This is a genomic window from Emticicia sp. MM (genome assembly GCF_001649495.1).
The window spans coordinates 1-57,671 of the sequence record NZ_LXHX01000090.1; the positions used below are offsets into that span (position 1 = coordinate 1).

Genomic DNA, 57,671 nt, shown 5'->3' on the forward strand with positions numbered 1-57,671 from the left:
TTAAAGAAATTTTATTTTTTAATATAAAATTTTGGACTTTATATATTTCTTTTTGTAATTTTGGGAGTTAATTAGAAAAATAATTCAACGATTTCTAAACAAATTTCTATATCACGTGGTTGGATTCGTCAAACCAACGCTGCATAGACAATGATAGAACAAGAAAAGACGATTTATTTTTTAAGTTAAATTAATCATTTATTAATCTTTCTTTAATTACAACCTATGATGAAGTCCTACCAAGTGGGTCGCTATATTGGGCGACTATCAGCTTGTGTGAAAAAAACTATTTTCACAATCGCTGCAATGCTGTTAACATCACTCACTTTCACTGTGATGGCACAAGAAGTAACTGTTTCGGGTACGGTAAAAGGAGCTGATGGCAGTGGATTGCCAGGAGTAACTGTACAAACAAAAGGTACAACCAAAGGTACTCAAACAGACTTAGATGGAACGTACAAATTGGCTGGTGTACCAAAAGGTGGTGTATTGGTATTCAGTTTTGTAGGTATGGAAACCAAAGAAGTTGCAATCGGTAACAAAACTGTTGTTGATGTAACTTTAGTTGACGACACTAAAGCTCTTGAAGAAGTAGTTGTTGTTGGTTATGGTACTCAAAAAAGAAAAGAAATTTCAGGTACCGTGACAAGTCTCGGTAGCCGTGATTTCAACGCTGGTATCGTTACAAACCCATTAGCGGCTGCCCAAGGTAAAGTTGCTGGTTTGGTAATTACACAAAGTAGTGGTGACCCTAACTCAAGACCAACTGTACGTTTGAGAGGTACTGGTTCATTGAATGCTGGTTCTGAACCACTTTATGTAATTGATGGTGTGATTGGTGCTCCAATCGAAAATATTGCTCCAGAAGATATTCAAACTATGGATGTATTGAGAGATGCTTCTTCTGCTGCAATTTATGGTTCAAGAGGTGCGAATGGTGTAATCTTGATTACTACTAAAAGAGGTAAATCAGGTGTTCCAAGTGTAGATTTCAACGCTTATGTGGGTACAGAGTCTATTTCTCAAAAACCAGATTTGATGAATGGTGCTCAATTTAGAGAAGCTGCGAAAAAATACAATCAAGCTTTTACTGATAATGGAGCAAATACTGATTGGTTAGATGTAATTACTCGTCGTGCAAGTACACAAAACTATCAAGTTGGTGTATCTGGCGGTTCTGATAAAACTTCTTATCGTGCATCAGTAGGTTATTTAGACCAAATTGGTACGTTGATTGGTTCTGGAAAAAACCGTTTGAACGCTCGTTTAAACCTTGATTCAAGAGCATTGAACGATAAATTGAATTTAAAATTCAACTTCTCTGCTTCACAAGCAAATGCTGACATCGCTCAAAACATTGCTCTTGGTTTGGCTCAAAATATGCGTCCAACTGACCCTATTTACAATGCAGATGGCACTTACTACCAAATACCTGGTACATTTGCTAACTATAACCCATTAGCAGTTGTTGAGAACAGAACGCAAAAAGAAAAATTAAGCGATTTATTAGGAAATGTTCAAGCTGCCTATACAATTGTTGACGGTTTAATATTCAATGTAAGTGGTACATTACGTACACAAGCAAATAATATCAGTGCATTCCAAAATTCATTCGCTAACGTTCCAATCAGAGGTTCAGCAGGTAACTCGGCAGGAAGACAATTAAATGCAGTAACTGATAAACAATTAGAGACTACTTTAAGCTACAGCAAAGCCATTTCTTCAAATAGTAATTTAAATTTATTGGCTGGTTATACTTACCAAGATGTTGTTAATGATGGTTTCGGTGTTATCAACAATAACTTCTTAACAGACATTTTAGAGGGGAATAATATTGGTTCAGGTCTCGGTATCAGAACAAATCCTGGTTTCATCGGTTCTTACAAAAACGAATACAAATTGGTTTCGTTCTTAGGCCGTGCTCAATACAGCTTGGCAAATAAATATTTTGCTACTGTAAACTTACGTCGTGATGGTTCTACTAAATTTGGAGATAACAACAAATGGGGTTTCTTCCCATCGGTTTCAGTTGGTTGGACACTTAGCGAAGAAGCTTTCTTGAAAGGAAACGCTGCAATTGATAACTTGAAACTACGTGTTAGCTGGGGTAGAACAGGTAACTCTGAAGGTATCAGACCATTACTTTCTAAATCATTCTATGGCCCAAGTGGTTCTTACTATGATGGAAATTCAGGAAGTTTCTTACCTGCTTATGCTATCCAATCAAACCCAAATCCAAACTTGAAGTGGGAAGTTAACGAAAACTACGGTGCTGGTATCGACTACTCATTGTTGAAAGGAAAAATCTCAGGTTCGATTGACTGGTACACTCGTCAAACTAAGGACTTGTTATTTACAGTAAATGCTCCGCAAGAAAAAGGATATGTATATCCAACAATCTTAGCTAATATCGGTAGCATGCAAAATAGAGGTTTAGAGATTTCATTGGCTTACCAATGGGTTGATACTAAAGACTTCTCATTTAGCTCAACATTTGCTGGTTCATTCAACAGAAACAAAGTAATTAGCTTGAAAAATAATGAGTTTGCTGCTCCAGACCAAGTATTCTTATCTACAAGTTTAGGTAACTTCATCAGAGGTACATCTGCTGTAAACTTCTCAGTATTACAATCAGGTCAACCAGTTGGTGTATTCTACGGTGCTAAAGTTGCAAGTATTTCTGATAAAGGTACTTATGTATTCCAAGACTTAGATGGTAATGGTAAAATCGAACCAAGTGCAGGTGACAGAACTTACCTTGGAAATCCAAATCCATTCTTCGTTGGTGGTTTAACTAACAATATCAAATACAAAGCCCTTGACTTCCAATTCCAATTGACAAGTAATTTAGGTGCTAAAATCATGAATACTAACGCATTATTGCTCGGAAGACAAGATGGTCGTATCGCAGAAAGTAACGCATTGGTGTCGGCATTGACTTCAAAAATCAATGATACACAAACAATTCCGATGGATTATTATGTTGAATCTGGTAACTACCTACGTTTGAACAACGCTTCATTAGGTTACACTATTCCAGTAGGAAAAGGTATCGTTAAGAGAGCTCGTGTATATGTTGCTGGAAATAACTTATTATTATTCACTAAATACTCAGGTGTTGACCCAGAAGTTAGTCAAGCTCTATCAATTGGCTCACAAGCACCAGGTATTGATGTTCGTGAAACATATTACAAAACTCGTGGTATCACGGCTGGTGTAAATGTAAGTTTCTAAAACATTTTATTAAACATTCTGTTTAAACATAATAAATATTAATTTTATCATGAATAATATAAAAAAACACATTTCAAAAGTACTTTCTGCTGCTGTTGTAGTGTCGGCTTTATCGCTACAATCTTGTACAGACTTAACAGAACCAGTATATGATGCAATCCCTGCAGACCAGTTTTTGAAAACTGATGCTCAGGTTGCTGCGGCTCTTGGACCTGCTTACTCTGGTATGAGAGGTATTACTTGGGACTGGTTTAACCCAAGCGAAGCAACTTCTGACGAATTAATCGTTCCTACTCGTGGTGGTGACTGGTTTGATAATGGTGACTGGTTGGCGTATTCTCGCCATACTTGGACTGCACAACACGGCCCAATCAATGGTATGTGGGGATTCATTTTCGGAAATGTTGCTCAAGTTAACCAATTGATTCCAGTAGTAAGTGCAAATAAGGCTGCCGTAGATGAGCTTCGTGCTATCCGTGCATTCTATTATTTCATGGCAATTGATGCGTTTGGTAATGTGCCTATCGTTACAGATGCAAAATCTTCTGGTGCGACAAAAACACGTGCAGAGGTTTATGCTTTCATTGAGTCAGAATTGACATCTGCTATTCCAAGCCTTCCTGCTGGAAAAGCATACAGCCGTATGACACAAGATGCAGCAACAATGTTGTTAGCTAAATTATACTTAAATGCTGGTGTTTATAAAGGAACAACTGAGTGGCAAAAAGCTTATGATACCATTGATAAGGTTATTAAATCTAAAAATGGTTACTCATTAGCAGCAACTACGCTTGCTAACTTTACTACTCAAAACCAAAACTCATCAGAAGCAATCTTCAATATTCCTTTTGATAGCTTCTTGGCTGGTGGTTTGAACTTCCAAATGAGAACTTTGCACTATGCTAACCAACAAACTTATGGTTTAGGTAATGCCCCTTGGAATGGTTTCTGTACGCTTGCCGATTTCTATAGCTCTTTTGATTCAAAAGATGCTCGTAGTGCCATGTGGATTTCAGGTCAACAATTCTCTGCTTCTGGTGCAAAATTATTGGATGCCAAAAATCAACCATTAGCGTTTATTCCTGATTTCGCTAAAGACCAAATGACAGATGCTGACCCTGAGTTCCAAGTAGCAGGTATTCGTTCTCAGAAATATGAGATTCAAAGAAACAACCCGAACGGAGACCAAGATAATGACTACGTATTCTTCCGTTTAGCTGATGCTATTTTGATGAGAGCTGAAGCGGCTTTCAGACTTGGAAAAACTACTGAAGCTCTTGCTGATGTAAATACAATCAGAGCTCGTTCATTAGTTGACCCATTGAAGACTATTACTGCTGCTGATATCTTAGCGGAAAGAGGTCGTGAAATGGCATGGGAAGGTTGGAGACGTAATGATATGATTCGTTTCGGAACATTCAGTACTACTCGTAAATTCATGAAGGTTGTTGATAAGACAAGAGAATTGTTCCCAATTCCTCAAGCTCGTATCGACGCTAACCCATTGTTGAAGCAAAATCCTGGATATTAATATTTAGTATCTTTCTTAAAAAGGCAGTTCCTATCGGTTCTGCCTTTTTATTTTGTAAATATTTGATAATTAACGATTAAGACTTTCGGCTTTTTGCTATAAGGTTTATTTATTACTAATTTTGTAGTCCGAAATTTTTCAGTTTAAAATATCGGCAGCGAAACTTTTACACCTTTGGTAGTTTAATAGATACTACAAAGAAAAAATACTTTAACCTATAATTGATGAAAAAAATACTCTGGGCTATCTCATGTGTGGGGCTGTTGCTTTCTTGTTCAAAAACCGAAGATACACTCTTTGAATCATTACCTTCTTCGGTAACAGGAATTGATTTCGTAAATAGAAGCCTCGAAAGAAAAGACTTCAACATATTCAACTACCGTAATTTCTACAACGGTGGTGGTGTTGCAATTGGTGACATCAATAACGATGGTTTATCTGATATTTTTGTGACTTCAAACTTTGAAGACAATAAACTTTATCTGAACAAAGGTAAAATGGCCTTTGAAGATATTACTACAAAAGCAGGTATAACTGGCAAAAAATTCTGGTCAACGGGTGCAACTTTTGCCGATGTCAATGGTGATGGTTTGATGGATATTTATGTCTGTAATTCAGGAAGCCGTGACCAACGTGGCAATCAGCTATACATCAATCAAGGTATAAAAAACGGCATTCCAAGCTACAAAGAGCAAGCCAAAGAAGCGGGTCTTGAAGATGGAGGCTTCTCAACCCACGCAGCTTTCTTCGATTATGACCGTGACGGAGATTTAGATATGTATCTGCTCAATAATAGCTTCACTCCTATTGATAAGCTTGGCTACGTCAATCTTCGTAATGAACGTGATAAACTCGGTGGTGATAAACTTTTTCGCAATGATAGCCCGACCGCAACCGAAATAAAGTTTACGGATGTTTCGGAAGAAGCAGGTATCTATGGAAGCTTGATTGGCTTTGGATTGGGTATCACGATTGGCGATGTCAATAACGATAACTGGCCTGATATTTATATCTCAAATGATTTCTACGAACGAGATTATCTGTACATTAATCAGAAAAACGGTACATTTAAAGAGGACCTTGAAAACCAAATGCCGCACACGAGCCTGAGTTCGATGGGGGCTGATATTGCTGATATTAATAATGATGGAAATTTGGACATTTTTGTAACAGATATGCTTCCAGGTGATGACCGACGTTTGAAAACTACCAGTGTTTTTGAGGGATATAATTTGGTAGATTTAAAGCTAAAACAAGGTTTTTGGCACCAATATATGCGGAATAACCTTCATCTAAATAATGGTGATGGTTCTTTTAGCGAAGTTGGCCAACTGGCGGGCGTTCACGCTACTGACTGGAGTTGGGGAGCATTAATTTTTGATATAGACAATGATGGATTGAAAGACCTTTTTGTAGCAAATGGAATCGCTAAAGACCTAACTGACCAAGATTTTGTTGAGTTTTTGGGCGATAGAAATACGATGCAACAAATGCTTGATGGCAAGATTTTCAATGCCAAAGAATTTATTGATAAAATATCGTCTGTTCCGATTCCAAACTATGCCTATAAAAATGAAGGTAACTTAAAGTTTACGAACAATGCTAAAAATTGGGGACTCGAAGGGCCAGGGTTTTCAAATGGCTCGGCTTACGGAGATTTAGACAATGATGGCGACCTTGATTTAGTAGTAAATAACGTAAACGCCCCACTCTCGGTTTTCAAAAATAAAACCAACGAAAAGACCAAAAATCATTTCCTGACTGTAAAACTGAAAGGAACTGGTAAAAATCTTAACGGAATTGGTGCAAAAATTACGGTTTATCAACAAGAAACGAGCATTGTTTTACAACAAATGCCTAATCGTGGTTTTCAGTCTTCGAGCGACCACCAAATGGTTTTTGGGTTGGGAGAAAAAGCTACTATTGATTCAGTAAAAATCATTTGGCCAGATGATAAAATGCAGGTTTTAAAAAACCAAAAAGCAGACCAAACGCTTACGCTTGATTATAAAAATGCAAACTTACTTTTCAAGGAAACCACTCCTGTAAAAACGCCTATTTTCAGCGATATTTCAGCAAATACGCTTGCTTATACGCACCTTGAAAGTAGCTTTCAAGATTACGACCGTGATGTGTTGCTCAAACAAAAATACTCAACTCAAGGGCCAGCAATGGCAGTGGGCGATGTAAATGGCGATGGTCTGGACGATTTGTATCTCGGTGGTGCGGCTGGTCAGGCAAAGCAACTTTTCATTCAGCAAAAAAATGGAAAGTTTGCAGAATCAAAGCAAATTGATTTTGGAATGGATTTGACAACCGAAAATACGGATGCGATTTTCTTTGATGCTGATAAAGACAACGACCTCGACCTATTTATCGTGACAGGTAGCAATGAATTCCCTGAAAATGCTCCCGAATTACACGATTTACTTTACTTGAATGATGGAAAAGGGAACTTCAAACGTGATGTACGTTTTCCTTCTATTTTTGAAAATGGCTCGTGTGTAGCCACTGCCGATTTTGACAAAGATGGCGACCAAGATTTATTTGTGGGCTCACGCATGATTTCGGGTAAATATGGAATGAATCCTTCCAGTAATTTCTACATAAATGATGGCACGGGTGAATTTAAGAATCAATCGAAGCGTTTCATGGCAGAAATCAACGAGCTTGGCATGGTAACAGATGCCGAATGGAGTGATATTGATAAAGATGGCTACATGGATTTGATTGTAACGCAAGATTGGGGACAGATCGTGATTTTCAAGAATGAACGTGGCAGAAAAATGACTCTTTCGAGCAAAATTAAAGATTCGGAAGGACTCTGGAACTGTATCAAACCAGCCGATATTGATGGCGATGGCGATACTGATTTTATTGTAGGAAATATCGGTGATAATACTAAACTTAAAGTGTCACCCGAAAATCCTGCTTTGCTTCACGTAAAAGATTTTGATAGCAACGGAACTGTTGAACAAATAATTTCATGCTTAACCGAAGATGGTAAAACCTACCCAATGGTGCTAAAAGGTGAACTCCAACGTGCTTTGCCGATGATAAAACGTAAGTATGTGAAATACACCGATTATGCCAATCAGAGCATTACGGATATGTTTACGCCCGAGCAGATGAAAGACTGCATTGAAAAGAAAATCACAACCACCAAAACCGTGTTTTTGATAAACGATGGCAAAGGCAATTTTGAAATGAAAGCCTTGCCTATTGAAGCTCAATATTCCAGAATTGCAGCAATCGAAACAGGAGACTTTGATAAAGACGGTATTTTGGATATTCTTCTGGCAGGGAATTTCTACGATGTTTTACCAGAATGGGGTCGTTTCGATGCCAATTATGGTTTGTTTATGAAAGGAAAAGGAAAAGGAAATTTTGAAGTAAAGAAATCAAGCGAAACAGGTTTCAAAACAATTGGTCAAGTTCGCAAGATGTATAAATTAAGGGCCAGTGCAAATCAAGAGGTAGTAGTGTTGGCAAAAAACAATGATAAAGCACAAGTGTTTAGTTTAAAAAAGTAAAACCTATGAAATCAATAGTTAAATTTTTAAGTACAATTACGTTCATTTCTTTAGTTTTTAGCTCGTGTAAGTCTGGTGAGAAAGAAAACGATGTAGTTTTATTCAAAAAACTTTCTCCAACCGAAACCAAAATTGATTTTATCAATCAAATAAAGGAATCGAAAGACTTTAATATTCTCGATTATCTCTATTTTTATAATGGCGGTGGAGTAGCTGCAGGCGATATTAACAATGATGGTCTAACCGATTTGTTTTTTGTTTCAAATCAAGGGAAAAGCAAGCTTTATTTAAACAAAGGAGTAAAAGATAGCTCTCCACAGTTTGAAGATATTTCTACTAAAGCAGGCATTGAGGGCTTTTCCGACTGGAAAACTGGTGTAACGATGGCCGATGTCAACGGAGATGGTCTGCTTGATATTTATGTGTGTGCGGTTGGAAATTATAAAGGCTTAGAAGGCTCAAACGAACTCTATATCAATAACGGGGATTTGACTTTCACCGAAAAATCAGACGAATACGGGCTCGATTTTACTGGATTTTCGACCCAAGCGGCCTTTTTTGATTATGATAAAGACGGTGATTTGGATATGTACTTGCTCAATCACGCTGTGCATAACACCCGCTCCTATGACCGTGTAAATACTCGTATGCTCAAAGACAACGAAGCTGGCGATTACTTGTACCGCAATGATAACGGAAAGTTCACTGATGTCAGTAAAGAAGCAGGTATTTATCAAGCCGCAATGGGCTATGGTTTGGGCATTTCAGTTGCCGATTTAAACAATGATGGCTGGCAAGATATTTATGTAAGTAATGATTTTCACGAAGACGATTACTATTATATTAATCAAAAAAACGGCACTTTTTCAGAAGAAGTAAAACAGCATTTCAAGCATTTGAGTCGCTTTTCGATGGGTTCGGATATTGCCGATATAAACAACGATGGCTATCAAGATGTAATGACGCTTGATATGTATCCCGAAGACGAAGCCGTTGAGAAATCATCAGTTGGAGAAGACCCACTTGATATTTACTTATATAAACTTCAATTCGGATATTTCAATCAATACAGTCGCAACTGCCTACAACTAAGCATGGGTGGCAAGAAATTTAGCGATATTGCTCCTTCGGCGGGCGTTATGGCTACTGATTGGAGTTGGAGTACACTTTTGGCAGATTACGATGGCGATGGAATCAAAGATATTTTTATCACCAACGGTATTTTACGCCGCCCAAATGATTTAGATTATTTGAAATTTATCGCAAGCGATTCTCTGCACTTCAATTTACCAACTTCCGAAAAACTCGACCAAGAGGCAATAGACAAAATGCCAAGCGGAAAATGGCACAATTATCTCTATAAAGGCACAAAAGAATTGCGTTTTCAAGATAAATCGGCCGTTTGGGGTTTTGATGAAAAAGGTATTTCAAACGGTGCCGCTTATGCCGATTTAGACAACGATGGCGATTTAGACCTCATTTCTAATAACCTCAACGAGCCAGCGGCCATTTACCTCAACAATAGTCGTCAGGTTTTGAATAATAATTTCGTCAAAGTTAAATTCAAAGGTAATGATAAAAATACTTTTGGAGTTGGGGCAAAAGTTATTCTAAAAACAGCCGATGGCGAGCAACTACAACAAATGATGCCAACCCGTGGTTTCATGAGTTCGGTTGAACCATCATTGATTTTCGGCATCGGAAAACTCGCCAAAGTTGATACAATGATGGTAATTTGGGAAAATGAAATGATGGAAATCATCACAAATCCCAAAATCAATACTTTACTTACGCTCGACCAAAACAACGCCAAAATAAAAGTAGCTGACCACCAGTTCTTTGTGCCAGCAGTTCCGATTTTTGAAGAAGTTACAAACCAAGTAAATATTCCGTTTGTACATCAAGAAAACGTTTATTTCGATTTCAATAGAGAGTTTTTGATTCCATTCAAAGTATCGGTCGATGGCCCTAAAATGGCAGTTGGCGATGTAAATGGCGATGGCTTAGAAGACTTTTATGTGGGTGGTGCAAAATACCAAGCGGGTTCGCTTTATTTACAAAAAACCGACGGTAAGTTTGTAGCTTCACCGCAAGCTGTTTTCAAAGAAGATTCATTGCAAGAAGATGTCGATGCTTTATTTTTTGATGCTGACGGAGACAAAGACCAAGACCTTTATGTGGTTTCGGGTGGAAATGAATTTTATGACCAAATGACTCAACTTTTCGACCGTCTTTATCTCAATGATGGTAAAGGCAACTTCTCGAAATCTGCCTCTGCCCTACCGCCAATGTATGATAATAAATCGTGTGTAAGACCGTGCGACTTTGATAAAGATGGAGATATTGACCTATTCGTTGGTGGACGTGTAGTTGGTTACAATTACGGAAAATCACCTCGTTCGTATCTTTTAGTAAACAATGGCAAAGGGAAATTCTCGGATGTAACCGTCAATAACGCCCCCGAACTCCGTGAAGCAGGCATGATTACCGATGCCATTTGGGCAGATTTCGATAAAGATGGCGACCAAGATTTAACCGTAGTTGGCGATTGGATGCCAATCAGAATGTTTGCCAACGATAAAGGTAAATTCAAAGAAATTGACAATAGTTTGAGCAAATTTACTGGCTTTTGGAATGGTATCACAGCGGCCGATTTCGATAAAGATGGAGATATTGACTACATAGTAGGAAATCTCGGCACAAATACTAAATTCAGAAAAGAAGAAGGTGGCAAGCTAAAAATGCTCATCAAAGACGTTGATGGCAATGAAGCAAAAGACCATATTGTAGCCTATAATCGTGGCGAACATTGGTATCCAGTAAATAGCAAAGATGAAATGGGTAAGCAAATGCCAAGTATTATCAATAAAAAATACGTTGAATACAAAAACTTTGCTGGCAAAACCATCGACGAATTGTTTACTAAAAAAGAACTAAAAGATGCCGAAGAAAAGCTCGTCAATACCTTTGAGTCTGTTTATCTCGAAAATCAAGGAAATAATACGTTCAAAATGACTGTACTACCGAGTTTAGCACAAGTTTCAAAAGTAATGTCGCTCGTAACCGAAGATGTTGACAACGACGGAAATTTGGACGTAATCATAGGCGGAAACTTCAGTGGTGCGAATATGTATCAAGCACGTTATGATGCTTTCTTTGGTTTGATTTTGAAAGGAAATGGAAAGGGAAGATTTGAGGCATCAGTTCCGACCGATAATGGCCTATTGATGGAAGGCGATGTTCGTGATATCAAAACTTTGAAAACGCCTAAAACCAAATACTATTTCGTTACTCGAAATAACGATAAAATGCAGGTTTTCAAGAAAATAACGAAGTAAATCATTGGTTGGGGTTCAAAATTTTGAACCCCAACGTTTATATTCCGATTAATGAAATTAAAATATTCAAATCTACTCATTCTTAGTGCATTTTTGGTGATTGGCATCTCAGCTATTTCAGTTAGTTGCAAATCATCGAAAGAAGCCGAAGGCGAAAAACTTGCCCAAACCTATTGTGCAAGCTGCCACCTATTGCCAAGCCCCGACATGCTACCAAAGAATGTTTGGCAATATAGTACTTTACCCTACATGGGAATTATGATGGGTGTAGCAACTGAAATCAACGGTTTAGAAAAGCCACTTTCAGATTACGCCATTCTTCGCCCTGCTTCGCAGATGATTAGTGATGAAGAATGGCTCAAAATCAAACGTTATTACTTAGCTAATGCTCCAAAAACGCTCGATATGCCTAAATATGAAAACTTAGAAGAGCTTAAAGGAAGATTTGAAATACAGAAGACCAATATTGCCATTCAAGGAGCAACGATTCCAAATTTTACGGCAATTACGATTGATACGATTAACCAAAAAATTATTGCTGGCGACCAATCAAACCGAGTAATTTGGGTACTTGACCAAAATGGTAAACCAACTCAAACAATCACAAATCAGAACGCATTAACAAACATAGATTTAACAAATGCCAAAAACAGCCAATATTTATTGACTTATATTGGCACCACGACACAGGCAAATCCTGATGTAAATGGCTCGGCCGAACAAGTAGAAATCAAGAATAATGCTTTTGTAAATGCAAAAAAACTTTTACCAAATCTCAATCGTCCGATTGAAGTTATTACAAAAAATCTTGATGAAAGCCCCGAAGATGAGCTAATCAGCAATGAATTTGGCTTTAAAGAAGGTGGGCTTTCTATTTGGAAAAAAGATGCTAAAAATCAATACCAAAAGCAGGTTTTGAGTACGCAAACAGGAGCTACCAAAACAATCGTCATGGATTTTAATGGCGATAAACGAAATGATATTTTGGCACTTTTCGCACAAGGAGACGAGCAAATTATTTTATATTTAAATAAGGGAGGCTTGAAATTTGAAGCAAAACAACTTCTACGTTTTCCTTCGATTTATGGTACGAGTTCGTTTGATATTGCCGACATTAATAAAGACGGAAAATTTGATATTGTTTGTACTGCGGGTGATAATGCCGATTTCTCGACAATTCTGAAGCCTTATCACGGAGTTTATATTTATACAAATACTGGTTCGGCTGGTTCACCGCAATTCAAACAAAGCCATTTTTTCCAACAAAATGGAGCGACGAAAGTAATCCCAAGAGATTTTGATAATGATGGAGATATAGATTTGGCATCAATCGCTCTTTTCCCTGATAACGACCACCGCCCACTCGAGGGTTTCATTTATTTTGAAAATACAGGCGATGATTTCAAGCAAAAAACACTCAATATCAACCATTTAGGTCGTTGGAGTGTAATTGATGCCGCCGATATTGACCACGATGGCGATATTGATATGGTATTGGGAAGCCACCCAGTAGCCAAGTTTCCCGCAGGTTTTGACCAAGCATGGAAACAAGGCAGTGGCTTAGTTATTTTAAGAAATAAAACGAAGTAATTATCTTACTAACACATGCTAAGCAACTCTACCCTGAAAGGGTTCAACATAAATAGCCGTAGGTGCAAACCTACGGAAAAATGGCAAATTGACGTTAAAAACCCTGAAAGGGTTTAACTTCTGCTTTTCGGTGTTCGGTGTTTATTGTTCAACCCTTTCAGGGTTGTAACATCTTTATTACATTAATCCATAGGTTTCACCTACGGCTATTCACTTTCGACCCACTTCGGGGTCGGTATGATGCCTAACATGAGTTACTAAAACACTATCTACGTACTGATAAAATTCGTGGTTATCGAAATAACCAACTCCTCCATAATAAAAGGCCGTTTTCTTGTTAGTTATCAAGTGGCTCGCAGGAAAAACTTCAATATCAGCAGGAAAATGGCCATTCTTGAATACATAAAACGGCATTGAAAGTACATTCTTTTGAAGAAAATTACGAGCGGTAGCCAGGCTATCATTGCTCATTAGCAAAAACCGAATTTTACCCTTGTATTTTTGACAAAACTGCTGAATATCAAGCATTTCTGTGCTGTTATTTATATTTCCGTAGTGCAAAAAGACATTACTCGTATCAAGCAGTTCAGCAATAGCCATTTCTTTTCCGCTCATCACCTCAATTACAGTATCTTTTATTAACCTTGCTCTATCGTTTTCTCTTACACTTAGCGGACTCATCCAATTTGCTTCATCATAAGATTTTCGGCCAGCTTTTATGTTGGCAATAAATTTATCTTTTTCGATACTTTGTGTTGAATAACGATTCATTTTCAAGACAATAAAATACCCCGAAATTGTCAATACAATTGCTGCGATAATGTAACCGATTTTCTTCATAGTTCTTTATTTTGATTGTTTGCCTCAAAACTACTATTTGATTGAACATCAGGCTGTTAAAGAAACCTAATTGATGTTAAGGAATGTTAAGCACACCCCAAATCATCGCTTTTCTAATTCCTTCTGTCGTTTATTCTTCACCATTCTTCTATTTTCATACGCATTGGTCGCAAAAATGCCTTATCTTTGATATTGATAATACGTAAACCTATAGATGAAAAAGCATTTACTAATTTGGGCATTTCTATGCCTTTCCACCACCTTGCTGCACCACGAAACCTACGCTCAAAAAAAGGGTTTCTTACTTTCAGGTACGGTAAAAGATGCCGAAACCAATGCTCCTCTCGAAAATGCCAATATTTTGTTTTCGGGACTAACGTTTGGTACACAAACCGACTCATCGGGCAAGTTTTCAATCTTTCTTCCTGCTACTTCTTACCAAATTGTGGTCAGAATGTTGGGTTATAAAATCAAAATCGAACGATTTACGCTCAACAAAAACACAGAATTTGATTTTTTACTCGAAAAAACAGCTAAAATTCTTGACGAAGTAGTAATCACTGCCGAAAAAGCCGATGCCAACGTCAACCGAACCATGATGGGTGTCGAGAAAATTTCGGGTAAAACCATGAAAAAACTCCCCACACTTATGGGCGAGGCCGATGTTATCAGAAGTATCATGCTTTTACCTGGCGTAACGACAGTTGGCGAGGGTGCTTCGGGTTTCAATGTTCGAGGCGGAAATGTTGACCAAAACTTAGTGCTTTTAGATGGTATTCCGCTTTTTAATACTTCTCATCTCTTCGGTTTTTTCACGGGCTTCAATGCCGATATGGTGCAAGATGTGAGCCTTTTCAAAGGTGGAATTCCATCCATGTACGGCGGCCGAGCTTCTTCTGTTTTAGATGTACGATTGAAAGAAGGGAATTTCGATAAATGGAGTGTTCAAGGTGGGATTGGACCAATTTCAAGCAGATTACTGCTCGAAGGTCCAATTTTCAAGGGTAAAACTTCAGTCATTGTTGGAGCAAGAGCCTCATTATCAGATTTTTATTTACGCTACTTCAATAATCCTTCGCTCAAAAATAGTAATGCTAATTTTTACGACGTAAATGCAAAAATAACGCATCGTTTTGGTAATAATCAGCGTATTTCATTGGCGGCTTACACAAGCGATGATGCCTTTAAATTCGCTCAAGACACTTCATACTATTGGAATACTCAGAATGTTAGTCTGAAACACAATGCCCTTATCGGCACAAAACTATCGCATAATTTTACAGCTTTCGTGAGTAAATACAAATACGGAAATAAAGGTTTTAAGCCTCAATACGAGTATAATTGGCAGCCATCAATCACGCAGCAATCTATCCGTGAAGATTTGAGTTATGAGCTTTCAAACAAAAGCCGTATTGACTTTGGCGGAGATTTTAGCATTTATCGAAATGATGCAGGAAGTTTATTACCCAATTCAGCCGAGTCAATCATTGACCCATTCCGAATGCCCGTGCAACACTCACGAGAAATGTCTGTTTATGCGGGTCATAGCCTAAATTTGAGCAAAAATATAAGCATTGATTATGGTCTGCGATATGCTTATTATCAGCTTGTTGGCCCCGATAAAATTTATACTTATCAACTCGGAAAACCACGAGAAATTGAAACAATTACCGATACGTTGACTTACAAAAGAGGCTCAGTTATTCAATCTTATGGCGGTTTCGAGCCACGTTTTTCGTTAGCATTTAAGGTTGATTCAAGTCTTTCGGTTAAAATTGGCTTCAACCGTATGCAGCAGTTTATGCACTTGCTTTCAAATACGATGGCCATTTCGCCTGCCGATATTTGGAAAAACAGCAATGCCCAACTTCCGCAACAAATTGCCGACCAGTTTTCGATTGGGGTTTTCAAAAACTTTAACAATGCACAAAATAATACTTTCGAGACATCGGTTGAAGTTTATTACAAAAACCTCAAAAATGTTATCGACTACGTTGATGGTGCAGCACTTTACCTCAATCAGGCAGTCGAAACACAACTTTTAGTCGGAAAAGGCTACGCTTACGGTGCGGAGTTTTTTTTGAAAAAATCTCGTGGAAAGAAGCTAACAGGTTGGTTATCATACACTTATTCTCGTACTTTCCGACAAATTGAAGCCAACGAAAATCAGATTGGAGCAAATTTTGGATTGAAATTTCCTGCAAATTTTGATTCTCCGCATAACGTAAAATTTGTATTGAATAATCGTTGGACAAAACGCCTGACTTTCAACGCCAACTTTACGTATAATACGGGTCGCCCGATTACCTACCCGAACGGTCGCTATAAAATATATGCTTTCAGCGATGTTTATGATTATATGGTCAAAAATGGACTAAATCCTCGTGCTGGCCTTGACAGTAAGTCTTATGTTTTCAATGGTCAAATCTATGTATTTCTCGATAATGCCACCATTCAAGAAATCTTAGATGGCTATGCTTCACCCAGTTTTACGCTGCGAAATGCTGAGCGAATCCCCGATTATTTTAGACTTGATTTAGGGCTTACACTCGACCCCAAAGAAAATAGTAAATCGAACAGCAGTTGGAATTTTTCGATTTATAATATCCTGAATCGTCAGAATGTCTATTCAATCTATTTTAAATCATCCACTGGGCTTCGTAATCTTGCCCGCACCTACAAACTATCGGTTTTGGGTGCAGCCATTCCATCACTAACTTATAACTTTAAATTCTGATGAAAAAAATAACAGTTTTCCTGATGTTCTGTTCGTTATTTTTTTCTTGCGAAACAGAAATAACCGACTTCAAAACTCAAAATTTGAGTACCGCCTACGTTGTTTATGGCGAAATGAGCAACATTAATGGCCCGTATAGTGTGCGTATCAATCGCACGAGTTCTTACTCACCTTACGACATCACAGCTTTTCAAGGCGATGCCATCAAAGGTGCTGACGTAAGAATTATTGATAATGCGGGAGTTATAACTCAACTGACCGAGACTCGAAGTGGGTTATACCAGACTTCATCAACTTTCAAGGGAATTGTGGGCAAAAAGTACCAATTAAAAATAAAAACGAATGATGGTGTAGAGATAGAATCAACTGCCGAAACCTTGAAAGCCCCAACTCCACTCAATGATTTTTCGTATAAATTCATCAATGCCGATCGTGTAGAAGATATGCGTTTCGATGTAACGGCTTCTATCAAAGACTCGAAGGAAACCGAAGATTATTATTTTATCAGGCGTCAAGATTTTATTCAGTTTCTGACCACTTGTCCAGAGCCACCACCACCACCCGCACCAGTACCAGTGTGTTATTCAAAATGTTGGCGGGCCCCGCTCAACACCCAACCAATTTTAATCAATGATTTTTTGGTGAATGGCAAAAATCTGCCCATTTCGTTGGGAAGTGTTGATGCGAAAGACTTTCCTGAATGGATAATTCAATTAGATGTTTTTTCGGTCTCGAAAGAAACCTATAATTATTGGAAACGCCAAGAAGACCAACGGGTAATTGGCGGTGGATTATTCGATAAAATTCCTGCTCAAATCATCGGAAATATGAAATGTACAAACCGTGCAAACCAAGAAGTTTTGGGGATTTTTCAAGTGAGTGGAGTTGTAAAACAACGCCTCTCAGTTGACCGGCTTGGAGCATTGAATGCTGAAAATCTACAAAAAGTACAGACTTATGCCAATTTTAATAATATTCGTTATAAAGATTTGGCTCTTTGGGACTGCAAAAATGCGGGTTTTGTAGATTATAATATTGGTTATACAATACCCAATTTATTTTGATTTTACACACTCCAATTTTACGAAAATAAAGCAATCGCTTGCAAATCACTGCGTAAGTGCTGAAATTGCAGATAATTTCCTGTAAAAATCACAAAAAATCGACTGCCTATTGCTGGTAGACTAAAATATGAGTGTAGTAAAAAAACTGGCGAGCGACACCGCCCTTTATGGTTTAAGTAGTATTGTTGGACGTTTTCTCAACTGGCTTTTGGTAGCGGTTCATACCCGTGTTTTCGACCAACCTAAACTCCTTGCTGATAACAACCAACTCTATGTTTGGGTAATCTTGTTGAATATTCTCTATACCTACGGTATGGAAACCGCTTTTTTCCGCTACGCTAAGAAAGAAAATCGCCAAGAGTACTTCAATCTTATACTCTCTTACATCATTCTGACGAGTGTTATTTTTTCGCTTATTATTTTCTTTTTTGCTACACCTATCATCAACTGGATGGGTTTTCCAGGTAAAGAACGCCTCATTGTTTGGTTTGCCATTATTTTGGCAACTGATGCCATCGCAGCCATTGCGTTTGTAAAGTTAAGAGCCGAAAACCGAGCAAAACGCTTCGTATTTATTCGCATGACAAATATTTTTATCAATATTGGGCTAAATGCCTTTTATTTGATGTTTTGTAAATACATCCACGAAGGCCTTTTCCTTGAATCATGGAAGCCCTTTGCCAATTATTTCTACAATCCAGCTATTGGGCCTGATTATATCGTTTGGGCTAATTTTATTGCCAGTTTGATTACAATTTTGCTTTTGTGGCGAGAATTTATCGACTTTCGTTTTAGCTTCGATTTCCAAAAGTTTAAGCCTGTTCTAATCTACGCTTACCCATTACTTATCATGGGTTTGGCAGGTGCAGTCAATCAAACCGCCGACCGCCTGATGTTTATCAAAATACTCCCCGAAGGATTTTATAAAGGTCTTACGAGTGACGATGCTTTCAGTATCTACGCCAATGTTTATAAACTTTCAATTTTCATGTTGCTCGTAGTGCAAGCGTATCGCTACGCAGCCGACCCATTCTTTTTCTCGAAAGCCGAAGATAAAAACTCTCCTTCGATGCTCGCTCTCGCCACCAAATGGTTTACAATTGCCTGTGTTCTGATTTGGGTGGGCGTAAGCATCAACATTGACTTGATTAGCTTGATTTTGGGTAAAAATTATCGCTCTGGTATAGTTGTAGTCCCAATTTTATTGCTGGCCAATCTGTTTATTGGGGTTTATCAGAATATATCAATGTGGTTTAAACTGAGCGATAAAACCTATTTCGGCACCTATTTTACTATCATTGGAATGGTTATTACGGTCATTCTAAATATCATTCTGATTCCGATTTGGGGATACGTGGGCTGTGCCGTTACGTTTGCCATTTCTTCGTTTATTATGATGGTACTCTGCTATGTTTACGGTCAAAAATATTACCCGATTCCGTATGAAGTTAGCTCTGTTATTAAATACTTAATCGTTGCGGGAATCTTCATTGTCATTTCTTGGCAAATCAAAATCGAGAATTTAATGTTTTCGATTCCGTTTCATATTTTATTAACCATACTTTTTGTGCTTGGAATCGTTGTTTCAGAACGAACAAGTTTGGGAATAAGGCTGGGTGGTTCAAAGGCACAACGGTTCAAAGATACAGAGTAAAAGACTTTTGTCTGTTTCGTGCTATTCTTGTTAAAACTCCATAATTCTATAAAAAACTTTGTGCCTTTGCCACTATGTGCCTTTGTGCCTAATACAAAAATGAATACCGAATTTTCTTTTATCATATTATCTTTTAACGAAGAACAGCACCTGCCAAGGCTACTTGAGTCTATCAAAGACCTCAATGCCGAAACGTTTATTCTTGACTCAGGAAGCACCGATCGAACGCTTGAAATTGCAGCCAGTTATGGGGCAATCGTCAAGCACAATAAGTTTGAAAACCACCCAAAACAATGGGATTTTGCTCTTAAAAATTTCCCAGTAAAAACCCCTTGGACAATCGGTCTTGATTCAGACCACATCGTTCTGCCTGAATTACTTGAAATGCTGAAAAATTTCAAGGATTCAAGCACGCCAGCTGATGTCAACGGAATTTTCTTTAACCGAAAAAACTATTTCAAAGGTCGCTGGCTCAAGCACGGAGGATATTTTCCAAAATATTTGATGAAAATGTTCCGCACAGGTGTGGGTTTCTCAGACCTCAACGAAAACATGGATCATCGTTTTGTGGCCGAAGGTAAAAACATCGTTTGGGACAAAGGCTATTTGAAAGAAGAAAACCTCAAGGAAAACAAAATCAGTTTTTGGATTGAAAAACATAACCGATACAGCGACCAAGTTGCTCGTGAAGAAATTGAAAGAAAGAAAGAATTACGCAATCAAACGATTCAACCAAAATTCTTCGGAAATCCTGACCAACGAGTCGCATTTTTGAAAAAAATTTGGTGGGATATGCCACTTTTTGTGCGTCCATTTATCTATTTTTTCCACCGATATTTTATTCAACTCGGTATTCTTGATGGCAAAGAAGGTATGATTTTCCATTTCCTGCAAGCCCTTTGGTTTAGGTTTGTGGTCGATGTAAAGATTTTTGAATTGGAGAGCGAAGAAAAGCTGAAAAACGAAACAAGCAAATGAATAAATCAATAAGTATTTTGGGCTGTGGCTGGTTGGGTTTGCCACTCGGAAAACATTTTTCGGATAAAGGCTATACAATAAAAGGAAGTACAACTAATGAAGAAAAACTACCTATTCTGACAGAAAATGGTATCGAAGCTTTTCGCATTCAACTTAATCCACAAATTGTTGGCGAAAATGTGGATAACTTTTTAAATTCCGAAACGTTGTTGATAAACATTCCTCCACGTATTAGCCTTCAGAAAGTGGATGCCCACGTGGAGCAAATTTCTAATTTGATTACGCACATCAAAACTTCATCTATTAAAAATATCATTTACATAAGTTCGACTTCGGTTTACCCCGAACTGAATAGAGAAGTATTTGAAGAAGATGTCATCACACCCGAGCAATCGGCCAGTCCAACGATGGTAAAAGCCGAAAAGTTATTACTCGCACTTTGGAAAGAATCTTCGATTAATCTAACGATTCTTCGCTGCGGTGGACTGATGGGTTACGAACGAATTCCCGCCAAATATTTTTCGGGTTGGAAAGGTCTCACAACGGGCGATATTCAAGTGAATTACGTCCATCGTGATGATGTAATTAAGGTTATTGAAACTATTATCGAAGATAAGATTTGGAACGAAACTTTTAATATTGTTTCGCCAATTCATCCTACAAGAAAAGAAATTTATGCTAAAAACTGCGAAGAATTAGGCTTTGAGATGCCCGAATTTGTAGCACCAACAGAGCCTCAGCCATTCAAAATCATTAGTTCAAAAAAATGGCTCGAACATTCGAAATATGAATTTATCTACGAAAATCCCTTAGATTATTACTACAAAAGAGTAAACTAAAATTAGTGAGAATGACTGTGACACGCACGACGGTGAGAATTCCAGTTTACGTAATAAGCAGAGGCCATCACTAAAGCACCCGTAACGTTGAAGAGGATTTCGTATGTACCTTTAGCCAAGAATAAACCCGTAAAATTAAAACAGAGAGCAACCACCAAAAGTCGAAGTGGTAATGGATTTTGGTGGTTTCGGTAATCTTTTATCAATAAGAAAATTGCCAAAACTGCACTCGCACCAATCAAATACATTTCTGATTGTTCGCTCAAAAAACTCTCCCCTAAAAATGGTAAAGCTGTCATCAAGAAAGGCATCGCCAAACAATGAATCGTGCAGAGTATTGAAAGCCACAAACCTACTTTATTGAGTGTATGATAATGAGTGAATATTTTCCGCATAAAAAACTCGAATTCTATGATTTATCGCAAGCAGAAACTTGCATGCAATAGTGTTGCAAAGATAAGTATTAATGCAACGCTATTGCAAATATTTTGGTTCAAGTTTGAGTAAATATTATCAGTAAGATTCTTTTTCGTTCGGAAAATCAGACGATTTCACATCTTTTGTATAATTCATTACGGCTTCAGTCATAATTGTATGCAAATCTGCGTAACGGCGTAGGAAACGTGGAGAAAAGTCTTTGTTAATGCCCAACATATCATGTACGACCAAAATTTGTCCATCGCAACCATTTCCTGCACCGATTCCGATTGTTGGAATTGCCACCGAGTCGGTTACTTTTTTGGCGAGAGCAGCTGGAATTTTCTCCAAAACCATTCCAAAACAACCTACATCATTGAGCATTTTAGCATTAGCCATGAGTTGCTCGGCTTCTTCTTCTTCTTTGGCACGCACGGCATACGTACCGAATTTGTAAATAGATTGTGGCGTAAGTCCTAAGTGGCCCATTACTGGAATTCCAGCACTTAAAATACGCTCAATAGATTCTTTTATTTCGATTCCACCCTCCAATTTCACAGCATGTCCACCCGATTCTTTCATAATTCTGATAGCCGAACGCAATGCTTCTTCTGAGTTTCCTTGATATGAACCAAACGGTAAATCTACTACCACTAAAGCTCTTCTTACACCCTTCACAACTGCCTGTGCGTGATAAATCATGTTATCGAGCGTAATCGGTAGCGTAGTTTCGTGACCTGCCATGACGTTTGAGGCAGAATCTCCAACTAAAATAAGTTCAACGCCAGCCGCATCAACGATTTTTGCCATTGAATAATCATAAGAAGTCAAACAGGCGATTTTCTCACCTTTGCGTTTCATTTCTTGAAGCGTATGCGTGGTAATACGCTTAATTTCATTGTGTACTGACATAGAATATTTGTTTAAAAACGTCGGCAAGGTTTTGAACCTTGCCGATGTTAGACTATCTCGGAACAAGCCAGCCTTCGGGGTTTAAATGCTGGCTATTATGCCAAATCTGAAAATTTATTTCGGTTGCACCGCCCGATTCTCCTGCGGTTCCGATGGTTTCTTTTGCACCAACTTTCTGCCCTACTGACAAGAAAATTTGTCGTAAATTGGCATAAACTGTAAAATATTCGCCGTGTTGAATCAAGACAACATTGCCAAGTCCAGGAATTTCAGTTACGTCTTTTACTTCGCCAGCATAAACTGAGCGAACAGTTGCATTGGTAGAAGTCTGAATATCAATTCCGTTATTATTTATTAAAACACCATTCAAAACTGGGTGTTCTTTAATGCCAAATCTATCTGAAATAAAACCTCGCTGAACTGGCCACGGTAAACGAGCTTTTGAAGCTGCAAAAGATTTGCCGAGAGCAGTTTCTACATCATCTAAATCTTTGGTCACTTTCTTCGCAACTGGTTTCTTTACCTTATTTTTAGCTAATTTTGCTTCTCGGTCTTGCTTGAGTTCTCGTTCACGATTTTTACGGGCAATCTCTCGTGCCACCACAGCCGCAATAGACGATTCGAGTTTACTCACCGATTTTTTTGTCGCCTCAATCTCCTTTCTCAAATCTTTTTCCTTTTTCGACAACTCACCCACCATTTCAGTTTGGCGGCTTTTGAGTTGTTCGAGATACTGAGCTTCGGTGAGTTTTGCTGAAATAATTCGTTTTTTATCAGATTTTTTACCTTCCAAGTTTGCTTGTCGCTCACGCAATAAAGCTACCACTTTCATCATCTGAGCCACTTGCGACTTTCGATTATCAGTGTATTGCTGAAGATATTTATACCTCATAATGAGGTCATTAAATGATGATGACGAAAATAAAAAACTCAGTTGATTGATTTTTCCGCTAATTTTTGACGCCCCATAGAGCATGGCGGCATATTCTCGTTGGAGGGTATCAAGTTTTTGTTCGAGTCCACTTTTGGCATCAATAATATCTTGCATTTCCATATCAATCAGCTCCATGTCTTGCTCCATAAGGCCAATTTGCTCTTCTTGCGACGAAATCTGTTCTTTGATTGCCTTGATTTTCCCGACAGTTACTTCTTTTTTCTCTTTGGTGTTTTCTAAGGCACGTTTTGTTTCCGCTATTTTTTCGAGGTTTCTTCGCTTTTCGTTTTCGAGTTGAACCCTGCTCTTTTTTCGGCGTTGGGCAAAAGCATCAGTACCCGCAAGTGTACTCATTACAAAAACACCAATAAAAAAATATATAAAGGTTCTAAGAGCCATTGCAATTAAGGAAGAAATTTATTTCGTCAGACCTTCGGTACAGACGACGCATTTATTTAGGCACATAAGATTTCGGAATACTAAACGCAAAACCTGGGCTTTGGTCGAGTGCTTCAATCTTATTATGTTGCAAATTTATGGAAGTTTGAAGAACCTTGCCATCTTTTTTGGCGTCAATCTTGGCTCTAATGTCTTGCGGGAATATCAAATCGGTGATAGTCAAGAAATTAGAATAATCTATTTCCATTTTGCTATCGCCCGTTTCGTCGCTGGCATTTACTTTTTGAAGTTTCAGATTAGCTTCAGCAATACTATTTTCGATGCTTACAAAACCTTCTTTTTGTTTTATCACAAAATTACCCTCTTGCTTCTCCACTACATCAATTTCACGTTTTTTGATTGGCATATTTCCAATCAAAATCGACTGAACAAGGTCATAATTAAGGTTAAAATTGAACTGTTTACTCAAACTTGCAAAGTCGTATTTATAATACGTACGGTGCAGACGGTCTAAGAAAATAACCGAATCTTTGGTGATGATTCCTCGGCCACCTTCAAGCCCTACCACAATCGATAACCAAATGATGCTATCTTTTTTGATATGAATGTTTACAGGGAAACTCTGCTCTTCGCCACCTGCCGAGAAATTTACTTTTGATTTGATATTGAGATACTTAAAGTCTATTTCGGCGGGTTTTACATCAATTTTAGCAACAACAGGAGTCTCCACTTTAGGCGTTTCGGCTTTAGTTCTTTCATCGGTAACTAAAATCGGTTTTTCGGCCTTCATCGGTTGAGAAGACAGCGTATCAACGGAAACAATATCTTTTTTATGCATCTTGTGTCGCTTGCAAGATGAAGCCGAAAGAATCACAAAAACACTAAGTATCAGAAAAGAATATTTTGACATTTTATGGTTAGTTTATTTCTCCACCCAAATTCTGTGGACAATCGACAACGGACTATTAACTTATTCAATCAACGCCCCAGATTGAATCTTTTTATCAATATTTGTACTATTTTCGCCCATTGAGCGAGCTTTTTTCCATTGTTCAATGGCTTTATCTTTTTCGCCAAGCTGGAAAAGTACATCGCCATAATGCTCAACGATTGTGCCGCTTACGCCTTTTTCTTGCTTCAAAGCACGCTCCAAAAACTCACGTGCTTTTTGGTATTCTTTCATCGTATAAAGAACCCATGCGTGCGTATCAAGGTAGGTTGCGTTATCGCCAAACTTATCAGTCAAACGAGTTGATAATTGCACAGCTCGGCTGAGTTTATCTTTACGCATCGACAAATAATAACTATAATTATTCAGTACGTGTTCGTAGTCGGGGTCAGTTTTCAAAACTGCCTCGTATGCTTCGTCCGACTTGGCGAATTTTTTTAATTCGTTATAAGTATCGCCCAAAAGTGCGTTTACGTGCTTGCCCAATTCGGCATTGTCAACCGATAAATTTCTTGCTTCTTCGAGCGAAGAAACGGCTTTTTGATAATCTTTTTTGGCAAAATTGGCAAAACCATTGTGATACCAAAAAAAAGATTGATTCGGAAAATATTCGATGGCCTCTTCCGAATGTTTCGCCAAACTATCAATATGGTTTAATTTGGCATCTAACTCAACAATGGCCAACCAAACTTCAAAAACTGATTTATCAAACTGCGTTGACTTTACATAATTATCACGAGCAGTCGCCATTTCTCCTTTTTTCATCAACAAATCGCCCAAAACTACGTAGCCTTTTGCTTCATTAGGCGACTGTTTGATTAATTCTTGTGTAAGTGTCAGAAGATTATCAAGTGTTTTGTCGCTGTTATCTTCTTTCATCATGAGCATGTAGCTGCTCAAAATCTTGAACTTAACCTCAACAGGAAGATTTTTGTTAGCAAAAGCTACTTGAAGTTCTTCGTTGCATTTTTCAAGCTCATTTTGTTTGCGATAAATCTCGGCCAATAACACATGAGCTTCGGCAAAATCTGGATTTTTCTTCAACGAATTTTTCAACATCTTGATGGCCTGGTCGTAGCGTTCGTTGGAAATTAGAATCTGTGCTTGTTGCACCACGTATTCTGGTTCGGTTGGCTCAGAAGCAATCAGACGGTCGCCCTCTTCGATGGCTTTTTCGAGCTTGTTTTGTTTCAGATAAATCAATTGTTTTTGTCGAGTGATTTCTTCACTTACACCAATCGTACGCTCAATTTTGTTGTAAATATCAACGGCATCCGAAAATTTTTCCTGTAAAATATAGACATTCGATAAGTCGAGATAATTGTCAACATCTTGCGGAAATTTATCGGCCAACTTCTCGTACATTTCGGCCGCATCTTTATATCGCTTCTGCTTAGTGTAGATTTCGCCCAGAAATTTTCTATAAAACTTATTCGAGTCATCAAGTTTGAGGGCTTTTTCGCTATAAACTGTCGCATTGGCAAGGTCGCTGTTGGCATAATATGCTTTCGCAACCATGTAATTTACGCCCGCACTCGTAGGATTACCTTCGGCGGCTTTTTTGAACAATGGAATAGCTTTATCGTAGGTTTCGGCAATGTAATATTTCATGCCTTCTACGAAATATGCTTCTGATTTTAGGTCTTTCTCCGAAATGCCTTCACTCTCAGTTTTTTTGTTTTTCTGAGCTTCCGAAAACATCGGTAAAGCAACCAAAGCTAAGTATATGATTTGTTTGAATCTCATTGTTAAATTTTGTAGTAGCTTTTCAACGCTAAAAAACACTAAATATTGCAAGTGTCAATGACGCAAGATCCTTGCCAAAGAACAGTCAAAGTTCCTAATTTTTCTTGATAAAACAGCTATATTCACCCCATTCTTTTGAGGTTCGGAATCAAAAACAGTTTGTTTTGGCAAGATAATTGAAATATTTTTGTGTAACCTAATATAACCCATTGAAATGGCAAAGCAAAAACCACAAGCAAAAACCATTGCGAAGAAAGAAAGCACGCAGTCAGTAGCCGTAGAGCAATCGGCCAATAATCAATTAATTAGCACATCACTCGAACAAAACCTTGTTCGCTGGACTCCAGCCATCTTTGCGGCACTTATTTTTGTGAGTTATTCTCCAGTATGGCAAAATACCTTCGTTTGGGACGATAAACCGTATATCATTCTCAACGAATACGTAAAAAATTTCGACCTTAAAGGTCTTTTAACCGAATACCACGTGGGTAACTACCATCCACTTACGATGCTCTCGCTTGCCATTGAGTACGCACTCGTGAAAGAACAAACGTGGCTCTATCACCTCGATAATCTTATCTTACATACACTCAATAGTTGGTTGGTTTTCAAGCTTATTCAGAAACTCAACGGTAGCTTTTGGGTAGCATTTTTTACAGGTGCTTTGTTTGCCATTCACCCGCTGCACGTTGAGTCGGTAGCGTGGGCCGCTGAGCGTAAAGACGTACTTTATACGATATTCATATTACTTTCTATTTGGTATTACATCAAATTCGATGAAACCCAAGATAAAAAATGGTATGCGGTTTCTATCCTACTTTTTCTGGCTTCGTGTTTATCAAAAGGTATGGCCGTAGTTTTGCCAGCGTTGTTAATCATCACCGATTATTGTTTCTTGAAAAAGCCAATCAATGCGAAGCTTTTCATTAATAAAATACCATATTTTGTTCTTACGCTCATTTTTGCCTACATGGCCACTCACGCCCAAAAAGATGCAGGTGCTGATGCAACTTCGGTGATTTCAAATGCTTATACCTTGGGCGAACGCATCTTGATGTCATGCTACGCATTTTGTTTTTATTGGGTAAAAACTCTCGTTCCGTTTAAACTTTATGCGTTTTATCCGTACCCAGGAAAACCAAACGGAAGCCTTCCAGCAATCTATTCAGGGGCTTTTCTTGGTGTATTTCTGTTGGTTGGAGCAATCTTATGGTTTGGTCGCAACGACAAACGTATTTGGTGGGCAGGTGCATTTTTCTTAATTGCCGTTTCTACAGTTTTGCAGTTTCCATTTCCTGTGGGTAGTGCTATTGTAGCCGACCGCTATTATTATCTTTCTTCAATCGGGCCATTGTTTTTATTGGGGCTTGCCTTCAATCGGTTCTACCAAAAAAGTAAGGCCGCTTTACCAGTTTTTGCCATAGTTGCTTTGGGTTTGTGTGCCTTGAGTTTCAAACAAACAGGTACTTGGAAAAATGGTTTGACACTCTTCACTCCTGCCGATAAAGCGTTCCCAGATGATGCTATGATTTTGAGTAATTTGGGCTGGTATTACTTAGAAAACAAAGAGTTTCCAACCTCGAAAGGCTATTTGATGCGTGCCGATGATGGGGGCTTTAAAAATGGTGATGTTTGCCGCACGATTGGCTCAATGTTTTTAGATGAAGGAGATAGCAAAACTGCCCTCAAATATTTTGAAAGAGCTACGCAGTATTTACCAAAAACCAACCGCACAAACTGGCTTTTGGGAACAGCACATTATCGTTTAGGAAATATGGCAGAAGCCGAAAAATATTACCGTGAAGCCGTAGCCAATGAACCAAAAAACGCCGAGTATTTGAATGTTTGGGGTTTATCGCTCACGGGATTGAATAGATTTGAGGAATCTCGCAAAGCTTTTGATGATGCCATTAAGTTAAAACCAGACCTTTGGGATGCTTATCTCAATCATTCATACACATACCGACTCGAAAAGAAATTTGACCAAGAAATTAAGGAATTAGATGCTTTATTGACTAAAAATCCAGATTATTTGACGGCTTACCGCAATATTGGTGTTACGTACGTTGACTTAAAGGAAGATGATAAAGCCGTTAGTTACTGGAAAAAAGGAGCAGAAAGAGACAAAACTGGCGAATACGAATATAATATCGGTATCAATTATGTGGCTCGTGGAGATATAAAAACCGCTACCGAGTGGTACATAAAATCAGCCAAAGAAGGCAACGCCAATGCAAAAGGAATTTTAGAGAAGAATGGGGTGAAATATTAGTTCTGAGTTTAGAGTTCTGAATTCTGAGTTTTAGAATAAATTAACTCAGAACTCAGAACTCATAATTCAGAACTTTATTAAATGTACTGATTGATAATCATTTCAAATAATTCTTGTTTGCCGCTGATTTGTTGTGGCTCGCCAGTTGCTAATGCAATGCGGTGCAAGTCAGCTAAACCTAATTTACCTGCATCAAACAAAGCACCATCTCCGCTATCAAAAGATGCGTAACGATTCGCACGAAGTTTTTTGTATTCAGATTTTTCAAGAATATCGTTTGCAATCAACAATGCACGAGCAAACGCATCCATTCCAGAGATATGAGCAATGAAAATATCATCTAAATCCGTTGAATTTCTACGAGTTTTAGCATCAAAGTTGATACCGCCCGTTTTGAATCCACCAGCTTCAACGATAATCAACATCGACTCAGTTAATTCATATAAATCAATCGGAAATTGGTCTGTATCCCAACCATTTTGGTAATCTCCACGGTTAGCATCGATACTTCCCAACATATCAGCATCAACCGCCATTTGAAGCTCATGAGCAAAAGTATGACCAGCCAAAGTAGCGTGGTTTACCTCTAAGTTCAACTGGAAATCTTTATCCAAACCATACTGACGCAAGAAACCAATTACAGTCTGAGCATCGTAATCATATTGGTGTTTCGACGGCTCGCAAGGTTTTGGCTCGATGTAGAATTTACCAGTAAATCCTTGTTGACGTGCATAATCACGAGACATTGTCAAGAATTGACCTAAGTGGTCGATTTCTTTCTTAGTATTTGTATTCAACAAAGACATATAACCTTCACGACCTCCCCAGAATACATAACCTTCACCACCTAAAGCGATAGTAGCATCGATAGCATTTTTCACTTGGAAACCTCCGTGAGCAACTACCGAGAAATCAGGGTTTGTTGAAGCACCATTCATATAACGCTTGTGCGAGAATAAATTGGCAGTTCCCCAAAGCAATTTCATGCCACTTTCTGCTTGCTTTTGTTTTGCTAAAGAAACGATTTCTTCTAAATTTTTCTGAAATTCAGCTTGAGAATTTCCTTCTGGAGCAATATCAGTATCGTGGAAACAGTAAAAAGGTGTTCCAAGTTTTGTCATAAACTCAAATGCTGCATCGAGTTTTTGTTTCGCTGCATCCATTGGGCTTGAAGCTACATCCCAAGGGAAAATTTTTGTTCCTGGACCGAATGGGTCGCCACCGTTACCACAGAATGTATGCCAGTAAGCTGTTGCAAAACGTAGGTGTTCGGCCATTGTTTTGCCAGCTACTACACGGTTTGCATCATAGTATTTGAATGCTAAATAGTTATTTGATTCTCTTCCTTCGTAAGCGATTGCTTCTTTGATAAACGGAAAATACTCTTTTTGGCCAAGAGTTACTTTAAGATTTGACATGATGGTAGTATTTTTATTGGTTTTGTTCGCAATTATGATGCGAAGTAAATTATTAAGTGTCAATTATACAATTAATTTTAAATAATTATTTTTAGCACGATTATAAAGATTACAAGATAGACAGTATTATTGAAAACTGGTTGTATGAATAAAATGCGTCACTTAACGATTCTGATTAGATTTTTTCTTTAAATTTGGATATAAATATTAATGCTATGGTCAAAGATAAAGAAATTATCACCCTGCCACGTACATTAGAAGAATTTCAAACTTGGGAGCCAAACGATGGTTTTAAGTATGAATGGAATGACGGTGAATTGATTAAATTTACTGGAATGAATAAACTACAAGTCAAAGTTTATGATGTTCTGAATACTCTTTTCATCAAAAAGGGATACTGGGAAACAGGTATTTTTATTTCTGAATACGATGTGTAACTAACTTTATAGGAATTCAAATAAGCAAACCTGATGTTTTCTATTTTACAAAGAACAGATTGAGGCTGCTGATAAAAACAAAGACATTATTACTTTGCTATTGAAATTATCTTTGGAAATCAGTATTAATCACTTTCGGGAAAAAATAGCCTTCAAGTAAAACTTTATAATTATATTTTCTTGTAGTTTTGTAGCAAGAAACCTGACCCCAATATGCACAGAAAACTACTCTTTATTCTTGCCTTTGTATTTATTGCTGAAGTATCACAGGCACAAGCCTTTACATATTATCCATTCAATTCTGTATTTTCGATTGCCACAAATCCCAGTAAAGCTGTTTGGGCTGATTTCAGATTTCAGATGAATTCTTACTTTTCATCACTAAGCACTGAGGTTTCGCCGATGTTTAATTTGAATAAATCAGAACGAGCAAAATTCTACATTGGTGCTGGCGTGAAAGCTAATTTTCTGAATGCTTTAAACCCTGATGCGTCAAAGCAATCGCCATTAGAAGGTTATTGTTTGAATGCAGGGGTCAGAACTTCACCAGTTCAAAAATTACCAAGATTACAGGTCGTTTTTGAACTTTCGCCTTATGCCAACAAAAACTTTGATTTAGGCGTTTTCAGAGCAAATTTAGGTTTAGGTTACGTTTTAGGCAAGAAAAAGCAATAAACTATATTTTACGTTCGTTTGTAGGTTTATGTGAACCAACAACAGTAAACTATAAATGAAAACTTTTGCTACCTTAACGATTACCTTATTGAGTTTTTGTGTATTTTCTCAACAAAAACTACCATTTATTCCCCGCCCAGCCGTCTCGTTTTTCTTCAATGAAAAACTCGCAGACAACAAAAAAACAGTTTCAAAGTCAGATACACTTCTTGAGGTTAAAGCAATTTTGCAGGGTGAGCAGAAACAAAAAATGCCAAATTTGACTTTTTTGATTAGTGAAGTTGAAGTTGCTCTTATCCGAAATGATAAAAAAATAGCAGGTTTGGTACTCTCAGAAGGAAAAGGAAGCCTTGCTCCACTGGCTTTGCTGGTTTCGGCAGGAGATAGGTACCAGCTAACTGTAAAAGGAATAAAATTTCTACATGAGGGTACTTATTCCGATGTAGGCACAGGCGATGTTATTAAAAATTTTGTTTTTGAATAAGAATAACGTCGGCAGCGTTCGAAACGCTGCCGACGTTTGTATTTTATAGTTTCTTCTCTTTCTCCAATTTTTCTGCTTTACTAAATTGTTTAATGGCCGTCGTAACGATTGGGTCTTGGCTATAAACAATTTGATAAAACTCATTATTTAATCCATTTTTCATGTTTCGCTGCCAAATATGTCGGGCAATATTTGCTTTGATTTGTAGCTTGATAAACTCTTTCGAGCGACCAAACTCAGCAGCATTAAACTTGATTTCAGAACTATTGGCAAGTTTTTTTACTTCTTCGAGCATTGCATCACTTATCACAAAACTATTTAAAAAAGCACTAAAAGGCTGTTTTTCAAGCGTTTTACGATTTACGTTTGAATAGTTGAGGGCATATTCACGCAGAATATTTTTGCCGTAAAGTTCGAGTAAATATTTAGTAATGTGGCTTGTATCTCTTGGTACAAAAATATCGGGCGTTACACCACCACCGCCATAAACGAGTCGGCCTCCTTTGGTTTTGAAACGCATTTTTGGGTTATTTTTAATGCTATCTGCAATGAAAAACTCACCTGATTTTCCACGTTCGTCCAGTTCATTTTCGTAGTTTTCTAAATGCCCTTTTTCATAAGGTTTCTGGATACTTCGTCCGCTCGGAATATAATAACGAGAAATTGTTAGGCGAAGCTCCGAGCCGTCAGAAAGCTGAATTGGTTGCTGAACCAAACCTTTGCCGAATGTGCGACGACCAACAATCAAAGCACGGTCATAGTCTTGCAAAGCTCCCGAAAGAATCTCCGAGGCCGAAGCACTTCCTTCATCAACCATCACTACGATTGCCCCTTTTTCAAACATTCCGTCGTTTCCTGCGTAAGTTTTTCTGTTATTCCGTGCATCTTTTCCATCGGTATAAACAATCACATCTTTTCCACCTACAAGTTCATCAACAATATCCGTTGCTCTGTCCATGTAGCCACCAGGGTTTCCTCTCAAATCAAGCAATAATTGTTTCATGCCTTGTTTTTTAAGATCGGTCATGTGCTGTTTAAATTCGTCGTAAGTAGTTTCGGTAAAACGATTTATCTTGATGTAAGCCGTTTTTTTATCTTCCATCAGATAGGCAGCATCAATCGAATATTGAGCGATTTTATCTCTCACAACCGTAAACTTTAATAAATCTTTGAATCCTCGACGTTTTACTTCCAGTTTTACTTCCGTGCCTCGTTTTCCACGCAGACTTGCAAAAATATTCGTACTATTGGCTTCTTTTCCTGTCAGTTTATTATTGTTTGCTTTCAGGATGGCGTCGCCACTTTGAATCCCGACGGTTTCAGAAGGCCCACCTGCCAGCGGCGTGACAACATAGAGTGTATCATTAAAAACGTTAAACTCTATACCAATGCCATCGAAACCACTTTCGAGTTGTGAGCGAGCAATATCAGCTTCTTGCGGCGGGAAATAGTAAGTATGTGGATCGAGTTTTTCGAGCATTTTTGTAATCGAATAATCGACCAGCGAATCGGTATTTACGCTATCCACATAGCTGCGATTAATGTAGGTCAGAATCTCTTTAAATTTATTAGAACTCCGAGAAATATCACCGCCAACTCGTCGTCCGCCAAAAAAAGTTGCTCCAATCAAGATTCCAATCACAAGTGTAGTTGCTACCACAATCGGTGTGCGAATCGTTGTTTGATTATTTTGAATTTTATTTTCTTCCACTTTTTATTTTAGTTTAAAGATTGTTTTTTTGTTTCATATTATTTCATGTTGTTTTGGAAGTCAATACCTTTGAAAAGGAAGATCTCAACATTTTTCAACAATTTGTAACAAATTTAAACAAACACTTAAAAATTAGTTCGTACTTTTAGAAACAGATTATTGTGATAATAAATTACATAAAACTGTATAAATTTCTATTCTAAACCCCAATTTACTAAAGAAATGTCTGAAAATCAATCTCGACGCTCGTTTCTCCAAAATCTCGGTGTAGGACTTGGCACAACGGCCGCCGCTTTTGCCGTTCCATCAGTAATGGCTGTGCCAGAAATGGCCGCTCCAAAAGATGATAAAAAACTCGGTGTTGCACTCGTTGGTTTGGGTAGTTACGCCAAAAATCAGTTGGCTGTTGCCTTAGAAAATGCCAAAAATTGTTACTTAGCAGCTATCGTAACGGGTTCACCTGCAAAAGCCGAAGAATGGACGAAGAAATACAATTTGCCCAAAGAAAGTGTTTACAACTATCAAAATTTTGATGAAATAGCTAAAAATAAATCGGTTGATATTGTATATGTGGTTTTGCCAAATTCGATGCACCCCGAATTTGTGATTCGTGCAGCAAAAGCTGGCAAGCACGTCATGTGCGAAAAACCAATGGCCAATTCGGTAGCCGAATGTGATGCCATGATAAAAGCCTGCAAAGATGCGGGCGTGCAGTTAGGCGTAGGGTATCGCCTTCATTTTGAGCCATTTACGCAAGAAATCATGCGAATCGGTCAGAAAAAAGAGAAAGGTAATGTGAGGTTTATGCAAACTAACTTTGGCTTTACCATCGGCGACCCAACGCAGTGGCGTTTGAAAAAAGCAATGGCAGGCGGCGGACCTTTGATGGATGTAGGTATTTATTGCGTACAAGCATCTCGCTACGTAACGGGCGAAGAACCACTTTGGGTAACAGCTCAGTTTGGGCCAATTACTGATAAAGAGCGTTTTAAAGATGTAGAGGAAAGCGTTTCGTGGCAAATGGAGTTTCCAGGCGGAGCGATGGTGAATGGTTTTACTTCGTATAAATCAAATATTGAGCAGCTTTATGTTTCGGCCGATAAAGGTTGGATGCAGCTGAGTCCAGCGTATAGTTATGGCCCAATTAAAGGAAGTACTAACGACGGGAGCTTGAAATTGCCAGTAGTGCATCATCAGACAGTAATGATGGAAGCTATTTGCAAAGAAATGATTGAAACAGGAAAATTTCCGAAACACATTGATGGTGATGAAGGTAAGCGTGATATGAAAATCTTGATGGCTATTTACGAAGCCGCTCAAACTGGGAAACGGGTGAGTTTGGTGTAGGAGAGATTTGAGATACGAGACATGGGATTCGAGATTTTAAACATAGGTTTTTGGGGAAATATAATTTGCTTTAACTTTTTCTCGAATCTCATATCCCCAATCTCATGTCTTCAACCAAACCATTTTCCAAGTTTTGTCGTTATACGTATTCAAACAAAATCTATCAAACACAAATGAAAAAAATCGTTTTACTATTCTCTCTTTTTGTATCAATGGGAGCGATGGCACAAGGTATCAAAACGCCAGCTCCGAGTCCAACCCAAATTATCAAGCAAGATTTTGCACTTTCATCAATCGAAGTAAACTATTCTCGTCCGTTGGCTAAAGGTCGTAAGATTTTTGGCGATTTAGTGCCTTTTGGTGCTATGTGGAGAACAGGTGCTAACGGTGCAACTAAAGTGACTTTCGGCGAAGACGTGAAAGTTGGAGGTGTAGCAGTAAAAGCAGGTTCGTATGCACTTTACTCAATTCCAAATGCTGGTGAGTGGGAAATTATTTTGAACAAAGGCGTAAATAATGGTGGTTTGAATGGCTATAAAAAAGAAGAAGATGTAGCTCGTTTTAAAGTAAAAACAATGACTTTACCAATGAATATCGAATCACTTACGATTATCATTGGTGATGTGATGGCTGCATCGGCAAATATCCAAATTTTGTGGGAAAACACAGCCGTTAGCATTCCAGTAGAAGCTGATATTGATAGCAAAATCATGAAATCAATTGATGCAGCTATGAATGTTGATAGCCGTCCGTACTTTGCCGCAGCCAGCTATTATTTTGATAATAGCAAAGATATGGCAAAAGCATTGGAATGGGTAAACAAAGCCATTGACGCTCAACCAAGTGCTTATTGGATGGTACACTTAAAAGCAAAAATCCAAGCCAAAATGGGAGATAAAGCAGGTGCAAAAGCAACGGCAACAAAAGGAATCGAATTAGCAAAAGCAGGTGGAAATCCTGATTATGTAGCTTTAAACGAAAAATTGATTGCTACTTTGAAGTAAGAATATTTCAAATTGGCGTATATATAGAAGCTCTCTTTCATTAGGAAGAGAGCTTTTTTGATGCTTTTTTTCTTGAAAAAACAAAATCCGCTAAATAAAATTTATCCAAAAAAAATTGATTTGGCAAATAATTTATCCTAATTTTGTCTAATATTTAGAAAAACCAACTAAATAAAGAATTTTAAAAGGATAATTTAACTTATATCAATAATGTCAGCAGCAACAAAAACTTATCTCCCTTACAAGGTAAAAGACATCACTCTTGCCGATTGGGGTCGCAAAGAAATTAAATTAGCAGAAGCCGAAATGCCAGGTTTGATGGCAATCCGTGCGGAATATGGCCCGTCGAAACCATTGGCAGGTGCAAGAGTAGCAGGATGTTTACACATGACAATCCAAACTGCGGTTTTGATTGAAACCCTTGTGGAGTTAGGTGCTGAAGTAACTTGGTCTTCTTGTAATATTTTCTCAACACAAGACCACGCTGCTGCTGCTATTGCTGCTGCTGGTATTCAGGTTTATGCTTGGAAAGGTCAAACAGCCGAAGAATTCGACTGGTGTATTGAGCAAACTTTGTTTTTTGGTGAAGAGCAAAAACCATTGAACATGATTTTGGATGATGGTGGAGACCTTACAAACATGGTATTTGATGTATATCCAGAGCTTATCGCTGGTATCAAAGGCTTGTCAGAAGAAACTACAACTGGTGTTCACCGCTTGTATGAGCGTATGAAAAATGGCACATTGTTCTTGCCAGCTATCAACGTAAATGACTCAGTAACAAAATCGAAATTCGATAATAAATACGGTTGTAAAGAATCATTAGTTGATGCGATTCGTCGTGCAACTGACGTAATGATGGCAGGTAAAGTTGCTGCCGTTGCGGGTTATGGTGATGTAGGTAAAGGTTCGGCTGACTCACTTCGTGGAGCTGGTTGCCGTGTATTAGTTACTGAAATCGACCCAATCTGTGCTTTACAAGCAGCAATGGATGGCTATGAAGTTGTAACAATGAACGAGGCCGTAACTCGTGCGAATATCTTCGTAACAGCTACTGGTAACGTAAACATCATCCGTGACCGTCACTTCAAAGCAATGCGTGATAAGGCTATCGTTTGTAACATCGGTCACTTCGATAACGAAATCGACATGGCTTGGTTGAACCAAAACTATGGCCACACAAAATCGACTATCAAACCACAAGTTGATATGTATGAAGTTGATGGCAAAGAAATCATCATCTTAGCTGAAGGACGTTTGGTAAACTTAGGTTGTGCAATGGGACATCCATCATTCGTGATGTCATGTTCATTCTCAAACCAAACTTTGGCTCAATTAGAGTTATGGAACAACACCGAGAAATACGAGAAAAAAGTTTACGTTCTTCCTAAGCAATTAGATGAGAAAGTAGCGGCTTTCCACTTAGCTCACGTTGGTGCTAAATTAGATACTTTAGATGCAGAGCAAGCTGCTTATATCGGTGTTTCGACAGAAGGACCATTTAAGTCTGAAATGTATCGTTACTAAGATTTCGTAGAGTTTTTACACAAAAATGCCCATTTATTGAAAAATAGATGGGCATTTTTGTGTTTTATATCTTTACATAAAACAAGATGATTTTACTGAAACGTCTATCTTTTTGTGGTTTAAGTCTCCAAAGTGCCTACAAATGTTTTTTAATCGCTAATTTCACTTTGTTAAATTATTCTTCATCAAAATCTCTAAATTACTAACCATGAACAAGAAAATTGTCATTTTATTGACAGCCTTTGCGATGTCTTGCGGAGCCTTCGCTCAAGATGCCGTAAATTATCAACTCCCTCCTAAAGAAGTTTCTGATTTGCTTTTAGCAAAACCTACGCCCGATGTGAGCATTGATAGTCAAGGCGAATGGATGCTCCAAAGCGAACGTAATTCATATCCGACCGTTGAGGAGTTGGGTCAGCCCGAAATCAGAATTGCGGGTTTGAGATTAAACCCTAATAACTTCTCGCCGAGCCGACAAACTTTCATCAATAATTTTACGCTGAAAAACATCAAAACTGGTAAAGAATTCAAAATCAGTGGCTTACCAGCAAACATGTTGGCAGGAAATGTAAGATGGAATCCGAGCGAAAAGAAAATTGCTTTCACAAATACAACTAACAACCGAGTTGATTTATACATTATTGATGTAGCAACAAAAGTGGCTACCAAAGTAAATAAAAAGGCTTTAAACGTAGTTTTAGGTGCAGACCTAACTTGGTTTGATGATAACGCAATTGTTTATAAAACTGCCATAAGTTTGCCAAGTGCAGCTCCTGCAAAGCCAATCACACCAAAAGGTCCAACCGTTCAGCAAAATATCGGAAAAGCTGCTCCAGGCCGAACTTACCAAGATTTAATAAAAACACCTTACGATGAACAACTTTTTGAGTTTATGGCAATGGCTCAGATGGTGATTAATCGTGGAGGCGTAGAAACGCCGATTGGCAAACCTGCTATTTATGAATCTTATACTTTATCGCCCGATAAAAAATACTATTTACTGGAGGTTTTGAAGAAGCCATTTTCGTATTTAGTTACTGCCAGTGGTTTTCCTACATCAGTTTCGGTAGTTGATGTTACTGGAAAGTTAGTCAAAGAAGTTGCCGATTTACCAAGTGCCGAAACTCGTCCGTCGGGCAATGATAATGTGCAGAATATTCCAAGAGGATTTGAATGGCGAAGCGATGAAGCTGCAACTTTGGTGTGGGCAATGCCACTCGATAGTGGTTTGATTAAAAAGAATGTGGAATTTCATGATGTAGTTTATGCACAAGCGGCTCCTTTCAAAGCCGAGAAGCAAGAGCTATTCAAAACAAAAATGCGTTTCCGTGGTATTACTTGGGGAAATGAAAGCTTTGCGTGGGTTTCGGAAGGACTTGCTGGTAAACAGACCATCAAAGTGAGTAGGTATAATAGCAGCACAAAAAGTATCTCTACACTTTTTGAACGCAATACAACTGATGCTTACGGAAATCCAGGAACGCCTTTGATGGAGAAAAATAGCTTCGGTAAACAAGTGATTTTGGTAGAAGGCAACAAGATTTTCTTGAATAATATGGTTGGTTCTTCGCCAAAAGGTGATTTGCCATTTTTAAGCCTTTTTGATATTGACACCAAGAAAACCGAACAACTTTGGCGATGCAGCGAAGGTACGTATGAATTTGTGGTTGATGTGTTAGACGCTAAAAATCTAACGTTTATCACTCGAAAAGAATCAAAAACCGATGTACCTAATTTTTATATCAAAAACTTAAAATTACGCATTGCAGATATGCCAATCACGGCATTTACGAATCCGTACCCAGCGTTGGTGGGTGTAACTAAACAAAAAGTAAAATATACTCGCAAAGACGGTATTGAGCTTACAGGAGATTTGTATTTGCCAAAAGGTTATAACAAAGAGAAAGATGGTCCATTGCCAGTGTATATGTGGGCGTATCCGAGAGAATTTAATAATGCAGCTGATGCTGCACAAGTACGTGGAAGCGAAAATAAATTTATCACGATTGCGTGGGGAAGCCCGATTTACTACGTAACACAGGGTTTTGCGGTGCTTGATAATGCCGAAATGCCAATCGTGAGCAAAGGTGGTGATACCAAACCAAACGATAATTTTATCGAGCAACTTACGCTAAACGCCGAAGCAGCGGTTAATCATTTGGCAGAAATGGGCGTAGGTGATAGAAACCGTATGGCAGTTGGCGGGCATAGCTACGGTGCTTTTATGACCGCCCATTTATTGAGCCATACAAAGTTATTCAAAGCAGGAATTGCAAGAAGCGGAGCTTATAATAGAACATTGACTCCATTCGGTTTTCAAGCCGAAGATAGAACTTATTGGGAAGCTCCTGATTTGTACTATAAAATGAGTCCGTTTAGCTATGCCGATAAAATCAAGACACCACTTTTGTTAATTCACGGTGATACCGATGATAACCCTGGTACATTCCCTATCAATAGTGAGCGTATGTTTGCCGCCATCAAAGGACACGGAGGAACAGTACGTTTTGTATTTTTACCTTACGAAGCTCACGGCTACCGAGGTAAAGAAAACCTCCTTCACATGCTTTGGGAGCAAAATGAATGGTTGAAGAAATATGTAAAAGAGGCTAAATAATCGATTCTATATGCAAAACGCCCAGTTATTTTTCAATAGCTGGGCGTTTTTTGATTTTCTTATTCTTTCAAACCAGTATTAAGAGCTGGTTTTTCAAAGCTCCATTCACTACGTTCGAGTTTTCTTTGTGTCGGATAAACTTCGTCAAGGGTATTTCCATCATAAATTCGGCCATTCTTGATAACCATCTTGACCGAATTAGAATTACGAATATTCTCTAAGGGGTTTTTATCTAAAATTAGTAAATCAGCCAATTTGCCATTTTCGATACTTCCTAAATCTTTGTCAAGTCCAAGAGCAGTAGCACCCAAAATCGTGGCGGTGCGGAGAGCATCGTGGTTTTTCATTCCTCCACTTTGCATCGACCACAACTCCCAGTGATAGCCCAGTCCTTGGAATTCTCCGTGACTACCAATTCCTGCTAAAGCTCCACTTTCCACCATTGATTTCATTGACTTGGCGTGTTTTTGGAATACATGCTCTTCTGGCATAAACCAAGCTGGCACACGACGAGTTTTTTCGGCCAATTCTTCATAAGGCATGAAGTTTTGCATTTTTTTATCGTGGTAAGGGTTTTCGGTTTCAAAATAATAGATTTCAGCAAAAGGACCACCGTAAGCAACTAAAAGCGTAGGCGTAACGCACATTCTTGAAAAAGAAATCGCTTTTACTACATCATTATAAAGCGGATAAACAGGAATGGCATGTTCGTGGCCAGGGTATCCATCGAGCATATTAGTCATGTTTAGCTTATAATTCAAACCGCCCTCGGTTGTTGGCATCAATTGTTGTCCTTTAGCTGCTTTTATAATCCATTGACGAATTTGGCGGTTTCCTGTCAAATACATTTTGATGTATTTAGTATTATAGTATTTGCTGTACTGACGCAAAGCATTGATTGCCTGCGTTGAATCTTTGATATTATATGACCAATATCCAACACCTGGGCCTGTTGAGTAAACTCTTGGCCCGACCATTTTGCCAGCCTCTACCATATCCGAATAAGTAAGTACATCTGTGGTGGCAGTCTGTGGGTCACGGGTAGTGGTAACTCCATAAGCAAGATTGGCAGAATATACCCAAGCCTGATTTTTTTGAATGCCCCATTGCGGCCACATGTGAGCGTGTGTATCGACAAAGCCAGGAATAATAGTTTTCCCTTTGGTATCAATTACTTTTGCCCCAGTAGTATTTTTGAGTGTTCCGCTTTTTCCGTAGCTTTTAATTCGGTTATTCTCTATCAAAATGTCTCCATTTTCAATGATTTCATCGCCTTTCATTGTGATGATTCTTGCTCCTTTCAATAAAACATTTCCAGTCGGAGCATCTTTTGCATAAAAAACCTTAATTTCTACTTCTTGAATTTTGTATTTAGGGTCTTCTTTTTTGGGAGGAGTTTTCTTACTTACATTCGAGCTATCGGATTTTACCTTCACTGAATCGGTTTTAACTTTATTGAGTGAATCGGCTTTTTGTTTTTCTTGCAGTTTTTTGGCAGTTTTCAAACTATCATCAAATGCTTTTGACTTCTCTAAATCATAGACAAAATGAAAACGCCCCAAAGACCAATGTATTTTTTGAGCATTACTTGACCACGCTGGAAACTCCCCTCCTAACTCGGTTAATTTTTTTGCAGGAAACTGCGAAGCCGAAGGCTCAGAAACTGAGATATTAACGGTTTTCCCTGTTTTAGGGATATTCACTACATAAATTTCATTATTGATTTGAGCTAAAGCTTTTTCGCCATCTGGTGACATCAACGTTTGCGAAGCGGGCGAAGGTTTATTAACTTCCATAGCTTCGGCAGTTTTTTCCGAAAGCATACAGTTATGCACAAACTCTTCTCCTTCGATACTCATACCGTAGGTAGTGATACCTGTAATTTTGGCGTGAACTTTTTCATCAGTTCCATCCCATTTGATAGATTGTATTGCTCCTTCGCTTCCACTCAAATAAATACGGTCTTCATTTTTTACAAAGTGTGGATTACTGCGGTCACGAGCTTTATCAATGATAGTGATATTTCCGCCATTGGCATCAATCCAGCAAATTTCATCTTCGGCATTATTGGCAACAGGCCCAATTGATTCACGATACGTTTGTAATTTACTACGAATGAATACAATTCTGTCTCCCTTGAGTGTCCAAACAGGTTGGCTGTAAAGGGCAGAAACTGATGTTAATTTTTGTAAATTCGTCACTCCATTTATATTGGCTTTGTAGAGATTTCCACCTTCGGGTGTCCAAGTTGTAAAAACTAATTGTGTTCCATCTGGCGACCAAGCAAGATTGGCTTCTGTAAAGTCGTTGTTGCTAAGACGTCGAGGAGTACCATTCGGGAAATCCATCACATATGCTCGATTGAGTGCTGTAAAAGCTAATTTACGGCCATCGGGAGAAGGAACTGCGTCACGAATTTGGGTAACAAGTGCGTGGGTTGTATCAGAGATTGGATACTTAAATTCGAGTTGAGGTCCCATTTCGAGTTCCATGTTTACGTCAAATGGAATTTCAGTGGAGCTACCACTATTAATGGCAACTTTATAAATTTTACCACCATAAGAAACGATAAGGTATTGATTATCGGGCGTGAAAGACATAGCAGGCAAAACACCCATGGTTGCTATTGACTCTTGTTCATCTCTTTGAACTGGATAAGCCAGCCATTTTTCATCGCCAGACTGTAAGTTTCTTAAAACTAAACCTGTTTTATCTTCAAATCGTGAGCCATAAACCAGCCATTTCCCATCACTTGAAAGGGTTGGTGTAAATGCCGAGCCATATCGTGATGTAATTGTGGTACGTTTGGCATTTTCACGGTCATAAATACCAATTTGGTATTGCGGCATCATGGCATTGTAATTCCAAGCCCCTGTTCGTTGCGAAAAATAAATATATCGCCCGTCGTGGCTAACAGCAGGGTCAATTGTTTTTAATTTTTCGGGTTGGTCGATGAGCTGAACACCCCCACCCCCATCTTGATGCACCATCCAAAGTTGCACATTCATACGGCCTTTTGCAAAAACAATATAATTCCCGTCGGGAGTCCAATCAGCAGAAGCGTAGTTTTGGTCACGGTCTTTGGTTACTTGAATGGTATCTTTTTTATCAAAATCAATGTACCAGATATTATCAGAGCCACTTCGGTCAGAGATAAATAAGAGTTTTTTGCCATCTGGACTATATCTTGGATGCGTATCGTATGCCAAACCCTTGGTAATGGTTGTTGCTTTTCCACCACCGAAAGGAATGATATAAATATCTCCAACCAAGTCAAAAGTAATATTTTTTGCATCGGGACTCACATCCACTGAGAGCCACGTACCTTCAGTAGTGTTATGTTTAAATTTTCGAGTCGCTTTCAGAGGTAAATCTTTGTAACGCACATATTGAGTTGTATCTTTTTTTAGAGAATCGTTTAGAAAATTCTCATCAAAAGAGCTTTTCCCATTAAAAGCTCCTGCTACTAATGTAAAAGAAAAGATACTTGCAGAGAAAAGCGATAACATTAAATAATTAGTAAACTTTTTGTTCATTGAGAGAGGTGTTTTTAGTTGATAATCAAATATAAATAAAACATTTGGGATTTAACTTCAGTGAGTATTTTCCAACAAAAAAAATCCCCAAATGATGTGGCATTTGAGGATTTTTTTAGCTTAAGCGAATGTTATTTTTTCGGCGGAACTGTTCCCATCTTGATTAAAACTGCATCAGTAAGGTCATCTTTGCCATTATCGGCTGAATAAAGCATTACGGTATTTGATTCGTTATTTCCTGAATCAGCGTTTCTTCTGAAAACAATCTTATAGCCTTTTTCGGCTGCAACAACTTTAATAGTAGCATTTACTTTTTCACGAATTTCCAGAAATCTTTCTTGAATCATTTTTTGTAAGTCAGCTTGTGAACTAGTTTGAAACTCTTCAGCATCTTTTTTTAGGTTTTGAACCAACTTTAATTTAGCATTCAAAGAATCGGTTGTGAGACCTGTAATATCTTTCATCATTGCTTGATAAATCTCATATTCTTCTTGATATTTTTTTGCTTTTTGTTCGAGTTTTGTTTCAAAACCTACTTTTTTTGAAGCAATTTCAGCTTGAAGACTTTTCATTTCCTTAACATTTTGTAAGATATAATCTTCGTAAACGTAAGCGAGTTTTAAACCTTGTGTGGCTGGTTTGGCTGTTTTTGATGCTTGAGAAAACCCTAATTGGCTGATTAATAGTATAATAGCGATAAAAACTGACTTTTTCATTAGTTCGATTTTGGTGATTTTTAATCAAAATTACGGAATATTTTTTGCCAAAAACAAAAAAGACGAGCAAAACTCGTCTTTAAAGGTCTGTACCGCGGGTCTGACCATCTAACTGTGTGCTATAATTAACGTCAGACCTGCAGTGCGGACGTTCCGATTATATTCTTGACAAGATTTGCTCGCCCATAGCATCTGTTCCCAAAATCATATCTTTTGGAGTAGAAGCATCAGCGATATCACCTGTGCGGAAACCTGCTTTCAAAGTTGCATCAACAGCGGCAATAATTGCCTCTGATTCAGCTTTTAAACCAAACGAAATATCGAGCATCAAAGCTGCTGATAAAATCGAAGCCAAAGGATTCGCTACGCCTTTGCCTGTAATATCATGTGCCGAACCGTGAATTGGCTCATAAACGCCCGTGCTATCACCAACCGAAGCCGAAGCCAACATTCCCATCGAACCAGCAATTTGAGAGGCTTCGTCGGTAAGAATATCTCCGAAAAGATTTCCTGTTACTACCACATCAAATTTACGTGGGTCTTTGATGAGGAGCATGGCTGCTGCATCAACAAACTGGTGTTCGAGTTGTACTTCTGGGTAGTCTTTAGCTACTTCAAGCACCACTTCACGCCACAAACGGCTACTTTCGAGTACGTTAGCTTTATCAACCGACATCAATTTTTTGCCACGAGTCATAGCAGCATCAAACGCCTTACGTGCGATACGCTCAACTTCGTATTTTGAATAAATCATGGTATCGTAGGCTGTGTTTCCTTCGTCGATACGTTCACGTTTTCCGAAATAAACATCCCCTGTTAGTTCACGGAAGAAAAGAATATCGGCTCCTTTCAAAAGCTCTGGTTTGATGCTCGATGCTTCTAATAATTCATCAAAAAGTTTGATTGGACGAAGGTTAGCATAAAGACCTAATTCTTTACGCATTTTCAATAAACCTTGCTCTGGACGAACTTTTGCCGAAGGGTCGTTATCGTATTTTGGATGACCAACTGCACCGAAAAGTACGGCATCAGAGGCTTTCATTTTTACGAGTGTTTCTTCTGGAAGCGGGTCGCCAGTTGCTTCGATGGCAGCATGACCGATGAGTGCTTCGTCATAAGTAAATTCATGACCAAATTTTGCAGCGATTTTCTCTACTACTTTTTTACCTACGGCAGTTACTTCCTGCCCAATTCCGTCACCTGGGACGATTAGAATATGTTTTTTCATTTTTTATTTGAGGCACAAAGGAGCAAAGGCACAAAGGCACAGAGTTTCAATGTGTCATTTTTTTAATTTATTAATCAAACTTGATAACATTCTTTCAATCTCACGACTTTGGTCGTATAAAGCTTGAAAGTTATTTTCAGACATATAATTTAGATTAAAGGCAATTTCTATTTGTGTTTGAATCTCAAAAAGAGAACCTAAAGCTATTTGCAAAAAACGAGTATAATCACCTGTACTATTTCTACCGTAACCTTCGGCAATATTACTCGGAATCGAAATTGCGGAACGCCTCATTTGTGAAGTCAGGCCAAATTGTTCATGCTGAGGTAAAGAGGTACTTTTTGAATAGACATTCGTAACAAACTGCATAGCTTTCTGCCAAACCAACAAATCTCGATATGTTTTTATTGAACTATCCAATTTTGTAAATTTATGTTTAGTTTTTACTATATTCTTCTGCTACTCTGAATCTCAGCACCTTGCTACTTTGTGCCTTTGCCCCTATGAACCTTTGTGCCTACAAACTAAATCAAATTCAACATCTTCTGAGTAGCTTTGATAGCTGAAACAGTTTGGTCTGAATCTAACCCACGAGTTTTGAAGCTTTTACCGTTGTATTCCCAACTAATAATGGTTTCACAAAGTGCATCGGTTTTTCCGCCAGGTGGAATCCTTACGGCGTAGTCGGTCAGTGTTGGAAGACTTTGTTTCTTTTTCAGATAAATCTTCTTCAACGCATTCATAAAGGCATCGTACTGACCATCGCCTTGGGCATTCTCTTCAAAAATATCCTCATCAATCTTTACCATTAATGTAGCCGACGGGCGAAGGTTTTTTGAGTGAGTCATCACATAATTAAGCACGTGTACTCGCTCAGCAACGGCCTCACTATCAAGCACATCGGAGATAATATACGGCAAATCTTCTTTCGTCACAACTTCCTTACGGTCGCCGAGTTCGATGATTCTCTGCGTAACTTTCTTGATTTCTTCGGGCGAAAGAGAAATACCTATTTCTTGAAGGTTTTTCTCGATATTGGCCTTACCCGATGTTTTGCCGAGAGCGTATTTTCGAGTACGTCCGAAACGCTCAGGCATCAAATCATTGAAATAAAGGTTATTTTTATTATCGCCATCGGCGTGGATACCAGCCGTTTGGGTAAATACGTTTTCGCCAACGATTGGCTTATTTACAGGAATACCAAAGCCCGAAAAACTCTCAACGATTTTACTAACCGTATGCAGCGACTGCTCAACCACCGAAGTAGTAACATCGGGCATAAAATCATTGATAACCGCAATCGTACTGGCCAACGGGGCATTTCCTGTGCGTTCGCCCATACCATTTACGGTCAGGTGCAAGCCTTGTACGCCCGCACGAATAGCTTCCATAACGTTAGCTACGCTTAAATCATAATCGTTATGAGCATGAAAATCGAAATGTTGATTTGGGTATCGTTCTACAATAGCTTTGATAAAATCGTAGGTTTCGTAAGGTGTTAAAACCCCCAAGGTATCGGGTAAAAGTACACGTTTGATTGGCTGTGTACTCAGAAAATCAAGAAATTGAAAAACGTATTCTTGCGAATTTCGCATTCCGTTGCTCCAATCTTCCAAATACACATTGGCATCAATACCTTTCGATTTTGCCAACGCAATAACCTGTGCAATTTCGCTAAAATGCTGTTCGGGCGTTTTTTTCAACTGATGCGTAAGATGATTCATCGAGCCTTTGGTCAATAAATTCATCACTTTCGCACCCGCTTGTAGCATCCAATTAATAGAAGATTCACCATCGACAAAAGTCAAAACCTCTACTTTATCAAGTAAATTTTGTTCTTTTGCCCAATTCGTGATTTTTTGTACTGCCAATAATTCCCCTTCCGAAACACGAGCCGAAGCCACCTCAATTCTATCCACTTTTACTTCGGTGAGTAGCATTTGAGCAATAGCCAGTTTTTCGGTAGCTGAAAAAGACACTCCGCTGGTTTGTTCACCATCACGGAGTGTTGTATCCATTATTTCAATGTGTCGCATCTTTAATTTTGAATGAGTGAATGAGTGAATGATAGAATGATGATTTAGTAAAACTATTCACTCATTTTATCATTCAGAACGGGCGGCGTACCGCTTCAAAATTAATAAAGACTCTTTTCGGCAAAAGCAGCAATCTCTGACTTCATAGACTGAAGATAATCAATATCATCGTATCCGTTAATCATGTTGTTCTTTTTGTAGCCATTGATGCCAAAGCTCTCTGACTCACCCGTTGCCAAAATAGTGATGGTTTGAGCAGGAAGATTTACCTCAAGTTCTGTATTTGGGTCTGCCTCAATAGCCGTAAAGATTTTGTGCAAAAACTCAGGGCTAACTTGTACAGGAAGGATACCGATGTTCAAAGCATTTCCTTTGAAAATATCAGCAAAAAAGCTCGAAACTACGCAACGAAAACCGTAATCGTAAATCGCCCAAGCGGCGTGCTCACGGCTTGAACCACTACCGAAGTTACGGCCACCTACAAGGATTTTGCCCGAATAGATAGGGTTGTTTAGTACGAAATCTGCTTTCGGAGAGTCATCGTTGTTATAACGCCAATCTCTGAATAAGTTTTTGTCGAAATCTACTCTGCTTGTTGCTTTCAAGAAACGTGCAGGAATGATTTGGTCAGTATCCACATTTTCGATTGGCATCGGAACTGCGGTGCTTTTTAATATAGTGAACTTATCGTATGCCATTTTTAATTTGCTTTATGCTATAGGCTGTAAGCTATAGGCTATATTTATCTAAATTATTTACTATTTAGCTTTTGAGCTAAATGATACAGTTTTTGCTTTATTAAATTAATCTTTTCATCTAACGATTGATAATTTTCTGAGTCTATGAATTTTAAATCGAAAGATAATTGTAAAAGATATTCTACTTCATGTGCTGACCCAAGAGATATTTGAACAAAACGATGAAACTCAGCATCTGAATTTCTACCACAACCTTCACTTATATTAGTTGGGATAGATACAGAAGCTCGGTTTAATTGACTTACTATTCCATATTGTTCTGTTTTAGGAAAGTTTATTGTTTGCGAATAAATTTCTAAAACTAACGAATGTGATATTTGCCAAACTTCATATTTTCTAAAATCTCTCATAATTTTATTGCTTTAAAATGTATGCCATAAGCTATATGGTTTTATTCTTGCTCATATAAAGAAAAAACGCCTAAAGCATACAGCGTAAAGCCTAAAGCATTGTGCGAGGGTCAGTAACTTTTCCTGTTACGGCTGCTGCTGCTGCCACTAATGGCGAAGCCAAAAGTGTTCTTGCACCTGGCCCTTGACGGCCCTCAAAGTTTCGGTTTGATGTTGAAACAGCGTATTTTCCAGCAGGAATTTTATCATCATTCATTGCCAAACACGCCGAACAACCTGGCTGACGAAGAGCAAAGCCAGCTTCTGTCAAGATATCCAAGATACCTTCTTCTTTGATTTGTGATTCTACGATGTGCGAACCTGGTACTAACCAAGCCGTTACGTTGTCAGCTTTTTTACGTCCTTTTACGATTGAAGCAAAAGCACGGAAATCTTCGATACGACCATTTGTACAGCTTCCCAAGAAAACATAATCAATTGGTTTTCCAACGATTTGGTCGTTTTCGGCAAAGCCCATGTAGTTCAATGATTTTGCATACGAAGCAGCTCCATCCAATACATTGGCAGCTTGAGGGATATTTTGAGAAATACCTGTACCTAAGCCTGGGTTTGTACCATACGTAATTTGCGGCTCAATTTCAGAAGCATCGAATGTATATTCAATATCGAAAACAGTTCCTTCGTCGGTTTTGAGTGTTTTCCAGTAAGCCAATGCTTTATCCCAAGCCTCGCCTTTTGGAGCTTGCTCACGGCCTTGTAAGTAAGCGAAAGTAGTTTCGTCAGGGGCAATCATACCTCCTCTGGCACCCATTTCGATTGACATATTACAAACTGTCATACGTCCTTCCATAGTCATATTTTCAAAAACTTCACCAGCATACTCGCAGAAATAACCAGTAGCACCCGCTGCCGAAAGTTTTGAAATGATAAAGAGTGTTACGTCTTTTGGTAATACACCTTTGCCCAATTTACCATTGATTGTCACACGCATTTTCTTTGGTTTTGGCTGCATGATACACTGCGAAGAAAGTACCATTTCTACCTCAGAAGTACCAATTCCGAAGGCAATTGCACCAAAAGCACCGTGTGTAGAAGTATGAGAGTCGCCACAAACGATGGTCATTCCTGGAAGTGTAATACCATTTTCAGGTCCAACTACGTGAACGATACCATTTTTTGCGTGACCTAATCCCCAGTGAGAAATGCCATATTTGGCCGAGTTTGTTTCCAAAGCTTTCAACTGATTGGCCGAAAGTGGGTCTTGAACTGGTAAATGTTGGTTGATTGTTGGCGTATTATGGTCGGCTGTTGCAAATGTGCGATTAGGGAAAAGTACACCCAAGCCACGGCTTTCGAGACCTAAAAAGGCAACTGGACTCGTTACTTCGTGAATGAAGTGGCGGTCAATGAAAAAAACATCGGGGCCGTCTTCGATGTTACGAACGACGTGGGCATCCCATACTTTGTCAAATAATGATTTTGGTGCTGACATATTAATTTATGATAAATTTTCTATGCCACAAAATTGAGTATAATAACCTAATAATGATTAACGAAATACGACCAAAAAATAACGTTTTTGGTTTAAGTGATTTTATTGGGCGTAAAACCGTATTTTTCTTTGAAAGCTTTAATGAAATGTGATACACTTTCGTATCCGATTTCAAGGCTTATTTCCGATACGTTTTTCTTAGAGTTTTGTAGAAGAAAATAGGCATACTCCAAACGTTTGTTTCTAATCCAAGCGGCGGGTGAAGTATGAAATTGTAGTTCGAAATCACGTTTAAAAGCCGAAAGACTTCTTCCCGAAATTTGAGCTAATTCGGCAATAGAAAGGGGTTTTAGGTAGTAGTTTTCAAGAAAATAAGCTAAATCGGCTTTCTGACCTTGATAAATATTGAAGAGTGTTTGTCTGAATTGGTCGCTGCGGTCAAGTTCGATTAAATGAAGCATCAATTCATTGAATTTCAGCTTCAAAAACTGATTCATGAGTTTGGTGCGAGTGCTAAAAAACGGAATCAGCGAATCAACAAACTTATCGAAGTTTTCGCTACTTTCGAGACTCAATATTTGTTCGATAGCATTTTCCGTCAAATCTTCAAAAAGCGTAAGGTTTTGAGCTACAAACTCTTTCAACAGGTTTTCGGGAAAGAAAAAAACAAGACTCCGATAATTGACATCAATCGACTCATTCATCGAATAACAGCCCCGCTGAAAAAACAAAATTTGACCTTTCTGAACGTGAATATCTTGTGTAGGAGAGATAAACTTTTTTTCGCCTTCGAGTACATAAATAATGGCGTGTTCTTCAAAAAAAATCTCGTTTTTTGAAGGATAAATATTATTTCGATAAGCAACAAAAGTCATGTCTTGAATCTGCAAAGACTCAAATTCTTTAGAACTTATCGAACTCGGCACTCGAAGCATGGCTGAAAATTGTTATTTCGGCCAAATATACAGGATAAAAGTAAATTAGCCCGTTGTTTAGAAAAAAACAACGGGCTAACTCCATCAATAAACCTTCTCATAATACTCAGCCGCCATACGGTCAGAGTCAAAAAACGCATTTACATCATTCATGCTCTGCAACACCATCTTTTGCCATTCTTCGGGGCGGTCATAGTAGGTTGGCAATATTTTATTTTCGAGCATATCGAGCATATTCTGAATATCGACTCTATCTCGCTCCCAATCAGGCGAATGAGGGGCATCGGGCACCACAAATGAGTTTTGTTCAGTAGCAAATTCACAAACCCAACCATCAAAAGTCGAGAAATTGAGCGAGGCGTTCATAGCTGCCGTCATTCCGCTCGTACCAGATGCTTCACGCGTTACGATTGGTGTATTAAGCCAAACATCTGAGCCGTCTTTGATGAGCTTCGAGAGGTTCAATTCATGCCCTGTCAGCACAGCCATATTTGGGTAAAGATGACTCAAATAATAAAGCTGATTGAAATTATTGATTGCTCCGCCATCAAACGGATATGGTTTTCCTGCCCAAATAAACTGAATCGGATATTTCGTATTTTTCATCAATTTATCGAAGCGTTCACGGTCACGAGTGAGCAAATCGGGGCGTTTGTAAGCGGCAAAGCGTCTCGCCCAAATGATGGTCAACACATCGGGTTTAAAGAGTTTGCCCGATTGGTCGGCAACTGTCTTGAAAAGTACTTCTTTCAATTCCTTTTTGCGAGCCGCAATCGTTTTTATATCTCCTTTCTTGCGAGCTTTTTCTAAAACCTCATCTGCCCAGTAAAGATTATTTTGGGCGTTGGTTACGTGCGTAATTTCACAAATACCGCTATAATCTCCCCACATTTTACGAGAAACATCACCGTGTAGCTTCGATACCGCATTGGCTTTTCTACTCAAACGCAAGGCCACCAACGAGTGATTGAAAACATTATCAGTAATGCCGCTAATCTTACGCACTTCATTCATCGGTACACCCGCAAAGAAATTCATGCTTTCAAGCATATTGATGTCGTGTTTTTCATTGCCTGCTTCTTCGGGCGTGTGTGTCGTAAACACCAAACGTTTTTTTACATCAGCTACTTTTCCAAACTTTTTGTATAGATTAAATGCTCCTGAAAGTGCATGAGCTTCGTTGAAATGATACACATCGGGTTCGTAATTGATTTTATCCAGAAAAGTAGTGCCGCCAATTCCCAAAAGCATACACTGAGCCACTTTTATCGAAGCATCAGCATCGTAAAGGTGGTACGAAAGCGACCTTGCCCAAGTATCGTTACCATCGGTATCAGTAGTCAAGAAAAACATCGGAACTGTGCCAAATGTCGTTGATGGTAAGAAATAAGTAGCTACCCAAACAGTTCGATTTTGTACATTAATTTGGAATCTTACGCCAGTATCTTGCAAAAAACTGTACATTTTCTCACGAAACTGTACGGCCATGCTGTTATCGGTATTGCGAACTTGGTCGTAGTAGCCGTATTTCCACAAGATACCAATACCAACCAAATTTTGTTTCAACTGATACGCACTACGCATGTGCGAACCAGCCAAAAAGCCGAGTCCACCCGAATAGGTTTTTAGTGCTTGGTCGATGGCAAATTCCATCGAAAAATAAACGGCCGATTTCTTAAACTTTGGGGCAAACGAATAAGGGTGAGCAAATTGCTCAGGAAGATTTTTCATTTTATCATAGGTTATTTTCTATGACAAATGTAGAGAATTTATTTACGAATTAAGAATTATGAATGAGGAATTAAGAATGAGATTGTTAGAACAGTCTATTAATTTTGCCATACGATTACATAAAACTAAAAAAAAATCTTTGTAATTTTCGTGATAAGTTATTCGTAATTCTTAATTCCTCATTCTTAATTTCTTCTACCATCTCACCTGCCCATCGCCAATAACAACCCATTTTTCGGTAACGAGTTTTTCGAGGGCGAAAGGGCCACGAGCGTGGAGTTTTTGGGTAGAAATACCAATTTCTGCACCGAGCCCAAACTGTCCGCCATCGGTAAAGCGAGTAGAGGCATTGTGATAAACCGCTGCGGCATCTACTTCGGCCAAAAATCTTTCAGCAAGTGCCTGATTATTTGTCAAAATTGCTTCTGAGTGTCGAGATGAAAAGGCTTGCACATGAGCCAGTGCTTCATCAAAACCACTCACAGTTTTGACTGTAATTTTATAATCGAGCCATTCACGACCAAAGTCTTCGGGTTGAGCATGATGAAGTTTTTCATATCCGATTTTTTCAAAAACAGCATACGATTTTTCATCAGCATAAACGCCCACATTCCATTTATTGAAATCTTCTACCAACATTGGCAAAAATTCATCAATGATGGCTTCATCAACAATAGCACAGTCGAGCGAATTACAAACCGATGGTCGAGAAACTCGGGCATTCACAATAATATCTTTGGCTTTGGCCAAATCAGCAGTTGTTTCAACATAAGTATGCACCACACCCGCACCAGTTTCGATGGTCGGAATAAGTGAATTTTGACGCACATACTGAATGAGCGAATCAGACCCACGTGGAATAATAATATCTACAAAGCGAGTAGCTTTCAATAATTCTTCGGTGAACTTTCGGTCGGTTGGTAGAAGCAAAACTGCGTCGGGAGCAACGCCAAATTTGGCTAAGGCTTTATGAATTAATCCAACCAAGCAAGTATTCGAGAAGATAGCTTCTTTTCCACCTTTCAGCACACAGGCATTGCCCGAACGTAAACACAACGACGCCACATCAATCGTTACGTTAGGGCGAGATTCGTAAATTACACCTACAACCCCCATTGGAACGGCTATTTTCTTGATATTCAGTCCGTTTTCGAGGTTTCTTTCGGTCAATACTTCACCCGTGGGGTCGGGCAAAAGAGCAACTTCTCTCAACGAGTCGGCCAAACCTTGAATGCGACTTTCGGTTAATAATAAACGGTCGTATTTGGGGTCAGCTTTATCCATCAAGTCTAAATCTTTCTGATTTTCTGACATTATCAGTACCTTCGATTGCTCAACGATTTCGGCCAATTCATTTAATAAATCGCTACGTTGGGAATCGGTCAAACGTCGAACGGACGCCGAAGCTTGTTGGGTTTGCTGTAAAAGAGGAAGTATTGAATTCATGATTTCTTTGGAAGTCCACAATCTACGGACAACAGGCCACAGAATACTATCGACCGCCGTTTATTGACCGTTGACTCGAATAACTTTAATTAATCCCGAGCAAAAACATTGCCTTGATTCTATTTTTTCGTAAAATTACATTTTTAACAAAACATTCATACCATAAAGTAGCTGATTAAAACCAAACAACGACAATTTTTACCAAAAGCCTCCTTATCAATAGTTTAAACTCCCTTGAAAACCAACTATTGACCTTGGACTAATTAAATCAACCATATTAATTATGTTTAGCGAAAAAGACCTTAGCCTAATCGAAGCCCGTGGGGCAAAAGTGGAAACGATTCTTGAACAAATCGAGAATTTTAAAGTGGGATTTCCATACCTAAATGTCGTACGAGCAGCCACCATCGACGATGGAATGATTCAGCTTGGCGACGAAAAAGCCAAAGAACTATCGAAGGATTTCGACGACCAAATTTTCGGCAAAAAACTACTGAAATTTGTACCTGCTTCGGGTGCAGCTTCACGTATGTTCAAATCGCTTTTTGCGGCTTTGGAAGAAGATAAAATTGATAAATCGGTCAATGAAGTTTTAGAACGTCTGGAAGAATTTGCCTTCTACAAAAGTTTAGTAAAATCTATCGGTAGCGAATCGGCCGACCATAAAACTATTCTCCGACACCTCCTCACGGCCGAAGGGCTTGATTATGGTGCTTTGCCAAAAGGCTTGTTAGAGTTCCATAAATATGGTGATTCAACTCGCACACCAGCTGAAGAACATTTGGTTGAAGGAGCAAGATATGCCAGTTCAGGTGGCAAGGTGAACCTTCATTTTACGGTTTCGCCCGAGCATAGAAGTAAGTTTACGGCCTTGATTGATGCGGTTTTGGCTGATTACGAAGCAAAATATGGTGTAAAATATGACATCAGCTTCTCGGAGCAAAAACCATCTACCGATACGATTGCCGTAAACCTTGATAATACGCCTTTCCGTACGGCCAGTGGAGACTTACTTTTCCGTCCAGCAGGACACGGTGCTTTGCTCGAAAACCTCAACGACCAAGATGCCGATGTGGTATTTATCAAAAATATCGACAACGTTGTTCCTGACAGTCTAAAAGAACAAACAATCATCTACAAAAAAGCTTTGGCGAGTTTGGTGCTGAGCTATCAACAAGCCGTTTTTGCTTATTTGAAAATGATGGATGGGGCTGATTTAAAAGAAGAAGATGTAGAAGAAGTGGAAGACTTTATCGAATTTGACCTTTGTGTAGAATTCCCTGAAGGTTACGATGATTTGTCTTTTGAAGAACGTAAAACCTATTGCCGTACGAAACTCAATCGTCCGTTGCGTATTTGTGGAATGGTGAAAAACGTTGGCGAGCCAGGTGGCGGGCCTTTCTGGGCAGAAAATGCCGATGGCTCAACCTCGCTTCAAGTAGTAGAATCGGCTCAAATTGATTTGAAAGACCCTGAACAAAAAGAAATCTTTGATGGAGCAACGCACTTCAATCCTGTTGATTTGATTTGTACACTGAAAGATTATCAAGGAAATAAATTTAACCTTTTGGAGTTCCGTGACCCAAAAACTGGCTTCAATACGCAGAAATCACAAAGTGGTCGTGACCTAAAAGCACAAGAGCTACCAGGTTTGTGGAATGGTGCAATGGCCGACTGGAACACATTATTCGTGGAAGTTCCATTGATTACATTCAACCCCGTAAAAACGGTGAATGATTTATTAAGACCAGAACATCAGTAATTAATGTTTAATGGTGAATGAATAATGATAAATTAAGCTAAATTGTTGACCGTTGTCTGTGGACTATCGACTTAAATATGTCTTCATTAAAAATAGATACGCCTACGGCAGTTAGGCAGGGCGAAGAATTAGATTTGATAAAGTTGAATGACTTTATCAAATCTCAATTGCCTGATTTTGAGGAAATTACCGAAGTTTCGCAGTTCCCTGGAGGATACTCGAATCTGACTTATTTTTTGAAAACTGCTAATCGAGAATATGTTTTACGCCGCCCACCTGTGGGTGCGAAAGACATCAAAGGTGGGCATGATATGGCTCGTGAGTATAAAATTCTGACGGCTATCAAGTCGATTGGGTATGAAAAAATACCAAACCCGATTATTTTTACTGATAATGAAGCTGTAATAGGTTGCCCATTTTATATCATGGAGCGAGTGCAAGGCATTATTTTACGTGCCAAAGATGCCCCCAAACTCATGCAAACTGTTACTCCTGCCGAAATGCGAAAACTCTCAGAAGCATTGTGCGATAATCTGGCAGCTTTACACGCTATTGATATTGAATCGACAGGCTTAATAAATATAGGAAAACCCGAAGGATACATTCAACGACAAGTTGAAGGTTGGCACAAACGTTATATAGCCTCACAAACCGATGAGATTGCGGCGATGGATACTTTGGCTGCTTGGCTTAAAGATAATCTTCCTGCTGAAGGAAAACCCACGCTCATTCATAATGATTATAAGTATGACAATGTGGTGCTAAATGCCAATAATTTATCAGAAATCATTGCGGTTTTAGACTGGGAAATGACCACCGTAGGCGACCCGCTGATGGACGTAGGCACAAGCCTATCGTACTGGGCAGAAGCCGATGATGGGCCATTCGAGAAAACCTTTAATCTATCGTGGGTGGAAGGCAACTTAACTCGTCAAGAGTTTGCTGAACGTTACGCCGAAAAAAGCGGACGTGATGTATCGAATATTTTGTATTTCTATGTTTTTGGCTTATTCAAAAACTCAGTAGTTATTCAGCAGATTTATGGCCGATACAAAAAAGGACTCACCACTGACCCACGCTTTGCGGATTTGATTTTTGGCGTAAAAGCCCTTTCAAAAAAAGGCATAAAGTCGATTGAGAGTGGGAAGATGATGTGATAGACATCTAAACTTTATTTCGATAGAATTTATACCGAAGCCTTGCCGTTTGTTGCCCCGATATTGAGCCAATTTTATTGAGATTTCTTGTAATTTTCTTACATTTGAAGAAAAAAACTGAGATGGCTATTACATTTTTAGAGAAATCTGACCAATCCATTAGACCCGCTCCTAAAGTTTATACTTTGTGGGAATACCTTGCCCGTGAAGAGCGAGCAAAGGAGAAACATGAATTTTATAATGGAATCATCGTAAAAATGGCAAATGCTAAATTTAATCATAATCTAATTTCTCTGAATACAGCTTATTCATTAAAAATAGCAGTAAAAGGTTTATC

At 38.6% G+C, this 57,671-nt stretch carries 40 protein-coding genes (1 of these 40 running past the window's edge); 21 read left to right on the forward strand and 19 right to left on the reverse strand.

Annotated features, from left to right (window positions below):
• Window positions 1-225: 225 nt before the first annotated feature.
• The 5 genes from A6M55_RS10340 (at window position 226) to A6M55_RS10360 (ending at window position 13,226) form a co-directional block, all read left to right on the forward strand.
• Window positions 226-3,234 carry a TonB-dependent receptor gene (locus tag A6M55_RS10340; RefSeq protein WP_064197508.1) on the forward strand — a complete coding sequence of 1,003 codons (3,009 nt, stop codon included), beginning with the start codon at window positions 226-228 and terminating at the stop codon, window positions 3,232-3,234.
• A gap of 49 nt (window positions 3,235-3,283) precedes the next feature.
• Complete coding sequence (locus A6M55_RS10345) at window positions 3,284-4,765, forward strand: RagB/SusD family nutrient uptake outer membrane protein (protein WP_064197509.1); 1,482 nt, start codon at window positions 3,284-3,286, stop codon at window positions 4,763-4,765.
• Window positions 4,766-4,989: 224 nt separating this feature from the next.
• Complete coding sequence (locus A6M55_RS10350) at window positions 4,990-8,298, forward strand: VCBS repeat-containing protein (RefSeq protein ID WP_064197510.1); 3,309 nt, start codon at window positions 4,990-4,992, stop codon at window positions 8,296-8,298.
• A 5-nt stretch (window positions 8,299-8,303) separates the two neighbouring features.
• The gene (locus tag A6M55_RS10355) at window positions 8,304-11,636 is read left to right on the forward strand and encodes a VCBS repeat-containing protein (RefSeq protein ID WP_064197511.1); all 3,333 of its coding nucleotides are present in this window, start codon (window positions 8,304-8,306) and stop codon (window positions 11,634-11,636) included.
• A gap of 51 nt (window positions 11,637-11,687) precedes the next feature.
• Entirely contained in the window at window positions 11,688-13,226 is a 1,539-nt protein-coding gene (locus A6M55_RS10360; protein ID WP_064197512.1) for a VCBS repeat-containing protein, read from the forward strand.
• A gap of 210 nt (window positions 13,227-13,436) precedes the next feature.
• On the opposite strand, the gene A6M55_RS10365 is transcribed toward A6M55_RS10360, so the two are convergent.
• The gene (locus tag A6M55_RS10365; RefSeq protein ID WP_064197513.1) at window positions 13,437-14,066 is read right to left on the reverse strand and encodes a hypothetical protein; all 630 of its coding nucleotides are present in this window, start codon (window positions 14,064-14,066) and stop codon (window positions 13,437-13,439) included.
• A 214-nt stretch (window positions 14,067-14,280) separates the two neighbouring features.
• Between A6M55_RS10365 and A6M55_RS10370 the strand changes: the two genes are divergently transcribed.
• The 5 genes from A6M55_RS10370 to A6M55_RS10390 all read left to right on the forward strand — a co-directional run bounded on the left by A6M55_RS10370 (window position 14,281) and on the right by A6M55_RS10390 (window position 21,338).
• Window positions 14,281-16,803 (forward strand): TonB-dependent receptor, encoded by a 2,523-nt coding sequence (locus A6M55_RS10370; protein WP_064197514.1) that lies wholly within the window; start codon window positions 14,281-14,283, stop codon window positions 16,801-16,803.
• A complete protein-coding gene (locus tag A6M55_RS10375) occupies window positions 16,803-17,867 on the forward strand; it encodes a DUF4249 domain-containing protein (RefSeq protein ID WP_064197515.1) in 1,065 nt (354 codons plus the stop codon). The genes A6M55_RS10370 and A6M55_RS10375 overlap by 1 nt, the downstream gene beginning before the upstream one ends.
• A gap of 127 nt (window positions 17,868-17,994) precedes the next feature.
• Window positions 17,995-19,521, forward strand: a complete 1,527-nt coding sequence (locus A6M55_RS10380) for a lipopolysaccharide biosynthesis protein (protein WP_064197516.1) — start codon at window positions 17,995-17,997, stop codon at window positions 19,519-19,521.
• A gap of 99 nt (window positions 19,522-19,620) precedes the next feature.
• Entirely contained in the window at window positions 19,621-20,499 is an 879-nt protein-coding gene (locus A6M55_RS10385; RefSeq protein ID WP_064197517.1) for a glycosyltransferase family 2 protein, read from the forward strand.
• Window positions 20,496-21,338, forward strand: coding sequence for an NAD-dependent epimerase/dehydratase family protein (locus tag A6M55_RS10390; RefSeq protein ID WP_064197518.1), 843 nt, complete (start codon window positions 20,496-20,498; stop codon window positions 21,336-21,338). The genes A6M55_RS10385 and A6M55_RS10390 overlap by 4 nt, the downstream gene beginning before the upstream one ends.
• Before the next feature lie 2 nt (window positions 21,339-21,340).
• Here the strand turns inward: A6M55_RS10390 and A6M55_RS10395 are convergent, their stop codons facing one another.
• The 5 genes from A6M55_RS10395 to A6M55_RS10415 all read right to left on the reverse strand — a co-directional run bounded on the left by A6M55_RS10395 (window position 21,341) and on the right by A6M55_RS10415 (window position 26,695).
• Window positions 21,341-21,733: a MerC domain-containing protein gene (locus A6M55_RS10395; protein ID WP_082892981.1), complete on the reverse strand. Its 393-nt coding sequence runs from the start codon at window positions 21,731-21,733 to the stop codon at window positions 21,341-21,343.
• A gap of 118 nt (window positions 21,734-21,851) precedes the next feature.
• Complete coding sequence (panB, locus tag A6M55_RS10400) at window positions 21,852-22,667, reverse strand: 3-methyl-2-oxobutanoate hydroxymethyltransferase (protein WP_064197520.1); 816 nt, start codon at window positions 22,665-22,667, stop codon at window positions 21,852-21,854.
• 52 nt (window positions 22,668-22,719) lie between these two features.
• Entirely contained in the window at window positions 22,720-24,000 is a 1,281-nt protein-coding gene (locus tag A6M55_RS10405; RefSeq protein ID WP_064197521.1) for a murein hydrolase activator EnvC, read from the reverse strand.
• A gap of 52 nt (window positions 24,001-24,052) precedes the next feature.
• Window positions 24,053-24,910, reverse strand: a complete 858-nt coding sequence (locus A6M55_RS10410) for a DUF4292 domain-containing protein (protein WP_082892982.1) — start codon at window positions 24,908-24,910, stop codon at window positions 24,053-24,055.
• Window positions 24,911-24,970: 60 nt separating this feature from the next.
• A complete protein-coding gene (locus A6M55_RS10415; protein WP_064197523.1) occupies window positions 24,971-26,695 on the reverse strand; it encodes a tetratricopeptide repeat protein in 1,725 nt (574 codons plus the stop codon).
• 214 nt (window positions 26,696-26,909) lie between these two features.
• On the opposite strand from A6M55_RS10415, the gene A6M55_RS10420 reads away from it, so the two are divergent.
• On the forward strand, window positions 26,910-28,967 hold the full coding sequence (locus A6M55_RS10420) for a tetratricopeptide repeat protein (protein ID WP_064197524.1): 2,058 nt from the start codon (window positions 26,910-26,912) through the stop codon (window positions 28,965-28,967).
• A gap of 77 nt (window positions 28,968-29,044) precedes the next feature.
• Here A6M55_RS10420 and xylA read toward each other — a convergent pair whose 3' ends face one another.
• Window positions 29,045-30,385 (reverse strand): xylose isomerase, encoded by a 1,341-nt coding sequence (gene xylA, locus A6M55_RS10425; protein ID WP_064197525.1) that lies wholly within the window; start codon window positions 30,383-30,385, stop codon window positions 29,045-29,047.
• A gap of 215 nt (window positions 30,386-30,600) precedes the next feature.
• On the opposite strand from xylA, the gene A6M55_RS10430 reads away from it, so the two are divergent.
• The 3 genes from A6M55_RS10430 (at window position 30,601) to A6M55_RS10440 (ending at window position 31,981) form a co-directional block, all read left to right on the forward strand.
• Window positions 30,601-30,822: a hypothetical protein gene (locus A6M55_RS10430; RefSeq protein WP_064197526.1), complete on the forward strand. Its 222-nt coding sequence runs from the start codon at window positions 30,601-30,603 to the stop codon at window positions 30,820-30,822.
• Window positions 30,823-31,035: 213 nt separating this feature from the next.
• Window positions 31,036-31,497: a hypothetical protein gene (locus A6M55_RS10435; RefSeq protein ID WP_064197527.1), complete on the forward strand. Its 462-nt coding sequence runs from the start codon at window positions 31,036-31,038 to the stop codon at window positions 31,495-31,497.
• A 55-nt stretch (window positions 31,498-31,552) separates the two neighbouring features.
• Window positions 31,553-31,981: a hypothetical protein gene (locus A6M55_RS10440; RefSeq protein ID WP_064197528.1), complete on the forward strand. Its 429-nt coding sequence runs from the start codon at window positions 31,553-31,555 to the stop codon at window positions 31,979-31,981.
• Between the two features lie 43 nt (window positions 31,982-32,024).
• Here the strand turns inward: A6M55_RS10440 and A6M55_RS10445 are convergent, their stop codons facing one another.
• On the reverse strand, window positions 32,025-33,692 hold the full coding sequence (locus tag A6M55_RS10445) for a S41 family peptidase (protein WP_064197529.1): 1,668 nt from the start codon (window positions 33,690-33,692) through the stop codon (window positions 32,025-32,027).
• A 222-nt stretch (window positions 33,693-33,914) separates the two neighbouring features.
• Between A6M55_RS10445 and A6M55_RS10450 the strand changes: the two genes are divergently transcribed.
• The 4 genes from A6M55_RS10450 to A6M55_RS10465 all read left to right on the forward strand — a co-directional run bounded on the left by A6M55_RS10450 (window position 33,915) and on the right by A6M55_RS10465 (window position 40,187).
• Entirely contained in the window at window positions 33,915-35,039 is a 1,125-nt protein-coding gene (locus A6M55_RS10450; RefSeq protein ID WP_064197530.1) for a Gfo/Idh/MocA family protein, read from the forward strand.
• A 173-nt stretch (window positions 35,040-35,212) separates the two neighbouring features.
• A complete protein-coding gene (locus A6M55_RS10455) occupies window positions 35,213-36,043 on the forward strand; it encodes a DUF2911 domain-containing protein (protein WP_064197553.1) in 831 nt (276 codons plus the stop codon).
• A 210-nt stretch (window positions 36,044-36,253) separates the two neighbouring features.
• Window positions 36,254-37,570, forward strand: coding sequence for an adenosylhomocysteinase (gene ahcY, locus A6M55_RS10460; protein WP_064197531.1), 1,317 nt, complete (start codon window positions 36,254-36,256; stop codon window positions 37,568-37,570).
• 208 nt (window positions 37,571-37,778) lie between these two features.
• Complete coding sequence (locus A6M55_RS10465; RefSeq protein WP_064197532.1) at window positions 37,779-40,187, forward strand: S9 family peptidase; 2,409 nt, start codon at window positions 37,779-37,781, stop codon at window positions 40,185-40,187.
• A gap of 59 nt (window positions 40,188-40,246) precedes the next feature.
• On the opposite strand, the gene A6M55_RS10470 is transcribed toward A6M55_RS10465, so the two are convergent.
• The 11 genes from A6M55_RS10470 to A6M55_RS10520 all read right to left on the reverse strand — a co-directional run bounded on the left by A6M55_RS10470 (window position 40,247) and on the right by A6M55_RS10520 (window position 54,415).
• Window positions 40,247-43,723 (reverse strand): amidohydrolase family protein, encoded by a 3,477-nt coding sequence (locus A6M55_RS10470; protein ID WP_229235509.1) that lies wholly within the window; start codon window positions 43,721-43,723, stop codon window positions 40,247-40,249.
• Between the two features lie 131 nt (window positions 43,724-43,854).
• Window positions 43,855-44,439, reverse strand: a complete 585-nt coding sequence (locus tag A6M55_RS10475) for an OmpH family outer membrane protein (protein ID WP_064197533.1) — start codon at window positions 44,437-44,439, stop codon at window positions 43,855-43,857.
• 157 nt (window positions 44,440-44,596) lie between these two features.
• Window positions 44,597-45,667 carry a 3-isopropylmalate dehydrogenase gene (gene leuB / locus A6M55_RS10480; RefSeq protein WP_064197534.1) on the reverse strand — a complete coding sequence of 357 codons (1,071 nt, stop codon included), beginning with the start codon at window positions 45,665-45,667 and terminating at the stop codon, window positions 44,597-44,599.
• 54 nt (window positions 45,668-45,721) lie between these two features.
• A complete protein-coding gene (locus A6M55_RS10485) occupies window positions 45,722-46,087 on the reverse strand; it encodes a four helix bundle protein (protein ID WP_197491692.1) in 366 nt (121 codons plus the stop codon).
• 104 nt (window positions 46,088-46,191) lie between these two features.
• Complete coding sequence (locus A6M55_RS10490) at window positions 46,192-47,685, reverse strand: alpha-isopropylmalate synthase regulatory domain-containing protein (protein ID WP_064197535.1); 1,494 nt, start codon at window positions 47,683-47,685, stop codon at window positions 46,192-46,194.
• Window positions 47,686-47,804: 119 nt separating this feature from the next.
• Window positions 47,805-48,401: a 3-isopropylmalate dehydratase small subunit gene (leuD, locus tag A6M55_RS10495; protein ID WP_064197536.1), complete on the reverse strand. Its 597-nt coding sequence runs from the start codon at window positions 48,399-48,401 to the stop codon at window positions 47,805-47,807.
• 53 nt (window positions 48,402-48,454) lie between these two features.
• Window positions 48,455-48,811 carry a four helix bundle protein gene (locus A6M55_RS10500; protein ID WP_064197537.1) on the reverse strand — a complete coding sequence of 119 codons (357 nt, stop codon included), beginning with the start codon at window positions 48,809-48,811 and terminating at the stop codon, window positions 48,455-48,457.
• A gap of 91 nt (window positions 48,812-48,902) precedes the next feature.
• Entirely contained in the window at window positions 48,903-50,303 is a 1,401-nt protein-coding gene (gene leuC / locus A6M55_RS10505; protein ID WP_064197538.1) for a 3-isopropylmalate dehydratase large subunit, read from the reverse strand.
• A 92-nt stretch (window positions 50,304-50,395) separates the two neighbouring features.
• Complete coding sequence (locus A6M55_RS10510; protein WP_064197539.1) at window positions 50,396-51,238, reverse strand: helix-turn-helix domain-containing protein; 843 nt, start codon at window positions 51,236-51,238, stop codon at window positions 50,396-50,398.
• 84 nt (window positions 51,239-51,322) lie between these two features.
• On the reverse strand, window positions 51,323-52,969 hold the full coding sequence (gene glgP / locus A6M55_RS10515) for an alpha-glucan family phosphorylase (RefSeq protein WP_064197540.1): 1,647 nt from the start codon (window positions 52,967-52,969) through the stop codon (window positions 51,323-51,325).
• Between the two features lie 195 nt (window positions 52,970-53,164).
• Window positions 53,165-54,415, reverse strand: coding sequence for a glutamate-5-semialdehyde dehydrogenase (locus A6M55_RS10520; RefSeq protein WP_064197541.1), 1,251 nt, complete (start codon window positions 54,413-54,415; stop codon window positions 53,165-53,167).
• A gap of 283 nt (window positions 54,416-54,698) precedes the next feature.
• On the opposite strand from A6M55_RS10520, the gene A6M55_RS10525 reads away from it, so the two are divergent.
• The 3 genes from A6M55_RS10525 to A6M55_RS10535 all read left to right on the forward strand — a co-directional run.
• The gene (locus A6M55_RS10525; RefSeq protein WP_064197542.1) at window positions 54,699-56,177 is read left to right on the forward strand and encodes a DUF4301 family protein; all 1,479 of its coding nucleotides are present in this window, start codon (window positions 54,699-54,701) and stop codon (window positions 56,175-56,177) included.
• A 77-nt stretch (window positions 56,178-56,254) separates the two neighbouring features.
• On the forward strand, window positions 56,255-57,334 hold the full coding sequence (locus tag A6M55_RS10530; RefSeq protein WP_064197543.1) for a phosphotransferase family protein: 1,080 nt from the start codon (window positions 56,255-56,257) through the stop codon (window positions 57,332-57,334).
• Window positions 57,335-57,456: 122 nt separating this feature from the next.
• Window positions 57,457-57,671, forward strand: partial view of a Uma2 family endonuclease gene (locus A6M55_RS10535; RefSeq protein WP_064197544.1) — the start only. It continues 394 nt past the right edge of the window; only the first 215 of its 609 coding nucleotides appear in the window; its start codon is at window positions 57,457-57,459; its stop codon lies off the right edge, out of view.

Coding starts and splice junctions, on each gene's coding strand:
- A6M55_RS10435 (WP_064197527.1), top strand. CDS start 31,036: ATGCACAGAAAACTACTCTTTATTCTTGCCTTTGTATTTATTGCTGAA.
- A6M55_RS10345 (WP_064197509.1), top strand. CDS start 3,284: ATGAATAATATAAAAAAACACATTTCAAAAGTACTTTCTGCTGCTGTT.
- A6M55_RS10530 (WP_064197543.1), top strand. CDS start 56,255: ATGTCTTCATTAAAAATAGATACGCCTACGGCAGTTAGGCAGGGCGAA.
- A6M55_RS10350 (WP_064197510.1), top strand. CDS start 4,990: ATGAAAAAAATACTCTGGGCTATCTCATGTGTGGGGCTGTTGCTTTCT.
- A6M55_RS10430 (WP_064197526.1), top strand. CDS start 30,601: ATGGTCAAAGATAAAGAAATTATCACCCTGCCACGTACATTAGAAGAA.
- leuC (WP_064197538.1), bottom strand. CDS start 50,303: ATGTCAGCACCAAAATCATTATTTGACAAAGTATGGGATGCCCACGTC.
- A6M55_RS10380 (WP_064197516.1), top strand. CDS start 17,995: ATGAGTGTAGTAAAAAAACTGGCGAGCGACACCGCCCTTTATGGTTTA.
- A6M55_RS10450 (WP_064197530.1), top strand. CDS start 33,915: ATGTCTGAAAATCAATCTCGACGCTCGTTTCTCCAAAATCTCGGTGTA.
- A6M55_RS10410 (WP_082892982.1), bottom strand. CDS start 24,910: ATGTCAAAATATTCTTTTCTGATACTTAGTGTTTTTGTGATTCTTTCG.
- A6M55_RS10340 (WP_064197508.1), top strand. CDS start 226: ATGATGAAGTCCTACCAAGTGGGTCGCTATATTGGGCGACTATCAGCT.
- leuB (WP_064197534.1), bottom strand. CDS start 45,667: ATGAAAAAACATATTCTAATCGTCCCAGGTGACGGAATTGGGCAGGAA.
- A6M55_RS10355 (WP_064197511.1), top strand. CDS start 8,304: ATGAAATCAATAGTTAAATTTTTAAGTACAATTACGTTCATTTCTTTA.
- A6M55_RS10475 (WP_064197533.1), bottom strand. CDS start 44,439: ATGAAAAAGTCAGTTTTTATCGCTATTATACTATTAATCAGCCAATTA.
- A6M55_RS10520 (WP_064197541.1), bottom strand. CDS start 54,415: ATGAATTCAATACTTCCTCTTTTACAGCAAACCCAACAAGCTTCGGCG.
- A6M55_RS10395 (WP_082892981.1), bottom strand. CDS start 21,733: ATGCGGAAAATATTCACTCATTATCATACACTCAATAAAGTAGGTTTG.
- A6M55_RS10470 (WP_229235509.1), bottom strand. CDS start 43,723: ATGAACAAAAAGTTTACTAATTATTTAATGTTATCGCTTTTCTCTGCA.
- A6M55_RS10455 (WP_064197553.1), top strand. CDS start 35,213: ATGAAAAAAATCGTTTTACTATTCTCTCTTTTTGTATCAATGGGAGCG.
- A6M55_RS10415 (WP_064197523.1), bottom strand. CDS start 26,695: ATGAGATTCAAACAAATCATATACTTAGCTTTGGTTGCTTTACCGATG.
- A6M55_RS10390 (WP_064197518.1), top strand. CDS start 20,496: ATGAATAAATCAATAAGTATTTTGGGCTGTGGCTGGTTGGGTTTGCCA.
- A6M55_RS10420 (WP_064197524.1), top strand. CDS start 26,910: ATGGCAAAGCAAAAACCACAAGCAAAAACCATTGCGAAGAAAGAAAGC.
- A6M55_RS10440 (WP_064197528.1), top strand. CDS start 31,553: ATGAAAACTTTTGCTACCTTAACGATTACCTTATTGAGTTTTTGTGTA.
- ahcY (WP_064197531.1), top strand. CDS start 36,254: ATGTCAGCAGCAACAAAAACTTATCTCCCTTACAAGGTAAAAGACATC.
- glgP (WP_064197540.1), bottom strand. CDS start 52,969: ATGAAAAATCTTCCTGAGCAATTTGCTCACCCTTATTCGTTTGCCCCA.
- A6M55_RS10465 (WP_064197532.1), top strand. CDS start 37,779: ATGAACAAGAAAATTGTCATTTTATTGACAGCCTTTGCGATGTCTTGC.
- panB (WP_064197520.1), bottom strand. CDS start 22,667: ATGTCAGTACACAATGAAATTAAGCGTATTACCACGCATACGCTTCAA.
- A6M55_RS10525 (WP_064197542.1), top strand. CDS start 54,699: ATGTTTAGCGAAAAAGACCTTAGCCTAATCGAAGCCCGTGGGGCAAAA.
- A6M55_RS10385 (WP_064197517.1), top strand. CDS start 19,621: ATGAATACCGAATTTTCTTTTATCATATTATCTTTTAACGAAGAACAG.
- A6M55_RS10375 (WP_064197515.1), top strand. CDS start 16,803: ATGAAAAAAATAACAGTTTTCCTGATGTTCTGTTCGTTATTTTTTTCT.
- A6M55_RS10510 (WP_064197539.1), bottom strand. CDS start 51,238: ATGCTTCGAGTGCCGAGTTCGATAAGTTCTAAAGAATTTGAGTCTTTG.
- A6M55_RS10370 (WP_064197514.1), top strand. CDS start 14,281: ATGAAAAAGCATTTACTAATTTGGGCATTTCTATGCCTTTCCACCACC.
- A6M55_RS10490 (WP_064197535.1), bottom strand. CDS start 47,685: ATGGATACAACACTCCGTGATGGTGAACAAACCAGCGGAGTGTCTTTT.
- A6M55_RS10365 (WP_064197513.1), bottom strand. CDS start 14,066: ATGAAGAAAATCGGTTACATTATCGCAGCAATTGTATTGACAATTTCG.
- A6M55_RS10405 (WP_064197521.1), bottom strand. CDS start 24,000: ATGGCTCTTAGAACCTTTATATATTTTTTTATTGGTGTTTTTGTAATG.
- leuD (WP_064197536.1), bottom strand. CDS start 48,401: ATGGCATACGATAAGTTCACTATATTAAAAAGCACCGCAGTTCCGATG.
- A6M55_RS10360 (WP_064197512.1), top strand. CDS start 11,688: ATGAAATTAAAATATTCAAATCTACTCATTCTTAGTGCATTTTTGGTG.
- xylA (WP_064197525.1), bottom strand. CDS start 30,385: ATGTCAAATCTTAAAGTAACTCTTGGCCAAAAAGAGTATTTTCCGTTT.
- A6M55_RS10500 (WP_064197537.1), bottom strand. CDS start 48,811: ATGAGAGATTTTAGAAAATATGAAGTTTGGCAAATATCACATTCGTTA.